The organism is Janthinobacterium psychrotolerans (assembly GCF_001677885.1).
In the GTDB taxonomy this organism is placed as follows: Bacteria; Pseudomonadota; Gammaproteobacteria; order Burkholderiales; family Burkholderiaceae_D; genus Janthinobacterium; species Janthinobacterium psychrotolerans.
In genome coordinates, this window is the sequence record NZ_LOCQ01000044.1 from 55,740 (window position 1) to 99,882 (window position 44,143).

Consider the following 44,143-nt stretch of genomic DNA (forward strand, 5'->3'; position numbering starts at 1 on the left):
GGCCAGCAGCAGCGCGGCAAACGTCAGGGTATAGCCGTCGACCACCCACACCAGGCCGGTCAAGGGAATCGCCAGGTCGCGCGCGATATCGGACAGCGCCACATTGACGGCGGTGACGTCGATCATCGCCATCACGAAACCGCCGGCCAGCGTGGCCAGGATCAGGAAGCGGCCACAAGGGGAGGAATGCACAGGCATGATGTACTTTCAGTCAGCGTCAAGGCGGCCATTGTAGGAGTGTTGCATGATGCGGTAAATATGCATACACTCGGCACCCTGATGCAAAAATGCATCAACAGTCAACGAGGAAAACCGATGGATTGGGATAACGCGCGCATCTTCCTGGCGATCGGCCGGGCCGGCACCCTGCGCGGCGCGGCCGCCCTGCTGCGCATCGACCAGGCCACCTGCGGACGGCGCCTGGCGGCGCTGGAAACGTCGCTGGGCGCACGCCTGTTCCTGCGCACGCCAGCGGGCTACGTGCCGACGCCGGCCGGGGAACTGGCGCGTTCGGCGGCCGAGGCGATGGAGCGCGCGGCCGACCAGCTGCAGCGCGAAATGCAGGGCGTCGACAACCGTTTGTCCGGCCTGGTGCGCATCGCCACCACCGACAGCATGGCCAGCCATTTCGTCATCGCCGCCATGCAGCGCCTGCATGCGGCCCACCCCGACATCCGCATCGTGCTGCAGGTGGCGCCGCAGCTGGCCAGCCTGACGCGGCGCGAGGCGGACCTGGCCGTGCGCGCCGTGCGCCCGCTGGACCCCGACCTGATCTCGCGCCACCTGGTGCGGCGCCACCTGGGCCTGTATGCCTCGCCGGCCTACCTGGCCGCGCGCGGCGACCCGGTGCGCGGCACGGCGCTGGCCGGCCACGACATCGTCATCTACCACCAGTCGATCACGGCGCGCCACGCCGAGCGGATCGCCGGCGAACCGGTGGCCAACGCGCGCGTGGCGATGGAGGTCAACAGCGCCATGATGCTGCAGGAAGCGGCGCGCGCCGGCCTTGGCATCGCCGAACTGGGCGTGCACCTGGGCGAGATCGACCCGCAGCTGGTGCGCATCTGGCCAGACCGGGCGGAACCGTATGACGTGTGGCTGGTGATGCATGACGACCTGTCGCGTTCGGCGCGCGTGCGGGCGGCAGCCGACGCCATTATCGCCAGCGTAGGGAACGCAAAGCCGGCCGCCGGCAATGATAAGATGCCACGATGACAGCTTCCACCTCCATCATCATTCGCCTGCGCCGCCTGAACCGCGTGGCCATGGCCTGGTTCATCAGCTGGTGGCGCTTGCTGCAGTTCTCGACCCTGATCTTTTCGCTGGCGCTGTCGCCGTCGAGCTACAACCGGCAGAACCGCCCCATCCTCGCGCACCGCCTGGTCAGCAATACCGCCCCCAACCTGGTGTGGTTCAGCGTAGCCTGCCTGCTGGTCGGCCTGGTACTGATCCGCATCGTGGTGGTCAGCGCGCAAAGCTATGGCCTGTCGCGCTATGCGCTGGAAATGGTGGTGCGCGTACTGGTGCTGGAACTGATACCGCTGACGGCGGCGCTGTTCGTGGCGCTGCGTTTGACCTTGCCAGACGGTATCGCGTTTGCGCAGATGCGCTCGAACGGCCTGCTCGACAAGCTGCGCCAGCAAGGCACGGACCTGCTGCGCGGCGAGTATTTTCCGCGCGTGATGTCGGGCATCTTCGCCGTCTGGATGCTGGCCATCGCCAGCTGCGTCAGCTCGCTGATCCTCGCCTATCTCACCATCTACGGCTTTACGCCGTGGGCGCTGCAGGGGTATACGCGGGTGGTGGGGCAGATCTTCAATCCGGCGGTGGTGCTGATCCTGGCGCTCAAGGTGGTGTTCTTCAGCTTTGCCGTGGCGCTGATCCCGCTGTCGTCGTCGTATTACCCGCCCGAAGCCCATCACCGCCAGCGCCTGTTTGCCGCCCATGGCCTGTCCGAAATGCTGCGGCTGTTTTCCGTCATCCTGCTGGTCGAAGTGGCCTCGCTGATGGGAAACTACTACTGATGTCCGATTATTTTACTGCGAGCCCGACACCATGAGCACTCCCTCCACTCCCGACCAGACCGACATCACGGCGCCCGAGGCCGTGCTGCCCGCGCCGCCGCCGGTGCGCCACGCCGAACTGAAGGCGGCAATTCTGCTCGTCTCGATGTTCGTGCTGATCGTCGGCTCGGTGCTGTACCTGATGTATGCGCGTGGCGCCTTCGAAGCGACCCAGACGCTGGTATTGGCCACCGACGACTCCGACGGCGTGGTGGTCGGCGCCGACCTGACCTTTTCCGGCTTTCCCATCGGCCGCGTGCAGCGCATCGAACTGGCGCCCACGGGCAAGGCACGCGTAATCATCGATGTGCCGAAAAAAGATGCGCACTGGCTGCGCACCAGCAGCATTTTCACCCTGGAGCGCGGCATCGTCGGCGGCGCCAAGCTGCGCGCCTACAGCGGCATCCTGACCGATCCGCCCTTGCCCGACGAAGCCACGCGCGACCTGCTGGTGGGCGACATGGCGGCCGAAATCCCGCGCCTGCTGGCCGCCGCCAAGGACCTGCTGGCCAATCTGGGCAGCCTGACCGGCAGCGATTCGGCGTTGGATACCACCATGCGCAACGTGCAGGCGGTCACCGGCAAGCTCAGTGGCCCGGGCGGCGCGATGGGCCTCTTGACGGGCGACGACAAACAGTCAAGGCTGCTGGTCGAGCGCGCCAACGCCCTGCTGCTCACGGCCGACCAGCTGGCGCGCCGCACCGATGGCCTGGTGAACAATACGGATAAACGCGTGTTCGGCGAACAGGGCGTGATGACCGACGCGCAGGCGACCATCGTGCAACTGAACGCCCTCTTGGCCGACACGCGCAACAGCCTGAAAAAGGTCGACGCCGTGCTGGTCGAAGCGCAGGCCGTGGGCGCCAACGCCAAGGCGGCCACGGCCGACCTGGGACCGCTGCGCGCCGACGTGGAAAGCAATCTGCGCAAGGTCGAGCAGCTGGTCAATGAAATCAACCGCAAATGGCCGTTCAAGCGCAATCCGGAGATCACCCTGCCATGACCATCACACGTATCCTGACGGCCGCCGCACTGGCCAGCGCATTGGCGGCCTGCTCCAGCGGCCCGCCCGTGCCGGACTGGAAAATGAATGCGCAAAGTTCGATCGAGCGCTTCGAGGCGGCTTACCTCGCCGGCAGGACGCTGGTCGAGCAAACCGAATTTCAGCGCGCGCGCAGCCAGGTGGCGGGCACCGGCAAGGTCGACCTGGTCGCCAGGGTCGAACTGCTGCGCTGCGCCACGCGCGTGGCCAGCCTGGTGTTCGAGCCCTGCACGGGTTTTGACGCCTTGCAGGAAGACGCCAGCGCGGCGGACCGCGCCTATGCGGCCTACCTGGCAGGCACGGCGGTAGCAGAGACGGCGCTGCTGCCGGAGTCGCAGCGCGCGGTGGCCGCCGCCTCGGACACGCAGGCGGCCAGCGCGGCGGCGGCCATCAAGCAGCCCCTGGGCAGGCTGGTGGCGGCCGGCGTGCTGCTGCGCGCCAACCGCGCCACGCCCGAGCTGCTCGACATGGCCGTCACGACCGCCTCGGACCAGGGCTGGCGCCGCCCGCTGCTGGCCTGGCTGGGCGTGCAGCGCCTGCGCGCCGAGCAAGCCGGCGACGCGCCTGAAGCACAACGCATCGCACGCCGCATGGCGCTGGTCGGCGAGCCGCCTGCGCGGTAAAATTGCCGTGCCGGCGGCACCGGCTTCGGGCATAATCGAACCAGGCCGGGATTCCGGCCACCGATGCAGCGAGGTGCGGCGATGCAGTTCGAAGACTTCAGCTTTTCCGACGCCATTGCCCCGGCCGCCAGCGGGGCGCCGGGCGTCAGCCAGGGGCGGCTGCAGTACCTGCTCGACAACACGCCTTCGATCATCTATTGCACCGTGCCCAGCGGCGACTTCAAGATGACCTTTGTCAGCAACAATGCCCTGAACGTGCTGGGCTACCATCCCGACGAGATGGTGGCCGATCCCAACTTCTGGTTCGACCATATCCACCCGGACGACGCACCCGGCATTTTTTCCAGCCTGGCGCAGATCTTCGTGCAAGGCGCGCGCGCCTATGAATACCGCTTCCGCGTGCGCGATGGCAGTTATCTGTGGATGCATGACAGCCTGCGCCTGGTGCGCGACGAGCACGGCGTGCCGTGCGAAGTGATCGGCTCGCTGACCGACATTACCGAGCGCAAGCGCATGGAAGCGATGCTGCAGGCGCGCGGCCAGGAGCAGCAGCGCCTGATCAGCAAATTGCAGCAGGCGCACGCGCAGTTGCTGCAGGCCGAAAAAATGGCCTCCATCGGCCAGCTGGCGGCCGGCATCGCGCATGAGATCAATAACCCGATCGGCTTCGTCAACTCAAACATGAGCTCGCTGCAAGCCTATGTCGCCACCCTGTTCGACGTGATCGCCCGCTACGAGGCGGCGATGGGCCAGCCGCTCGATGGCGCGGCGCTGGCCGCGTGCGTGGCGCAGGTGCGCCAGCAGGCCGACCTGGCCTACCTGCAGGCGGACATGGCCGACCTGCTGGGCGAATCGATGGACGGGCTGAAACGGGTGCGCGACATCGTGCAGGCGCTGAAGGATTTTTCGCACGTCGGTGAAACCGACTGGCAAGTGGCCAACCTGCATGCTGGCCTCGACAGCACGCTCAATATCGTCGGCAACGAATTGAAGTACAAGGCGCGGATCGACAAGCAATACGGCCAGCTGCCGCCTGTCGAATGCCTGCCCTCGCAGCTGAACCAGGTCTTCATGAACCTGCTGGTCAACGCCGGCCAGGCCATCGCCGGCGATGGCGTGATCAGCATCCGCACCGGCCATCTTGACGGCTGGGTATGGGTGGAGATCGGCGACACCGGCGGCGGCATTGCGCCCGAACACCTGCACCGCATCTTCGAGCCCTTCTTCACCACCAAGGCCGTCGGCAGCGGCACCGGCCTGGGCCTGTCGCTGTCGTACGGCATCGTCATGAAGCATGGCGGGCGCATCGAGGTGGTGTCCGAACCGGGTCGCGGCACGCGCTTTACCGTGCACCTGCCGGTGGCGCCGCCGGCAAAGCCGGCTCAGGGCGCCACGGCGGGCGGATAGACGCGGATCGCCAGCCGGCCGCCATTCTTGCCTTCGAAATCGAGCAGCTGGGCAATCACGCGCGCGGTCAGCACATGTTCGCCGGCCAGCAGCATCAGGCCGTCACGGCTGATCAGATCGCGCGACAGCACCATGCCCGGCTCCAGTTCGCCCGACAGCACGGCCATGTCCCGTGGCGGCGCCTGCGTCTGGTCCATAAGGCTGCGGAACGCGGCCACCACGGCCGGATCGTAGCGCTTGCCGCCGCTGTCGTAGACCAGGGTGCGCGCCTCGTCGGCGCGCAGGCTGCGCTGCACCATGGCGCCGATCTGCAGGCCGTCATAGTCCGACGCCAGCGCCAGGATGCGCGCACCGAGCGGAATGGCCAGCCCCGCCAGGGCGTCGGGAAAGCCGGCGCCGTCGAAGCGTTCGAGCTGCGAGCGCAGGATGACCGACACGGGCCGCAGTTCGTCGAGCGCCATCAGCAGCTGCTCGGCGCGCAGCGGGTGCTTGCGAAAGGTGGCCAGTTGCTCGCCATTCCAGGCACTGGCCGGCAGTTCCAGCAAGTCGTCACTCAGGCTGAGCTTGCCAATATCCTTGAGCAGGGCCGCGATGAATACGTCGCGCGCATCCTGCGCTTCCAGGCCCATCGTCTGGGCCAGCTTGCGCGACAGCTCGGCCACCCGGCGCGCATGGCCGGCCAGTTTGCCGCCACGCATTTCGATCAGGTTGGAAAACACCTTGATGGTGGTCACAAACGTGGCCTTGAGCTTGTCATTGGCCGTTTGCAGCTCGTCATGCGACAGCTTGAGCTGCTGCGTGCGCACGGCCACCTTCTGTTCCAGGCTGGCGTTGAGCAGCAGCAGTTCGGCGTTCTGGCTGGCCGTCAGCGCTTCCAGGCGCAGCTTGTCCTGCTCCAGCGCGCGCCGTTCGAGCGCATGGCGCACCACCAGCACGATGTCGTTCTCGTCCCATGGCTTGGTTACGTAGCGATAGATCTCGCCGTGGTTGATCGCGTCGAGAATCGCGCCGATATCGGCATAGCCGGTCAGCAGCAGGCGCACGGTGCCGGGCCAGCGCTGGCGCACCTGGGCCAGGAACTGTGCGCCGTCCATCTGCGGCATGCGCATGTCGGATATGACCAGGTCGACCGTCTCGCTTTCGAGCACGGCCAGGCCGGCGGCGCCGCTGTCGGCGGTCAGCAGGCGGTAGCCGTGCGGGCGGAACAAGCGCCGCAGGGCCGACAGGATATTCGGTTCGTCATCGACGCACAAAACGGTCGGCGGCGTGTTGGCAATGCTGGTCATGGGTGCCTGTTCGGTGAGAGTCATGGCGCGGCCAATGGCGCCTGGCGCACGGGCAGCGTGATGCGGAACGTGGTGCCGCTGCCGACCACGCTGCGCACCTCGATGCGCCCGTGGTGCTTTTGCACGGTGGTGTAGGCCAGCGACAGGCCCAGGCCCGTGCCCTGGCCGACGGCCTTGGTGGTAAAAAAGGGATCGAAGATGCGCGACAGATGCTCGGGCGCGATGCCGCCGCCCGTATCCTCGACCTCGATCCAGACTTCGCTGTCGTTCTCGCAGCCGGTGCGCAGCGTGATGCGTCCGCGCGCTTCGCCCATGGCGTGGGCCGCGTTGACCACCAGGTTCAAGATCACCTGGTTCAGCTCCGACGGCTGGCATTCGATATCGGGGATGTCGCCGTACTGCTTGATCACATCGGCCTTGTACTTGACCTCGTTATTGACGATATTGAGCGTGGTGTCGATGCCCTGGCGCAGGTCGGCCCAGACCCATTGCTGCAGCGCGTCGGTGCGCGAAAAATCCTTCAGGTCCTGCACGATGCGGCGCACGCGCACGATGCCCTCTTTCGATTCGCCCATCAGCTGGCCGATATCGGTGCGCAAAAAAGCCAGGTCGATCTGTTCGCGCAAGGCGCGCAGGCGCTGCGCCACCGCGGGCATGGCGATGTCGGCCTCGGCCTCTTCGTAGGCGTCGAGCACGGTGAACAGGTCGGCCAGGTAGCCTTCGAGCGCGCCAAAATTGGAAAACACGTAGCCGATGGGGTTGTTGATTTCGTGCGCCACGCCGGCGGCCAGCTGGCCGATCGAGGCGAGCTTTTCGGACTGCAGCAGCTTTTGCTGGGCCAGCGTCAGCTTGTCGTTCAGTTCGGTCAAGGCCAAATTGCGTTCACGCAGCGCCATGTCGGCGATTTCGCGCTGGGCGATATCGTCGGCCAGGCGCTCGTTCATCTCGGCCAGCTGCGCCGTGCGCCTGGCCACCAGGTTTTCCAGGTTATCGTGGGCGCGGCGCAGCGCGCTCTCGGCATTGCGCCGCTCGGTGACGTCGCGCAGCGTTTCGATGGCGCCGACCAGCCGCCCCTGGCGGTCGCGCAGCGGCGCGGCCGTGAAGTGCAGCCAATGGCCGCTGGCGCCTATATTGGGAAAGAAATCCTCGGCCTCGTAGGCGCCCGGTATCACCGACGATGGCTTGAGCTTGCCCTGGTACAGCCCCTGTTGGCCCAGCGCGATGTCGCCCGCCACCAGCAAGTCGGCCAGGCAGGCGCGCGGCCTGCGATAAAACGCCTTCCAGTGCTCGCGCGTGCCGACCATCGCGGCGGCGGAATAGCCCAGCAACTGCTCGCAAGCACTGTTCCAGTGCGTCACCACGTGGTCGGTATCGATGGCAAAGGTGGCCACCGGATGGCCGTCGAAGAACGCCGACAGGGCAGCGCCGGGAAAGATGGTGTCGTCGTCTGGTCTCATGGGATCCCTTTGCGGCGCAGGCGTCACGCCAGCATGATGGCCGACAGCTCGTCGAAGGTGCGCTCGGCCTGCCGCAACAGCGCAAGCCAGGCGGCCTCGTCCAGCGCAACGAGGCGCCAGGCGGGGGCCAACGGCGGCACCAGCGCCTGCTCGTCCCGCGCCAGGTCCAGCGCGTGGGCGAGCGCGTTGGCCATATGTACCAGCAACGGCAGGCCAAGCGCATCGAGATGCGCGATGGCGTGCTGGTCGGCGACCGCCTGCTGTATGGCGGCGGGAAACTTCCACCAGGCGGCCAGCGCGCTGCCCACCTGCGCATGGTCGATGCCGAGCACGGCAATTTCCGCCTCGATCAGCTGGCAATCATGGTGCTGGCGATAGCTGCGCACCAGCGCATGCTGCTCGGGAAAACGGCTGGCCAGCACCAGCGTGCCCAGGTCATGCAGCAGGCCGGCCGTGAAGGCGGTTTCGGGATTGATACCCATGTGCGGTGCCAGCAATCGGCCCACCACGGCGGTGGCCAGCGCATGGCGCCAGAAGCCCTGGAAGTCGAAGCCTGCCACGGGCGCGAAACTGCCGGTCAGCGCGCAGGCCGTGACGACGGTGCGGATGCTGTGAAAGCCGAGCACCGACACCGCTTGCGCGATGCTGGTCACTTCCGACTGCATGCCGTAGAACGAGGAATTGGCGATGCGCAGGGTCTTGGCCGCCATGGCCTGGTCCAGCTCGATCTTGTGCGCCAGCACATGCACATCGATATCCTGCCGCTCCAGGCTGGCCAGCAATTCCAGCACCACCGCCGGCAGCGATGGCAGTTCCTGGATCTGCCGGATGACATGCTCAAAGATCAAAGGTGTCATGCGCCGTCCCCTTGCCGGTAACGCTGCAGCAAGGCCAGCAGGCCGGCGCCCGGAGCATCGGCTGGCGTTGCGCGGAACAGCACGGCCAGACGCGCCAGCTGGCGCTGGCGCATGGCCTCAAGCTGCGCCTGCTCGGCGGCGCCATCGTGCGGCGGTGCGGCGACGATCCAGCAGTCTTTCACGCCACGCCGGCGCAAGGCGGCCAGGCTGGCCGCCGTCAGCACAGCGCCCTGCGCCAGCAGCACGGTTCCGCTGGCGTCGCGCAGGGCGCGCGACAGGATGGCGCCCTCGCGTGCCTGCTCTAGCGGCACTGCGCGCTCGCCCGCGCTCATGGCGGCGCTCCGGCCAGGCACAGCGTCACCAGGCTGCCGCGCGAGCGCGAGCGCGCGCCCATTGCGTGCAGCGCCACCGCATACGCCTTGCCGTCGATGACGATCAGGCGCTGCGCGCCGGCGCAAGGTTCAAACAGCTGCGGCAAGGCCAGCGCCGCTTCACTGCCCAGCAGCGCCGCGCCGCGTTCGAACAGCTGCGCGGCGGCCGCATTGACAAAGGCGATCATGCCGTCCTCGTCGAGGCCCAGCACCGGTAGCGGCAGGAACTGCAGCACCTCGCGGGCAATGCCCAGGCTGACTTCGTCGCGGCTGATCTGATGCTGCTGCTGGCGCAGCAGGGCCTGCATCGTGTCATTGGCCACGGCCAGCGCCAGATTGGCCTCGCGCAGCTGCTCGTTCAGGCGTGCGTTGTCGTCGTCGATGCCTTTCAGGCGGAACGCTTCGGCGATATGATCGCGCAGTTGCTGGTCATCCCAGGGTTTGGTCAGGAACTTGAAAATGGCGCCTTCGTTGACGGCGTCCGTCACGGCCTGCAACTCCGTGTAGCCGGAGAGCATGATGCGCATGGTCTGCGGATACAGCAGCCTGGCCTTGCGCAAAAAATCGGCGCCCAGCATGCCCGGCATGCGCTGGTCCGACACGATCACGTCGACCGCATGAACGGCCAGCAGGTCCAGCCCCTCTTGCCCGCTGGTGGCCGTCAGGATATGGTAGGCGTCGCGCCGCAGCAGTCGCCTGAGCGCGGCAAGGATATTTTGCTCGTCATCGACCAGCAGCAGTGTGCGCTGGGGAACATCAGGTGTTGCCACGGCACTCTCGGGTACCGGCGCATGGTGCACATCCATCGTCCCATCCTGTCATCGCGGCAGCGACATCGGAACTAGCCTGCAGGGGGACTGTCGCCTGGAACCGGCCACGCGACAGTCGTCTGCCTGGGATTATACGGCTAAAAGTGAAGAGCATGCAGGGCAAGGCATGCGCCGCCGCGCCCCGCACTCAGCTTCGGCACATCAGAAGGTTTCCCACTCCTCGCCCAGCTCTTTCGAAACCGGCTTGGCTTTCGCGGCGGCAATGCGCGGCGTGGCCTGTGCCGTGCGCGGCGCCGGCCTGGCGACAGCGGGCTGGCTGGCCCTGGCCGCTGGCGCTGCCATGGCGGCGCCGGTACGCGCCGGCATATTGCGCAGCTTGAATACGCTGACCACCTGCGCCAGGGTTTGCGACTGGCTCTGCATGGCGGCGGCGGCGGCGGCCGATTGTTCGACCAGCGCCGCATTTTGCTGCGTCACGTCATCCATTTCGGTAATCGCCTGATTCACTTGCTCGATGCCGGCATGCTGCTCGACGCTGGCGGCGGTAATTTCGGCAACGATATCGGTGACGCGGCGTACGCTGCCCACCAGTTCGTTCATGGTATCGCCGGCCTGGCCGACCAGTTCGCTGCCCAGTTCCACCGTGCGCGAGGAGTCATCGATCAGCGACTTGATTTCCCTGGCGGCGGCGCTTGATCGTTGCGCCAGGTTGCGCACTTCGGTGGCCACCACGGCAAAGCCACGGCCCTGCTCACCTGCCCGCGCCGCTTCCACGGCCGCGTTCAGGGCCAGGATATTGGTCTGGAAAGCAATGCCGTCGATCACGCCGATGATGTCGCCGATCTTGCTCGATGACGTATTGATCTGATCCATGGTGGTGACCACGCGCGTGATCATCTCGCCGCCGCGCTGGGCAATGGCGGACGCCGATTGCGCCAGTGCGTGCGCGGTGCGCGCATTGTCCGCATTCTGCTTGACGGTCGAGGTCAGTTCTTCCATCGACGACGCCGTCTCTTCCAGCGAGCTGGCCTGCTGCTCGGTACGCGACGACAGATCCATGCTGCCGGCCGCCACTTCGCTGGCGGCCATGGCGATATTGTCGGTGCCGCCGCGCACCGTATGGACCGTCTCGGCCAGGCGGTCGTTCATGCCTTTCAACGCTTGCAGCAACTGCCCCAGTTCATCGCGGGTGTCGGCAACGATATCGCTGGTCAGGTCGCCGGCGGCCACCGTATTGGCGACAGCGAGCGCACGCGCCAGCGGACCGGTAATCGAGGTGGTCAGCACGAAACCCAGCAAGGCCGCGAGCGCCAGCGCCGCCAGCGACAGCACGATCATCAGCATGCGGGCGCTGTCGTACGTCTGGTTGGCGTCGCTGCCCGCCTGCTTGACGGCGGCGTTCTGCGCCGCGATCTTCTCGTCGATCTGTTTCTTGAGTTCGCCCAGCACCGGACGCAAGCGGTCCGACAGATACGCGCGGCTTTCCTCTGGCGTGCCGTGCAATATCAGCTGCAGCAGGTCCACCTGGCCCTGCGTGTATCGGGCGTTGGCGTCCATCACCTTGCGCAGTTGCTCCTTGTCCTGCGGCAGCACCGACAGGCGCTCAAGCGCGGCGATATCGGCCAGCGCACTGGCGCGATTGCTTTCGATAAGCTTTACCTGGGCTTCACGGTCGGCCACGTTTTCGGTCAGCATCATGTTGCGCAGGGAGATGGCGATATTGTTGACCCGGTTGATCAGCTGGCTGGCGTACTCGAGCTGTGGCAGATTATTGTCGACAATGATGGTGGTGCCGCTGTTGATACGGCCCAGCATCGTGACGCTGATCACCGCGATCAGCAGCAGCAAGGCGCCAATCAGGCCCAGCGATAAACTGAAGCGTTTACCGATATTGAGGTTGTTAAAAAAATGCATAAGTGTCCTAAAGTAAGAAATCGTCACGCCGGCGCCACTGCGTTAGCGGAACCGGGGATGTTAACGTTTCTGACACTTATTTGCCACAAGGAAATATACTGTCGTTGCAGTTTTGCACCAAAATTGTGCGCCAGCGCACCATGGCGATCACTTGGATGGGGCAGCCAGATACCTGGCCACAGGGCAAGGCATGTCGCGATAGAAGATGAAGCCACCGACGCCGATGGTGGGCGTGCCGGACGTGACGCCGTAGACCAGGGTGGTGTTCCCCTCCACCCGCAGCAGATTGTTCTCTTTCGACTTGTGGGCGTGCGAACTGGCCAGGTCGGGACGGGGCGCCACTTCCAGCCGCAGTTCGGACGCGCCAGGGTCGTACGACCAGCGGCCCGGATTGAAGAAGGCAAAGCCGCCGTCGAAGCGCAGCCGGCCATCCTTGAACTGGGTCAGGCAGATGCCGGGAAATTCACTCGGCGGGTTGTACCAAGTGGCGGCCACCTCGCCATTGGCCGGCGCCGCCTTGCCCGGCATTTGCAGGCCCGGCTTGCCAGCGCCCTGCCCCAGCATGCCTGTACAGCCAGCCAGCATGGCCATGGCGGCAAGGATCGCTGCCGTATTACTGCTCTTGATTCGCATTTCCGTCCCGTATTTTTGATTTCCGAAAAGCAATCATAGACCGCGACGGCCGGCCATTCAAGCGGCCAGCGCACATAAGGAAAATTAATTGCCGGCAGCTTTCGCCGCCGCTTCGCGCAATTTGTCCTTCTTGCTCTTGCGCGCACCCTTGACGCCGCCGTTGACGGTGTCGGTAGCGCTGCTCACTGCCGCCGGCAATTCGGTCGGCTCGAAACCGGCCACCACTTCGCGCACGATGCGCAGGTCGTTGCGGTTTTCGATCAGGCGGAAATGTGCTTCCGTATCGGCCGTGATAAAACTGACCGCCGTGCCGCTTTCGCCGGCGCGGCCGGTGCGGCCGATGCGGTGCGTGTAGTCGACGGCCGATCGGGGCAGATCGTAATTGACGACGGCCGGCAAGCCGGCGATATCGATGCCGCGCGCGGCCACGTCGGTGGCCACCAGCACCTGCAGGCGCCCCGCCTTGAAGTCGGCCAGCAGCTGGCTGCGCGTGCCCTGGCTGAATTCACCGTGAAACGCGCCCACGTGCAGGCCGGCGCGCTGCAGCTTGTCGGCCACGTGCTCGGCCGCATACTTGGTGGCGACAAACACCAGCACCCGTTCCCATTGATGCTGCAAGATCAGGTAGCGCAGCAGCTGGGTGCGGCGTGGCACGTCGACCGTGATGGCGCGCTGCACGATATCGGGCTTGTCCTGCGGCTCGGACGCCACCTCGATACGCACCGGCTGCGTCAACAGGCTGTCGGCCAGCGCCTGCACGCTGTCGGGGAAGGTGGCCGAGAAAAACAGGTTCTGGCGCTTTGCCGGCAGCAGCGCCAGCACGGCGTTGATTTCCTCGCTAAAACCCATGTCGAGCAGGCGGTCGGCTTCGTCGAGCACGAACAGCGACACGCCGCCCAGTTTGACCGCATTGTGCTTGACCAGGTCCAGCAGGCGGCCCGGCGTGGCGACGACGATATCGGCGCCGCCGCGCAGGTCCATCATCTGCGGATTGATCGAGACGCCGCCGAACAGCACGGAAATTTTCAGCTTGACGGGCAGCGGCTTGGCCAGCGCGTGCACGGTCTGCCCCACCTGCGCGGCCAGTTCGCGCGTCGGCACCAGGATCAGCGCGCGCACTTGGCGCGGGCCGGCGCTTGGGCTCATCAGCGCCTGCAGCAGCGGCAGCGCGTAGGCGGCCGTCTTGCCCGAGCCCGTCTGCGCCGCACCGAGTACATCGCTGCCGCGCAGGATGGCGGGAATGGCGGCGGCCTGGATCGCGGTCGGCGCGGCATAGCCGGCCTTGTCGACTGCGCGCAGCAAGGAGGGAATCAGACCCAATGAGGAAAATGGCATGGCGGGCCTTCTGGTATTCTTGGAAAGGCGCCAGTATAAAGCAAGCCTCTATTGTTTAGCCATTTGCATGACGGGGTAGCCTTGCTCGTCGTAGCCCGGCATGCCGCGCCGGATCGCATGCGAAAAGTCCGGGTCGTCATTGGCGGCGCGCGCGCGCGCCGTGATATGGCCGCCGTCGCGCAGCTGCTGGAAGGGCAAGCCCGGCACCAGTGCCCGCACGTCGAACAGGTAGCGGTCGAGGTAGCCGGAAGCGAGCAGGCGGTAGTCGAGCGGCAGGCCCGGCACGATGCGGCGCACCATCTCGAACACGATGGTGGTGCAGTTGGCGGTAAGCGTATTGTAGAACTGCGGCTTGAGCTTGAGGTCGTCCGCTTCGTCGAGGTAGGCCAGGAACAGCGAGCGCATGGCCGCGCGCGGCATCAGCACGCGGTACAGATGGATATCTTCGCCGCGCGCATTGGTGCGCACGCGAATGATGTCGCGCTCGTCGGCGGCGATCAGGCTCATCTCGAAATGCTTGAAAAAGCCGCCGATGGCGGAAAAGCTCTCGCCCTTCTCTTTCCTGATCTCGATCGAAAAGGTGAGGAAACGCCCATCGGCAAAGCCGAACGACACCAGCGTGTGGGCGATCAACGGGCCAGTCCAGTACGACAGCGCCGTGTCGACCGTGCGCAGCTCGTCGAGCTTGTAGCTGCGCTGTTCCCATTTGACCGTGTAATCGTTTTCGCTGCGCCAGTCGAAATGGCGGACGTTGTCGAGCGTCACCACATTGCCCTTGACCGTGCCCGTCACGTTCCTCGCCACGTCGTCGGCCCAGCTGCGGTCCTGCGACGGCGCAATCATGCTCCACCACAGCAGCAGCAACACAAAGCCGCCCGCATACGGCAGCAAGGCGCGCGCGCTGCCACGTGCCCACCACAGCGCGATGCTGCCGATGCCGAGCGCGGCCCACAGCACGGCGCCGATGGTCTGCGCGGCCACGCCGCCGGCCAGTTGGTACCACAAGGCCAGCGCGCCCCACAGGGCGGTCAGCAGAATAACAAGGGAAGCGGCCAGTTTGCCGACGGTGGCCAGCACGGCGCTGGCGCGAGGTGAGAATAATGTCATGCGGTCATTATAGAGGCTGGCATGCACGGCATGCTTTTCAGCTGACCGGGACCGACTGGAAAACACTGGAATAGGCCACCTGTCCTGTTGAAAGCGCATCATGGAAGTGGCGGACCCATTCGGCAACAAGCTGCGTTTCTGGCAACGGCTGGCGGAAGATTGATGATTAGCGGCAAAAACTGTGCATATTGATCAAATTCCTGTGGCCCTGGCGGCCAGGCCATGCATTCGCGGCGGCTGAATCGGGTTACACTACAATATTGCGTAATAGCAATTTTATGGGGAGTGCCTGGTGCTGGTCATACTTGGATTTGTCGTCGTGCTGTTTTCCGTCTTTGGCGGCTTTGCCCTGCAGGGCGGGCATCTGGCGGCGCTGTTCCAGCCGCTGGAACTGCTGATGATCGGCGGCGCGGCATTGGGGACTTTTTTCGTCGGCAATGACGCCAAGGCCATCCGCGCCACGTTTGCCGCCCTGCCCACCCTGTTTCATGGCGCGCAATACACCAAGTCGCGCTATCTGGAACTGATGGGCTTGATGTACGACGTACTGAGCAAGGTCCGCAAGGAAGGCCTGATGTCGATCGAGGACGATGTCGACGACCCCTACCGCAGCCCGGTGTTTACCAAATATCCCTACACCCTCGGCGACGAGCATTTGCTGGAATTCATCACCGATTACCTGCGCCTGATGGTGTCGGGCAATATGGATGCCTACCAGATCGAGAACCTGATGGACAACGAAATGGAAACCCATCACGAAGACGCGGAAATGCCGATCCAGACGATTTCGCAGCTGGCCGACGCCATGCCCGCCTTCGGCATCGTGGCCGCCGTGATGGGCGTGGTGCATACCATGGCGTCGGTGGGCCTGCCGCCGGCCGAGCTGGGCGTGCTGATCGCGCAGGCGCTGGTGGGTACCTTTATCGGCATCTTGCTGGCGTATGGCTTTATCGCGCCGCTGGCCAGCTTGCTGCGCCGCAAACATCATGAGACCGCCAAGATGTACCAGTGCGTGAAAGTCACCCTGCTGGCCAGCCTGAACGGCTACGCGCCGGCGCTGGCGGTCGAGTTCGGCCGCAAGGTGATCTCGGCCACCGAGCGCCCGTCGTTCAGCGAACTGGAAAGCCACGTGCGCCAGGTCAAGACGCGCAGCTGAGGCAAAAGTTCACTCTTCCGGGCAGCTCACTTCCTGTTCGTTATACAGGCTCATCGGAATGCGCTGGCCGTCGACTTCGAGCTCGCGCACCTTGGGCGGCACCAGAGCGAATTGGCCGGCCTGCAGTTTTTCCCGCAGCGGCTGGCAGCGCAGGGTCTCGGTGGGGATTTGCCCGCGCGCATACCAGCCGCCGCCTTCCTTTTCCGCCAGCAAGACCGAGCTGGCGCGCGGATCATTGCTGATCAGCAGCACTTCCTGGCGGCCATCGCCGTCGAAATCCATCAGATAGGCGTCACATTGCTGCCCTGCCCGCTTCAAACAGGCCGGCAGGCGCCAGCCCGGGCCGGCCTCGCTCCAGTCCTGCCGCAAAAAACTGTCGGGCAAGCTGCTGCCTGCCGGGCGCACGGTCAGGTTGATCGCCACGTCGCTGAGCACGCCCGTGTCATCGAAACGGTTTTCACGCTTGAGCACGGCGTCGGCGCGTGCGCGGATCACGGCCGCGTCCGGCCCAGTGCGCTTGCTGAGTTGCTGCAAGGCCGCCTGGCCATAGCGGGCGCCCTCGAACCGCAGGTACTCGACATCGAACTTGTCGGCGCTGACCTTGCCGGCATTCAAACGCGCCATCTGGCTGGCCACCGACAAACGGGCCGGATCCATCAATGGCGAAAACAGCGCCAGCATCACCAGCAAGGCGATAAACGCCGTGCCGACATTGACATTGGCGATCCAGTTGAGCCAGTCGCCATACTTGCTGGCGGCCCAGGCATAACCGGCCGCATAGCAGCTGGCGACCAGCAGGCAGGCGCCCGCAATGATGCGCTCGGACGTCCAGCCATGCGCCATCACGCGCAGGGTCAGGGCATAGATGGCAATGCCCACCAGCCACGGCAACAGCAAGCACGACAGACGCGTGCCGAAGCGGATGCCGCGCGCCACGCCCAGGCCTGCCTGGCCATTCTGGAACGCGGCATTGATCAATACCACCAGCAGGCCTGCCATGCCCAGCAGCACGGACGCCGCATGGCGCGTGGCCCACAGGCGCTCGAAGCCGATAAACGGCAAGGTCAGCAGGAAACCGGCCACCAGCACGGCGGCGATCGGCATCAGCCACGACAGCAGCACCAGCAGCAGGGTGCGGATGCCGCGCACGATGGACGGGCGCACATCGGTGATATGGATGGCAAACGAAAACGCAAAGCACAGCACGGGAATCACGAACCAGGCCTGGCCCAGCAGTTTTTTCAGGAAATTGAGCTTGATCAGCAAGAACAACTGCCCGCCCAGCCACAGCACCAGTACCAGCACCGCCACGAACAGCAGGGAAAACAGCAGCTGGATGCCGAGCTTCCAGGCGATTTCAAAATAGGTGGCATAGCTGGCCAGGCGCCGGCCGTCCTGCGCGCTGGCCATGACCAGCGCGTGGGCGATATAAAAACCCACCACGCAAAAGCCGAACAGCTGCGCCGAGATCACGCGCAGCGGCGCACCGGGTTTGTAGTTACCCCATAAAAAATGCTCGCCGCCGCGCGACACATCGTGCAGCGCCAGCGCCGTCAAGACCAGCGCCGCGCCCGCCATCCACAGTCCGGTGCGGCGCAGCGACAGATGGCCCAGGCTGGACACCAGCAGCACCGGCAGCAGCAAGCCGATCAGCATCAGCGGCGCCAGCAGATGGGATTCGGTGGCGGGCCAGGCCCTGGCCTGGGCCGCGCTGTACAGCCAGTACAATAGCAAGCCCTGCAGCAAGCCCGCGGCCAGGCGCGTGACGGCGATGCGCGGCGCCACCACCGGATCGAGTAAAACAGTCGGGTTGCCAGTCGCGGCTTGCATGGGTATCCTTTATTGTCTGATGCGCTATTGTCCGGGCATTATTGCATTTCGTTATGCCTGCCTCAAGCCGAGACGCGCAGCGGCAGGCTTTGCGCCAGCCCCCAGGCCAGTTCCGGCACGATAAACAGCCACAGCACGGGTTCGCCCGTGACCAGCAGCGCCCAGCCCATCCACAAGGAAAACAGCAAGCGGGCGGCGGCGTCGTAGCGGCCGAAGCGCGGCTGCGGGTCGGCGATGCGCAGCACCGACCAGACCAATACGACGCTGCCGAGCAGGCAGCCGAGCAGCAGATGAAACGGCTCGAACACCGGCAAGGGCGCGCCACCGAGCCGGACGTTGATAACGTTCAACTGATCGCGCAGCAACAGCAAGCTCCACGGCGTGGCAAAGGCGCCCGTCATCAGAACATCATAGACGGCGCTGGCACGCACCAGGCGGCGAAAGGCGGCAAAGGACAACATCGGCTACTCCTGTGAAATGAAAACGGCCATGCTAAAGCATGGAGTACACTCCAGGGTCAAGCACGTTGAACGGAGAAAGCCATGCAGATCGGCGACATGGCGCAGGCCACGGGATTGAGCCGCGACACCCTGCGCTACTATGAAAAACGCGGTTTGCTGCGTGCGGCGCGCAGCGCCAACGGCTACCGGGATTACCCGCCCGAGGCCGTCGGCTGGCTGCGCTATCTGCGCACGGCCCAGGAGCTCGGTTTTACGCTGGCCGAAATCGAGGCCGACATGCCGCTGCTGGCGGCCCCCGACACAGCCGAAACGGCAGCCCTGCTGCGTGCGGCGCTGGCACGCAAACTGCACAGTATCGATGCGCGCATCGCCGCCCTGGCGCAGTTGCGCGGCGAACTGGCGCGGCGGCTGGGAGAACAGATGCAGGACTGTCCCTTGCGCGGAGCACAAGATGCGGCTACATAAGTTCTTGCCGCTGCTATGGCTGCTGGCGGCGGGCACGGCCAAGGCAGAGCTGGCCTGCGGCGACTTGCTGGCCAAGCTGAAACACACACCCGGCTACCTGGTCTTTCAAGGCTGCAAGCAGGAAATGGCGCTGCAGGACCAGCCGTTTGTCGCACGCTACCGGGTCGAAGGCAAACAGGCACGGCAGGCGGAAGCGTATTTGCGCCGCAGCTACGGCTTGCCCGAACTGAAACGCTATTGCTGCGCCTGGGACAGCACGCCGCATTTCTGGCGCGACCGCCGCACCGGCATCGGCTATATGCTGGTGATGGCGTCGGGCGAGACGCAGGTGCGCACGCGCGTAGCGTGGCCGCAGATCGACCATTTCGAACTTAAAGTCAGCGCTTACGCACAAGACCCGTGAAGCGTTCAGTCGAGTTCGTGGCTGGCCACCAGCACGCCGTCGGCGTCGGCATAGATCCAGTCACCCGGCGACACCGCCACGCCGCTGATGTGCACGCGTACATTGCGCTGGCCGGCGCCGGTCTTGCCGCTTTTGCGCGGATGCGTGGCCAGTGCGCGCACGCCGATCTGGCAGACATTGATTTCATCGCAGTCACGGATGCAGCCATCGACCACGATGCCGGCCCAGCCATTGTGTTCGGCCAGCGCCCCCAGCTGGCCGCCGACCAGCGCGCAGCGCAGGCTGCCACCGCCATCGATCACCAGCACCTGGCCCTGCCCCGGCATTTCCAGGGTGCTGCGCACCAGTGCGTTGTCTTCATGCACTTTCAAGGTGGTGGCCGGACCGCAGAAACGCGCCCTCTGGCCGAACGCACGGTACACGGGCGGCAATACCGCCAGGGTGCCGTCGTCCAGCATGGAGGCATAGTCGTCGCACAGGTCGGTGGTGGCAAAAGTCATGGCTGCTCCAGTGTCCATACACATGGTCATGATTTTATGCCTTTTGCAGCGCCACGGCGCGCGTTTTTCCACCAACCCCGACCGCCGTGACAATCGCCAGCGCCTGGAACACGCCGATCAACACGAACACCAGCGCCGGCTGGTCGCCATCCATCAGGGCGCCGAACAGCAAGGGGCCGACGGCCAGGCCGCTGTCGAGGCCCGAATACACCACGCCATACACGCGGCCGGTGGCGTTCGCCGGCGCCGCGGCGCGTATCATCAGGTCGCGCGAGGGCCCGGCCACGCCGGAAGTCAAACCGATCGCGCCCATCAGCACCACCGCGCCCCAGGCTGGCACCAGAGTCATGCCCAGCAGCACGGCCAGCAAGGCCGCCGCCGAAAAGGCGATCGCCACGTTGCGGTCGGGGTGGCTGCTGCGCGCACCGACCACGCCGCCGGCCGCCATGCCGACCGCCGAGGCCAGCATATAGGCTGTATAGGCGCTGGTGGCCATCGTCAATGTCATGCCATACAGCTTGACCAGCGCCACGCTGGCAAAACTCTGGATGCCGCCAAGGGCCAGCGCGGTAATGAAGAAAAAGGCAAAGCACATCCAGACGGCCGGCAGGCGCAGGAACGACAGCGTGCCTTCGACCGGTATATTGCCCTTGGGCGTTGCGGCGGCCTTCAACGGCTCGGGACGGATCGCATGGCGGTTCACGAACAAAATCAGCAGCACGCCGAACGGCAGCACGGCGGCGCTCATCAAGGCGACCCGCCAGTCATAGTGGGTGGCCACATAGGTCATGAACACGGGCGCCAGTGCCCAGCCGATATTGCCGCTGATGCCATGCACGGAAAAACCGTAGGCCACGCGCGCCGGCGACACGCGCTGGTTCAAAATGGTGTAGTCGGCCGGATGAAACACGCTGTTGCCGGTACCGGCCAGCATGGCGCCCAGCATCAGCCCGGTGTAGCTGTGCGCCTGGGCCAGCGCCAGCGCCGACACGCCCAGCAAGGCCACCCCGGTCATCAGCACGGCGCGCGCGCCGAAGCGATCGACCACGAAGCCGGCCAGCGCCTGGCCCACGCCCGAGATAATAAAAAATACCGTCATCAGGAGCCCCAGCTCTGCATAGCTGAGGTTGAAGGCGGGTTTCAGCCAGACGAACAAGGCCGCCAGGATCAAATGATAGAAATGCGACACGCCGTGGGCCAGGCCGACCAGCCCGATCACGCGCGCGTCGCTGCGCAAGGTTGTTGTCATGTCATCCCCTGATTTATACTGGTGAGCTTGCAGTGTATGCAAATTACTATCGCCTGTTTTCCGATAGAATGACATTCTTTATCGACTTCCTGCCAAGCTGATGGCCGTTCCCATTTTTCGCCATACCCGCATGTGTCCGCCGCGCGAGGCGCCCAGCGCGGCCATTCCCGTGACCATGATCGCGCGCGACCTGCAGCCCGATGAATTCCTGCTGCCGCACAGCCACCCCTGGGGCCAGGTCACCCTGGCGCTCGAAGGCGTGCTGCGCATCACCGCGCTGGGCAGCAGCTGGATATTGCCGCCGATGCGCGCCATCTGGATCGCGCCCAATGTGGAACATGAAGTGACGATGCTCGAGAAAACCAGGCTGCGCCCCTTGTGCGTGCTGGCCGGGCGCGCGCCATTCGCCGGCCGCGATTGCAAGGTGCTGGAAGTATCGAACCTGCTGCGTCAGCTGATCATGGCGCTGGAACAGCTCGATCCGGGCCAGGAACCCACGCGTGAAGCGCTGCTGGCCGAGCTGATCCTGGATGAATTGAAACGTTCGAGCACGCGCCCCATCCGCGTGCCGCTGCCGACCGACAAGCGCCTGAAAACCCTGTGCGCCAGCCTGATTGACCAGCCCGGCTCGAACCAGACGCTGCAGCACTGGGCGCAGCTGGTGGGCGCGTCGGAACGCACCCTGGCGCGGCTGTTCGAACGGGAATTGGGCCTGAGTTTTGGCCAGTGGCGCCAGCAGGTGCGCCTGGCCCACGCCGCGCCGCTGATCGCGCGCGGGGTGCCGCTGTCGCAGGTGGCCGAAGAGCTGGGCTATGCCAGCCAGTCGGCGTTTTCGGCGATGTTCAAGAAGACCTTTGGCAGCTCGCCGTCGGCGTTTTTTGCGCAGCGGGAGCAGCGCTGAATCATCAGGCCATGAAGTCGAACAGCGAACTTTTACCCGTATAACCTGGCAGCACGGAACCGATGCCCATCTGCTCCTGGGCCGAATACAGTTTCACCAGCGCTTCGGCCTGCGCCGTCAGGGCCTTGGCCAGCTCGGCCTTTTTGGTGTTGAGGCTGGTGATTTCCTTGCCGACAGTTTGCACTTCCTTGGTGATCAGGCTGCTGGTGCCCGTCAGTTCGCCGATCTTGCTGCCGAACTGCTCAGCCACGCCCTTGCCATTATTGGTAAACAGCTTGCTGACGGCGTCCGGATCGGCGGCGATGGCGGACTTGAGTTTTTTTTCGTCCAGCACCAGTTCGCCGCTCTTGCCCAGGGTGACGCCAGCGCTGGCCAGCACCGATACCGGCACGCCATTGCTGGCCGTGCGCAGCACCTGCGACATTTGCGTGCTGACCTGTTTCAGCGCCGTATCGTATTTCAGGTCGCCATCTTGCAGGCTCTGCATCTTGGTGTTGAGCTCGTTATAAGCCTTGACGAAGCTGGCGACATTGCTGGCGATCTGGCTGCTGTCCTTGGCCACCACCAGATTGGTCTCGCCCTTGGCTTTCAGCTCCACCGTCACACCGTCGATGGCACTGCTCAAGGTGTTGCTGCTGCTTTTCACTTCCTTGCCGGCCACGGTGGCCAGCGCGTCCTGCGCGGCCGCGCTCTGCTGCATGCCCTTGCTGGCGCTGGGAGAATAGGTCAGCAGATTGCTGATGGCCGCGTCGCCCGTCACGCTGATGCGCATGCTGTTATCAGCGCCGCTCTTGCCGTTCATGGTCAGCGTGTAGCCGCCTTCGCCCTTGATCACGCTGGCATCGACGCCGGCTTTTTTCAGCGCGGCGGCGATGCCGTCCAGGGTATTGTTGCTGCTGTCGATAGTGAGGGTGATGGCCTTGCCGTCGCCGGCGGAGAACTGCTTGCCGTCGACACTGCCCAGCTCGATCTTGATCTGCGCCGCGGCGCCCGTGCCGATGGCCGTGTTCGACGCCTTTTGCGCTGCGGTGGACAGGGTCTGGCCCTGCGCCAATTGTTTCACGTCGATGGCGTAGCTGCCGCTGACGGCCTTGTCATTGGTGGTGGCGGCAACCACGCCGGCCTTGCTGGAAGTAGCCGAGGTGGCCAGGCCGCTGCCCGCCATGTTTTGCGCCACACCCTGGAATCTGGCCAGCGCCGATTGCAGCTGGCCCAGCGCCGACAATTTGGTCTGGTCGCGCACCAGGTTGTTATTGAGTTTGGTAACGCCGGTGTTTTGCGACAGCATCTGCTTCTCGACCTTGGCATAGACATCGGCCGAGGGCGCAGTCTGGGTCGCCGTATTGGTGTAAGGCTTGCTGGTGATGGTGGAGTTGAACATGATATGGCATTCCCGTTGTTGTCGATTACAACACACGGTTCAGCTGATCACCGCGCGCCCCGCAGCAAGCCCGTCGGCCGCACAAGGCGGCGGCAAGCTTTCTGTTGATTGCTCATTATGCAGCATTACTGAAATATCAAACCGGCAAACAGAGCCGCTTTTGCCGCACTGCACGCATTTTACCGCATGAACTTCGAGATGGCGCTGGTCACGGCCATGTCGAGCCGCATGAAACTCAAACCCACCTTGAAGCCGGTGCTGCTGAAGATGCAATGCGAGACGGCAACCGTCGCTTCGATGATATTGGCCTTGCCGTCAAAAAACAATTCGAACAGCACCTTGCCCTGCTTGCCAGCCTGCACCGGTTCGGCCACCACCGCCGACATGCCGCCCGGCCCCACATCGATGGTGCGCGCCGCCACCGGGCCGGCGCCATCCATGATTAACATTGCCTTGGCGCGCAAGATCTTGCGCGCGCTCTGCCTTTGTTCTACTGACACTGTATACGCTCTTCAAGAAGTTCATTCAACGCGCCATGGCGGCGCGTCTCGATAGGGCGAATATTATAGTTCCAAATAGAAATTTCGTTTAGCTCAATATAAAATTGTCAGTTCAACCACGCCATCCTTTACTCATGGTCGCGCAGCTTGTTGAACGCTTCGTCGATGCGCTCGACGGCGATCACCTTGATCCCCTCGATCGCCTGCTTGGGCAAATTCGATTTCGGGATCATGGCCAGGGTAAAGCCCAGCTTGGCCGCTTCACGCAGGCGTTCCTGCCCACGCGGCGCCGGGCGGATTTCACCGGCCAGCCCCACTTCGCCAAAGACCACCAGGCCGCGCGGCAAGGGCTTGTTGCGCATCGATGAATTAATCGCCAGCAAGACAGCCAGGTCGGCCGCCGGCTCGGTGATCTTCACGCCGCCGACCGCGTTGATGAACACGTCCTGGTCAAACGCGGCGATGCCGGCATGGCGGTGCGCCACCGCCAGCAGCATGGCCAGGCGGTTCTGTTCCAGGCCGACCGACAGCCGGCGCGCGTTCGGCAAATGGCTGGTATCGACCAGTGCCTGGATTTCCACCAGCAGGGGCCGCGTGCCTTCCTGCGTTACCATCACGCACGAGCCCGGCACTTGGTTGTCGTGCTGCGACAGGAACAGGGCCGACGGATTCGACACACCCTTCAGGCCTTTTTCGGTCATGGCGAACACGCCCAGCTCATTGACGGCGCCGAAACGGTTCTTGATGGCGCGCACCAGGCGAAAACTGGAATGGGCGTCACCCTCGAAATACAGCACCGTGTCGACGATGTGCTCGAGCACACGCGGGCCGGCCAGCGCGCCCTCTTTGGTCACGTGGCCAACCAGGATGATGGTCACGCCAGTCTGCTTGGCCGCGCGCGTGAGCTGCGCCGCGCATTCGCGCACCTGCGCCACCGAACCTGGCGCCGAGCTGAGCGCATCGGAATACACGGTCTGGATCGAGTCGATCACCACCACTTCCGGCTTGAGGTCATTCAGGGTGGCGAGGATTTTTTCCAGCTGGATCTCGGCCTGCAATTTCAGTTCCTTGGCGTCGATCACCAGTCGCTTGGCGCGCAAGGCGATCTGCGCGCCCGATTCCTCGCCACTGACATACAGCACGCGCTTGTGGTGCGACATATTGGCCAGCGCCTGCAACAGCAGGGTTGACTTGCCGATGCCGGGGTCGCCGCCGATCAGCACCACGCCGCCGGCCACCATGCCGCCGCCGAGCACGCGGTCGAACTCCTCGATGCCAGTGCCGAAACGCGGCACGTCGATGGCCTCGATATCGTCGAGCGACAGCACCGGCGCCGTCTGCGCCAGCGACATATGCTGCGGATTGGAATAGCGGTTGTTGCCGGGCGCGGCATCGGCCACCGTCTCGACCATGGTGTTCCATTGGTTGCAGGAGGTGCACTGCCCCATCCATTTATTGCTGATCGCGCCGCAATCGCTGCAGGTGTAATTGGTTTTGGCTTTGGCCATGGAAGAGTCCGATTTAAAATAACTGGTTATATATACAGTATATACAATCGCCGCGGCGCCGTCACGCGAGATTCGGTACCGAGCAAACGATCGGAAATATCGCGTTGTGCTCGCCGCCATTTATAAAATGTTCATGAATATAAACATTTTTACTATGGCAAAGATTTAATGAAGTCTTAAGCAATTCGCGTAGAACGGGCCCTGCCAAACTTGGGGGTTGCCGTTTTTTCGTGGTATAAAGCAAGCCAGATATGATTTCAGGCAACCCAGAATGAATCGTGGTTTTTATACCATCATGGCAGCGCAGTTCTTTTCGTCGCTGGCTGATAACGCCCTCTTTTTTGTCGCCGTCGATTTATTGGTGTCCATGAAATCCCCGGCGTGGATCACGCCACTGCTCAAACTGTCGTTCGTGCTGTTCTATGTATTGCTGGCCGCCTTTGTCGGCGCCTTCGCCGATTCCCTGCCCAAGGGCAAGGTCATGTTCATCGCCAACATGGTCAAGATCTTCGGCTGCGCCCTCGTCTTCTTCCATGTGCACCCGCTGCTGGCCTACGCCGTGGTCGGTTTTGGCGCCGCCGTGTATTCGCCGGCCAAGTACGGCATCCTGACCGAATTGCTGCCGCCGGAAAAACTGGTGGCCGCCAATGGCTGGATCGAAGGCCTGACCGTTTCCTCCATCATTCTCGGCACCGTCATGGGCGGCGCCCTGGTCAGCGGCCATGTGTCGGACATGCTGCTGTCGTTCGACTTCCCGCTGATCGACACCGGCATTACCAGCAAGACCGAAGCGGCGTTGTGCGTGGTGGTCGGCATTTATATTCTGGCGACACTGGCCAACCTGAAAATCCCGGACACCGGCTGCAAGTACGCCCACCAGGAACGCAATCCTGTCAAACTGATTACCGATTTTGCCAATTGCTACAGCATCCTGTGGAAAGACAAGCTGGGCCAGATCACGCTGGCAGTAACGACGCTGTTCTGGGGCGCCGGCGCCACCTTGCAGCTGATCGTGCTGGAATGGGCCAAGCAGTCGCTGAACATGCCTTTCGACAAGGCGACCAGCCTGGTCGGCGTGGTCGCCATCGGTGTGGCCGCCGGCGCCATCCTGTCGGCACGCTTCATTCCACTACGCAAGTCGCTGACCGTAATTCCGCTGGGCATCGCCATGGGCGTGATCGTCATGATGATGACGCAAGTGCATTCGGTATGGGTCGCCTACCCGCTGCTGGTACTGATCGGTGCGCTGTCGGGCTTTTTCGTGGTGCCGATGAATGCGCTGCTGCAGCACCGCGGCCACGTGCTGATGAGCGCGGGCCACTCGATCGCGGTGCAGAATTTCAATGAAAACCTGTCGATTCTCACCATGCTGGCCGTGTATTCGATCATGATCCGCTTACACCTGCCGCTGAACATCATCATCACGGTATTCGGCCTGTTTGTGGCGGGCACCATGTACATGATCATGCGCAAGCACAAGCTGAACCAGGCCGAGCATGACAATCTGTCGCTGATTGGCGAGCAGAAGCATTAACTGATTACATCAGGCCGGTAGTTTCCCCAGCTGCCGCCGCTCGGCCGCCTGGCGTTGCCAGTCATCGGGCACCACAAAGCCACGCGCCGTTTCCACTTCCCAGCCATCAATATGCTCGACGGCGGCCACCAGCACCGGCTGCGCCGCATCGGCCAGCCTGGCCGGCAAGCGGGCCGCATCGACGACTTCCGCGTCCTGTCCCTTGAATGGCGCCAGCCACTGCAGTTTCGGCAGGATCACATAGCGCCCGCCCTGCACTTGCGCCGCCGTGCACCAGAAACCGTGATTGTGATCGTGGAAAATGCCGTCCAGCTGCCGCACCTCGCCATGCTCGTGAAACAGCCAGCCCTTGACCAGCGCCTGGGCACGATCCACGCGCTGCGACAGTAGCGACATTGCGGCCGGATGCGCGGACAGCGCCAGTTGCTTGCCGAGTATCTTGCGCATCTTGAGACCGAGCGTGTCGGCCAGGTTGGGGCCGATCAGATGATGAAACACGCCCGCGTCCGGCGCGCCTTCGAGCAGATAGAACTTGGTGGCAAATTCCCAGTGCAGCAGTTGACCATCCTGTTTGAGCAGGAAGTCGAACTCGCCCACCGTGTCGTTGCGGTTGACCTGCACCTGCAGGCCGTGAGCGTGCAGCAGGCCATGCTGTTCGAAATAAAAAGCCATCAGCTTTTCGGCGTACAGGCCCAGGCGCGAATAGAATTTGTTGCCCAGCGCGGCATCGAGCGGCGCCGGGTCCTCCTGCAGCGCGTTTAGCCAGGCGGCAACCTCGCTGGTGACCGGGCCCAAGGTGGCGATTTGCCCGTGCCAGTGCACACTGGCCGGATCGAGCAGGTCGGGCGCGTCGAGCAGCCAGGCCAGCGCGCGCACATGGGGCCGCGTCAGATGGCCCCAGCGGTGCTCGAAGCGCCGCTGGTAGTGGTCAAGCTCGGGCGGCATGCGTGCTGGCCGCCAGGCACAGGTCGGCCCAGGCGCGCGCCTTGGCCTTGCCGGTCTCGTCCTGCAGCAGCATGTCCGGGTGGAAAGTGGCCACCACGGATGCACTACCCAGCTCGCGTACCTTGCCGCGCACCGGTTTTTCACCGGCAATGATGACTGCTGCCGCCATCTGCCCCAGGGTGACGATGGTGCGTGGCTGCAGCAGCGCCAGCTCACGATCGAAATACGGCCGGCAGGCGGCCGATTCGGCGTCGGTCGGCAGGCGCTCCTGGCCGCTGTCATCGAGCGGACGGCATTTTAAAAGATGCGTGATGTAGACATTCTTGCCGGCGTCCAACTGCATGGCCTTGAACATATTGTCCAGCAACAGCCCCTGCTCGCCGCCCAGCGCACGTCCTTCGCGTTCCTCGCCGCGCGACGGGCTGCTGGCGACCATCAGCCACTCGGCCTGACGGTCGCCGCGGCCCATGACCACGCCCTTGCGCGTCTTGCACAAATCGCAGCGCGTGCATTTGGCCACGGCGGCGGACAAGGCATCCCAGTCCATGGCGGCAATTTCCGCGTCGGTGACCGGTGTGACGGGCTTGGGTGCCGGTGCATCGTCGAACCAGGCGGTGGAGCTGTCTTCGGCCAGCACAGCCGGCTCGGACACCGGCTCGACCATCACCACTGGCGGCGCAATCTCGGCCACCGGTTCGGGTTCGGGTCCGGGGTCTGCAATCGCCAACGGGGCTTCAATCACTATCTCGTCGACCACTGCCGTCGCCGCGCCCTGGCGCAAGCGCCACAAGGGGCCGACGCCCATTTCATCGAGAAAGACGGCGCTGCGGCTCATAAGGCATGACGCATGACGATGGCGTCCTCGCGTTGACCATTGCTGGCCGGGTAATAGCCCTTGCGCCGGCCGATCTGTTCAAAACCGTAGCGCCGGTAAATATCGAGCGCGCGCGTGTTCGACGGGCGCACTTCCAGCAGCATCGAGACCATGCCCTGCTGGCGCGCGCAATGGCACGCCTGGTCGAGCAGGAAGCGGCCCAGGCCCTGGCCCTGGATGGCGCCGTCGACGGCGACGTTCAGCAGATGCGCCTCGTCAACCACCAGCATCAGCAAAAAATAACCGAGCAAGGCGCCGTCCGGGTCGCGCAGCACCCGGGCCGGGTAATCGCTGTTGAGCGAATCGACAAAATTGCCGTGCGTCCAGGGGTGCGGGTAGACGCGCTGCTCCAATGCCGCCACTTCCGGCAGGTCGCTTGCCAGCATGGGCCGGTAATCGAGGCGCAACAAGTCGCGCTGGCCGGCCTGCATCATGGCGCCGCCCCGGCAGCCGCTTTCTCCTGCTGCATCACCAGCCGCTCGGCGCTGGTATAGGCGATCTTGTTGCGCAGATACAGCGGCTGCGCCTCGGCGGCGCTCACGAAATGACCAGCGGCAAAGGCGACCCGCGCCAGCCGGGCAATGTGCTCGGCATGCGGCATGATGGCGGCATCGGCGCCAGCGGCGCAGGGCAAGCCGGCCAGCGCCTCGGCATAGGCGGCAAAGCCATTGCCGCAAGCCATCACCTCGCCCTGGGGCGCCACGCCGGCTGGCGCGCTCAAGGCTGGCGGCAACACGATTTTCACGCCATCAGTCACATCATATTGTGCCCAATACACTTCGCCCATGCGCGCGTCGAGCACGGCCAGCACCTGCTGCGCGCCATGCGCTTGCTGGCACGCCAGGGCCATGGCGTCGAGCGTCACCACCGGCACCACCGGCAATCTGGCGCCAAAGGCCAGGCCCTGGGCGATGCCGCAGGCCGTGCGCACGCCCGTAAACGAGCCGGGGCCGGAACCGTAGGCGATGGCGTCGCAGTCGGCCAGGGCCACGCCGGCTTCGGCCAGCAATTCCTGCACCATCGGCAAGATCGACAGGGAGTGGGTACGCACGCCCGACGAGGAGCGCGACAGCACGACATCGCCGCGCAGCAAGGCGCACGATGCGAGTTCGGAAGAAGTTTCAAGGGCAAGTATGGTAGACATAAGGCGTATTTTACCCTGCCGCGCCAGCGCCCGGCATGCGCAACAGTCAGGGCAAGTCAGGGCGGCTATAATGGAATGCTTGACCGCTGTCATTTTCATACACAGCAAGCCGTCTACCTTATTTCCACTCTTGCCCTGGTCCGCTCCGTGAATCCACTTCTTTCAAAACTGCAACCATATCCCTTTGAAAAGCTGCGCCAGCTGTTTGCCGGCGTGACCGTCAACCCTGATTACACGCCCATCAGCCTGGGCATGGGCGAACCGAAGCACCCGACCCCAGCCTTTATCGAGCAGGCGCTGGTCGACAATATCGCGGGCCTGGCCAGCTATCCGACCACCATCGGCTCGGAAGCCTTGCGCGGCGCGATTGCCGGCTGGCTGGCGCGCCGCTACGACATTCCGGCGCTCAACCCCGCCACGCAGATCCTGCCCGTCAACGGCTCGCGCGAAGCGCTGTTCGCGCTGGCGCAGACGGTGATCGACCCGGCAGCCGGCTCGCTGGTGATCAGCCCGAATCCGTTCTACCAGATCTACGAAGGGGCGGCCTACCTGGCTGGCGCCGAGCCGTATTTTGTCAATTCCGATCCGGCCCGCAACTTCGGCTGCGACTATGACAGCGTACCCGCCGCCGTCTGGGAAAAAGTCAAACTGCTGTTCCTGTGTTCGCCCGGCAATCCGACCGGCGCCGTGCTCACCCTGACCGACTGGGAACATCTGTTCGCCCTGTCCGAGCGTTACGACTTCGTGATCGCCGCCGACGAATGCTATTCCGAGATCTACCACGGCGACACGGCGCCGCTGGGCGCGCTGCAGGCGGCCCACATGCTGGGCCTGTCCAGCGTCGAGCGCCCGTATGCGCGGCTGGTGGTGTTTTCCAGCCTGTCGAAGCGCTCCAACGTGCCCGGCATGCGCTCGGGTTTTGTCGCCGGCGACGCCGAAGTATTGAAAAAATTCCTGCTTTACCGAACCTACCACGGCGGGGCCATGAGCCCTGCCGTGCAGGCGGCCTCGATCGCGGCCTGGAACGACGAAACCCATGTCGAGGAAAATCGCGCAAAGTACCGCGCCAAGTTTGACGCCATCACCCCGCTGCTGCAAACGGTGATGGACGTGGCATTGCCCGATGCCGGCTTTTATCTGTGGGCCGACGTCAGCCGTACCGGCCTGTCCGACACCGCGTTCGCACAGCGCCTGTACGCCGAATATAATGTGACGGTATTGCCTGGCAGTTACCTCGCGCGCGACGCGCACGGCAGCAATCCGGGCCGCAACCGCATCCGCATGGCCCTGGTGGCCGAAACGGCCGAAGGGCTGGAAGCAGCGCAACGCATAGTAAAATTCTGCCAGCAGCTTACCGCATCCGCAACAACCAACTGAACTGACTGAACATCATGAGCCAACAACTGCAAACCATCATCGACCAGGCCTGGGAAAACCGTGCCGAGATCAATCCGCGCAATGGCGCCGCCGAACTGCGTGACGCCGTCGGCCACGTCATCAATGGCCTGGACAACGGCAGCATCCGCGTGGCCGAAAAAACCACCGGCGACTGGGTTGTCAACCAGTGGGTCAAGAAAGCCGTGCTGCTGTCGTTCCGCCTGGAAGACAATATCGTGCTGCCATCGGACGGCACGATGCAGTTCTACGACAAGGTACCGACCAAGTTCGCCAACTACACCGCCGAAGACTTCGCCAAGGGCGGCTTCCGCGTGGTGCCGCCAGCCGTTGCCCGCCGCGGCAGCTTTATCGCCAAGAACGTGGTGCTGATGCCGTCCTACGTCAATATCGGCGCCTACGTCGATGAAGGCGCCATGGTTGACACCTGGGCCACCGTCGGCTCCTGCGCCCAGATCGGCAAGAACGTCCACCTGTCCGGCGGCGTCGGCATCGGCGGCGTGCTGGAGCCTATGCAAGCGAACCCGACCATCATCGAAGACAACTGCTTTATCGGCGCCCGTTCGGAAATCGTCGAAGGCGTGATCGTCGAAGAAAACTCGGTCATCTCGATGGGCGTGTATATCGGCCAGTCGACCAAGATCTACGACCGCGCCACCGGCGAAGTGACCTACGGCCGCGTGCCGGCCGGTTCCGTCGTGGTGTCGGGCAACCTGCCGTCGGAAGACGGCAAGTACTCGCTGTACTGCGCCGTGATCGTCAAGCGCGTCGACGCGAAAACCCGCGCAAAAACAGGCATCAACGAATTGCTGCGCGGTATCTGATGACGGCGCCGCAAGGCGCTTGAGTTGAATCGACCAAGTCCCGCCGCGCGCGGGACTTTTTCATGGCCGCGCGTTTTTACCGTGCTGTTGAAAAAGCTGTCCTATACTGGACAGATGAACACTTCCCAGGTTTTGATCGTCGGCGCCGGCCCGACCGGCCTCATGCTTGCCTTGCGGCTGGCCCGCCACGGCGTGGCGTTTCGCATCATCGACAGCAACAGCGGCCCGGGCGAGGCCTCGCGCGCGATGGCCGTCCATGCGCGCACCCTGGAGTTTTACCAGCAGATGGGCTTTGCCGACGAACTGGTCACGCTGGGCATCAGGATCGAGGCGATGCATGTGCACGAAGCAGGCAGGGAGCTGGCCAGCCTGCCGCTGGGCGAGATCGGCGCCGGGATCAGCCCCTATCCTTTCGTGCTGAGCCTGCCACAGGATGAACATGAGTTGTTCCTGATCGGCAAGCTGGCGCGCGCCCATGTCGAAGTCGAGTGGAATACCACGCTGGAGAACTGGGTGCAGCTCGACAGCGAAGTACAGGCAACCTTGATCAAGAACGGGCAGGTCCAGCATGGCGTGTTCGACTACCTGTGCGGCTGCGACGGCGCCCGCAGCACCGTGCGCGCCATCGCCGGCATCGATTTTTCGGGCGGCACCTATGACCACCGCTATTACGTGGCCGACGCCGAGGTGGCGGGCGACAACACCGACCTGCAGGCGCATCTGGGCGCGAACACCTTTGCGCTGATGCTGCCGGTGCGCAGCAGCGGCAGCCAGCGCCTGATCGGCATCCTGCCCGACCGGCCCGACGGCGCGCCCGCCCCCGTGTTCGACGATATCCGCGGCGAGGTGGAAAGCTTGCTGAATATTCAGGTCAACCACGTCAACTGGTTTTCCACCTACCGCGTGCATCACCGTGTTGCCCCGCAGTTTCGACGGCGCCGCTGTTTCCTGCTCGGCGACGCGGCCCACGTGCACAGCCCGGTCGGCGGCCAGGGCATGAACACCGGCATCGGCGACGCCGTCAACCTGGCCTGGAAACTGGCAAAAAAACTGCAGGGCAAGGCCGGCGACGCCCTGCTCGATACCTATGAAAGCGAGCGCATCGGCTTTGCCCGCAGCCTGGTCGCCACCACCGACCGCGCTTTTCGCGCCATCGTGTCGCAAGGCGTGGGCGGGCGTTTGCTGCGCCGCTGGCTGGTGCCGCATGCGCTGCCCTATCTGTCGGGCTTCGAAGGGGCGCGGCGGCTGCTGTTCAGGACGGTGTCTCAAATCCAGGTGCGCTACGAGGACAGCGCGCTATCGGGCGGCCATGCCGAACATCTGCGCGGCGGCGACCGCCTGCCCTGGCTGTTCGATGGCACGCAAGACAATTTCACGGCGCTGCGCAGCATGGACTGGCAACTGCATATCTATGGCGAGCCGGCGCCGGAACTGCTGGACGAAGCGCGCAGCCTGAAGCTGCCCGTGCATTGCTATACCTTCAATGCCGCCGCCAAACTGGCGAGCCTGAGCCGCGACTGCGCCTGCCTGGTGCGCCCCGATGGCCATATCGCGCTGGCCATGCAGCTGCAGCAAAGCGGCGCCATGCGCGCGCTGGCCTTGCGGCTGGAACTCGATTTCAGTGCGGCGACGCCAGCTGGAACGACGCCATCGCGCAAGGAACCAGCCTGAGCGATGCGGTGTTGCAGCGCCGCATCGCCACGCAACGACTGTATAATGACGGCCAACCCCGTGACCTTGCACAAGCGCAAGCGTCGCGATCAAGCAATCCGCATCCTCCTGGCCCGACCCACTATGACCATCACACTCTACGGCATCCCCAATTGCGATACCGTCAAAAAAGCCCGCACCTGGCTGGCTGACCAGCAACACGACTTTACCTTTCACGACTTCAAGAAACAGGGCCTGCAACGGGCGACGGTCGAAGCGTGGCTGACGCAATTGCCGTGGGATCTGCTGGTCAACAAGAAAGGCACGACCTGGCGCGCGTTGTCCGACGAGCGCCAGGCCAGCATTGTCGACGCGGCCAGCGCGCTTGAGCTGATGCTGGAAAACCCGTCCATCATCAAGCGCCCGGTGCTGGACCGCGACGGCCAGTTCAGCGTGGCATTTTCAAGCGCGCAATACACCACCCTTTTTACGGCCTGAACCATGACTGCCTCGAAAACCCTGGCACTGACCGAAAAACTGATCGCGCTGTCGTCGGTCACGCCAGACGACAAGGGCTGCCAGCAGCACCTGATCGACCTGCTCACGCCGCTTGGTTTTGTCTGCGAAACCATACTATCGAATGGGGTGACCAATCTGTGGGCGCGCCGCGGCGCCACCTCGCCGGTGTTCGTGTTTGCCGGCCATACCGATGTGGTGCCGACCGGTCCGGCCGAACAATGGGCCTCGGCGCCGTTCATGCCTACCCGGCGCGACGGCAAGCTGTACGGCCGTGGCGCGGCCGACATGAAGACTTCGATCGCGGCCATGGTGGTGGCCTGCGAGGAATTCATCGCTGATACGCCACAACACTCCGGCTCGATCGCGTTCCTGATCACCAGCGACGAGGAAGGCCCGGCCACTGACGGCACCGTCATCGTCTGCGAGCAGCTGAAGGCGCGTGGCGAAACGATCGATTATTGCCTGGTGGGCGAGCCGACCTCGAGCGCGCAGCTGGGCGACATGATCAAGAACGGCCGCCGCGGTTCGCTGTCGGGACGGCTTGCCGTCAAGGGCATCCAGGGTCACATTGCTTACCCGCAACTGGCGAAGAACCCGATCCACGTGGCGGCCCAGGCGATCGCCGACCTGGTGGCCGAACAGTGGGACGACGGCAACGAATATTACCTGCCCACGTCCTGGCAGATGTCGAACATCAATGCCGGCACGGGCGCCAACAATGTGATTCCGGGCGCCATGGTGATCGACTTCAATTTCCGCTTTTCCACCGCCAGCACGGCCGAAGAACTGCGGCAGCGCGTGCACGCCATCCTCGACAAATACGACTTCCAGTACCATCTCGACTGGACCCTGAGCGGCCTGCCCTTCCTCACGCCACGCGGCACCTTGTCCGATGCCTTGTCAAACGCGATCCTCGAAGAAACCGGCATCAGCACCGAACTGTCGACCACTGGCGGCACCTCGGATGGGCGGTTTATCGCGCAGATCTGCCCCCAGGTGATAGAATTCGGGCCGCCCAATGCCAGTATTCACAAGATCGACGAGCACATCGAACTGCGCCATATCGATCCTTTGAAGAATATTTACCGGCGTACGCTGGAGCATTTGCTGCCCGCCTGACTCATTACCGAGGCCCGTCAAGGCGGGCCAGAACACCGTCTTTCCGAGAATGCCATGACCCCGAATCCGTTTACCACGCCACGCGACCTGCTGCGCTACGCCACCACCCGTTTCAACACCGCCAAGCTGTTTTTCGGCCACGGCAGCGCCGAGGCGTTCGACGAAGCGGCTTACCTGATCCTGCACACCCTGAAACTGCCGCTCGACAAGCTCGAACCCTTCCTCGACGCCAAACTGCTGCAGTCGGAAGTGGCGGCCGTGATGAACGTGATCGACCGCCGCAGCATCGACCGCGTGCCGGCCGCCTACATCACGCATGAGGCGTGGCTGGGCACCTATAATTTCTACGTCGACGAACGCGTGATCGTGCCGCGCTCGTTTATCGCCGAACTGATCCCCGAGTACTTTTCGCCGTGGGTACCGGAGCCCGAATCGGTGGAGAACATCCTGGAACTGTGCACCGGTTCCGCCTGCCTGTCCATCATGATGGCCGACGCCTTCCCGAGCGCCACCGTGGACGCGGTCGATATTTCCGCCGATGCGCTGGCCGTGGCCAGGCGCAACGTCGACACCTACAAGCTCGCCGACCGCATCAACCTGATCGAGTCCGACCTGTACGCCAATGTGCCGGCCAAGAAATACAAGCTGATCGTCAGCAATCCGCCTTACGTCAATTCGCAATCGATGCGTTCGCTGCCACAGGAATACCTGGCCGAGCCGCAGATCGCCCTGGACGGCGGCAGCGACGGCATGGACCTGGTGCGCAAAATCATCGCCGGCGCGGCCGAACGGCTGACCGACGACGGCATCCTGATGATCGAAATCGGCAACGAGCGTGAATACGCGGAAGCGGCTTTTGGCGAACTGGGGCTGACCTGGCTGACCACCAGCGCCGGCGACGACATGGTGTTTTTGCTGACGGCCGAGCAGTTGAAACTGGTTTAATGGAATTGGTAGGTCGGATTAGCGTAGCGCAATCCGACATGCCTGTGCGGCACCCGTCGGATTACGCTCTTCGGGCTAATCCGACCTACACGATATTTTTACGGCGAGGGTCCAAGCCCAGCCTTCACAAAGAAAAAAATGATACGTTTCCTACAAGTAAGCCTGATGCGCGGCATCAAACCGTTGCTCGAACAGGTCGACGTCACACTCAACCCGGGCGACAAGATCGGCCTGATCGGCGCCAATGGCGCGGGCAAATCGAGCCTGTTCGCGATGATGCGCGGCGAGCTGCACCCTGACCAGGGCGAGATCGATTTCCCGGCCAAATGGCGCGTGGCTTACGTGGCGCAGGAAACCCCGCCGCTGGACCGCGCCGCGCTCGATTACGCGATCGACGGCGACGCCACCTTGCGCAAGCTCGAAGCGGAACTGGCGTACCTGGAATCCCAGCCGGAGACCACGGAAAACGGCATCGCCATCGGCAATATGTACAGCGCCCTGGCCGACGCCGACGCCTACACGGTGCAGTCGCGCGGCGAGCAACTGCTGCTGGGCCTGGGCTTCACCCTGGACCAGATGCAGCAGCCGGTGGCCAGCTTCTCCGGCGGCTGGCGCATGCGGCTGAACCTGGCGCAAGCGCTGATGTGCCCGTCCGACCTGCTGCTGCTCGATGAGCCGACCAATCACCTGGATCTGGACGCCATCATCTGGCTCGAAGACTGGCTCAAGCGCTATGCCGGCACTTTATTGATCATTTCCCACGATCGCGACTTCCTCGACGAAGTGGTCAACGTGGTGGTGCATATCGACGAGCGCAAGCTGAAACGCTATTCGGGCAACTATTCGAGCTTCGAGCGCCAGCGCGCGGCGCAGATGATCCTGGCCGCCGGCGCGCTGGAAAAGCAGCAGCGCAAGCGCGCCCACCTGGAGTCGTTCGTCAACCGCTTCAAGGCCCAGGCCTCGAAGGCGCGCCAGGCGCAGAGCCGCATGAAGGCGCTGGCCAAGATGGAAGAACTGGCGCCGCTGCGCGCCGCCGCCGAATTCTCGTTCGAGTTCCGCGAGCCGCTCTCCGCGCCGAACCCGCTGCTGGTGATGGAAGACGTCGATGCGGGCTACAAGATCGAAAACGAAGCGACCGGCGAAGTCACGCATAAAACCATCGTCAACGGCATCAAGTTTTCGCTGCAGATCGGCCAGCGCATCGGCTTGCTGGGCCAGAACGGCGCCGGCAAATCGACCCTGATCAAGACCATCGCCGGCGAACTGATGCCTTTGAGCGGCGACGCCACCATGGGCAAGGGGCTGAACATCGGCTACTTCGCCCAGCACCAGGTGGAAATGCTGCGCCATGACGAGTCGCCGCTGTGGCACTTGTCGAAGATCGCGCCGACCACGCGCGAGCAGGAACTGCGCAACTTCCTGGGCGGCTTCAATTTCCCCGGCAATATGGTCACCGCCTCGATCGCGCCGTTCTCGGGCGGCGAAAAGGCGCGCCTGGCGCTGGCGCTGATCGTCTGGCAACGCCCGAACTTGCTGCTGCTCGATGAACCGACCAATCACCTGGACCTGGAAACGCGCGAAGCGCTGACCGAAGCGCTGGCCCAGTTCGAAGGCACGCTGGTGGTGGTATCGCACGATCGCCACCTGCTGCGCGCCACCACCGACGAATTCATCATCGTGGCCGATGGCAAGCTGCAACCGTTTGACGGCGACCTGGACGATTACAAGGACTGGCTGTTCAAGACCAAGCTGGGCAAGGGCACCGACGTGCTGCCGGCGGCCGGCAAGGCCAACAAGACCGACTTCCCGGTGGTGTCGCCTGTGGTGGCCGCCGCACCTGCCGCCCCCGTGCGCGACAAGCGCAAGGAAGCCGAAGAACGCCAGAAAACGGCCGCCCTGCGCAAGCCGATCGAGAACAAGATCAAGCGCCAGGAAGAGCAGATCGCCAAGCGCAATGCGCAAAAAGCGGAAACCGACGCCAAGCTGGGCGAGCCGACCATCTACGATGCGGCCAACAAGGCCAAGCTGAAGCAGCTGCTGGCCGACCAGAGCTTCTTTACCAAGGACCTGGCGCAGCTGGAAGCGGAATGGCTGGACCTGCAGGACCAGCTGGAAAAACTGGGCGCGTAAGCGGCCCGCAAAACCAAAGACGGCGCCAGCCGTCTTTTTTTACGCCACGCGCACCGGATTGGCGCTGCGGATCGCCATCAGCCGGTCGATATCGACCAGGATCAGGCGCCGCCCGTGCGCCACGCCCAGGCCGATCAGGTAGTCGGCCTCCAGCGCGCCCACGCCCGGCACCGGATGGATGTCAGCGGTGGACAGGCTGACGATATCGTGCACCTCATCGACCAGCAGGCCCATCACGCAGCTGCTCAGCTGCAGGATGATCACGTCGAGCGTGGGCGCCGGCGCCTGGCTGTGCATGCCGAAGGCGGCGCGCATGTCGACGATGGGGATGATCATGCCGCGCGAAACGGCCACGCCATGCAGCAGCGCGCCTTCCGAGGAAAAGCGGTCCAGTTCCCGGAACGCACGCAGTTCGCGCACGCGGCCGTACGGCAGACCGTAGTCGAGTCCGCCAAGGCGAAAGCTCAGGTAGTGCGATGCCGCGGCACATGGCGTCGTCGTGGGCTGCATGGGCGTCCTTTCAATGGCATGCGCGAAAAGCCCATGCTAGCGAACTGGCCGGCAGCTGGCTTGTCGCACATCAACTTGCCCATAGCACACTTTCAGCAGGGAGGTCGTTGCTTGCGCCAGCACAGTGCGCCCCTCCGCTTCGCTTACAATGGAGGCCTTTCCGATCCCCAGGCTGGCCATGCAACACCTCGTCAATCCCGCCGAAGTCGAATTTTCCGCCATCCGCGCCCAGGGGCCGGGCGGGCAGAACGTCAACAAGGTGTCCAGCGCCATCCATCTGCGCTTTGCCATCGCCGCCTCGTCGCTGCCCGAAGCGTACAAGGAGCGGCTGCTGGCGCTGCGCGACAGCCGCATCACCAAGGACGGCGTGCTGGTATTGAAGGCGCAGCAATCGCGCAGCCAGGAACAGAACAAGGAAGAGGCCTTGCGCCGTTTGCAGGAAATCATCGACAGCGTGACCTTCCTGCCCGCCGTGCGGCGCGCCACCAAGCCCACGCGCGGCTCGCAGCGGCGCCGGCTCGACAGCAAGAGCACGCACAGCGCTCTCAAGCAGTCGCGCGGCCGGGTGACAGACTAAACGGGATCGAGTGGCGGCGGACTATACGTCCAGTCCAGGCTGCCGCTGCTGTCGGCAAACACCATCTGCGTTACCGGTATCGCACTGTGCAGCAGGGCCTTGATTTCCTTCGGCCCCAGGTCGTAGACCTTGACCTGTCCCGGCGGCACCACCATCGAGCGCACGATGGTGTCGCCATCGACCAGCCCCAGCCAGCAGCGGGACTGGCCGGCCGTCGCCGCGCGCTGCACGCGCCCGTCCTCGGCCAGGGACAGCATCTGCGCCTGCAAAATTTCCGATTGCTTCACTTCCACCCGCAGCCGCGCCACCTCCTTGAGCACGGGTGCGATGCGGGCCGCCAGCTTGTCGTATGGCGCCTGCTGGGCCGGCTGCAACACCAGCTCGCCGCGCCGCAGCTGGCCGGCCAGGGTCAGGTAGCTGCGCACTTCCGGCAATTGCGCGATGGCGTCGATCTCCTGCTGGCGTTTGCGCTGCATTTGCCCGTACTGGGCCGCGCGGGCCACGCTGCCGGCGATCTTCTCTTCCAGCAGCGACAAGTCCGGCACCAGCGGAAAGGCGCGCAGCTCGACCTGCTTGCGCGCGCCGGCGCTGCCGATGCGGATGGTGCGCGCCGCCACCGCGCAACCGAGCGCCATTTCGATGACGACCTCATCGGCAATGATGTCGCAATTGCTGGCATGCTCGATCACCACGCGCGTGCCGGAGATGACGCAGCTTTCGGCGCGCGCAAGCCGTACTTCGCCGTTGCGGGTCTGGATCACGGCGCCGGAGGCCACGCCGTCGACGCGGATATCGCCCTGCTCGCTGACGGCGGTGCCGCCGACCAGATTGCTGTGCAACAAAATGGTGCCGCCTTGCGAATGCAGGCGGCCGTAGACATGGCCGTGGATGGTGATGTCGCTGCCGTCGAGTTCGCGCTGTTCCTGCACCTCGCCGTATTCTTCATACGCTGCGCGCAGCTTCAGGTTGCCGGTGGTGCGGCTGCTGACGCCCTCGCGGCTGACGATCTTGTTACCGATGGAAATCTTGCCCTGCTCGTCGATATTCAGATAGCCTTCCATGGCGGCCACCAGAAATTCGCCATCGCTGCAGCGTTCGACGGCGGTGCCCTCGCCAGCCACCGTGGCCAGCTCGACTTCCAGCGGCGGCGGTGGCGGCAACACGGCGCCATCGAGCGCAAAGCCGGGCAAGCCGGGAACCGACGGCAGCTTGTACAGCAGGCGCGCATGCTTTTTGACTTGCGGGAAACGGTTCTTGAAGCTGAGCAGGTCCAGCCGGCCGTTCGAGCGCTCGCGCGGTGCGTCGTTGCGGTGGATGCCTTGCGATACCTCCACCAATTGCGCGTCGCGCCCCGGCTGCGGCGGCAAGGCGCGCGCCACCGTGATGCGCTCGGCCTTGCCGGAGGCGATCATCGCGCGCACCACGCCGCTGTCGATGCCGTAAAACACCCCCTTGGCCCACAGCGCGGCGACCATCTCGTCAAAATCGCGCATAACCGGCACGCGGCTGTCCTCGCTCGACGGTACGGCCTCGAAATAGCAATCGGCCACCTCGCCGCCGACCTTGATATGTTCGTACAGCTCGCGCCGCAGCGGCGAGAAAGGCGCCACGCTGGCGGCGATACGCACCACGGCTTCGCCCTTGGGCGGCGTGCGTGGCGCCGGGGCGTGGTACAAGGTCATCAGGAAAAGAGGATAGTCGATGCCGGCCAGTAGCATGCCGGACTGGAATAGCTGGTCGACGGCCGAACGCAGTTGCTGCGGCGCCAGCGACAAGTCGAAAAACACCCCATCCTTGCGTTGCAGCAGGCCTGGCGCAAGGCTGCCAGCCTGGCTGTCGCCAGGCCCTGGTGTTGCTTCATTGCTCACTGCGTCCCCCGATCGCGAAACTGGTCAAATTGCATTGCAACAATATCACGGGGAAGCCCGGCGTGCGTGCCTGGCAGTGTCGGGAGACACAAAAAATTGAAGGGGCCGGGTGGCGGCAAAACCGCCTGCCTGGCTTAGCGGCGTGGTGGATTGGAATAGATATCCTGGCCGACTTCGTTGATCTGGCGGCGCAGGTCTCGGCGCTCGTCGGGGGTCATGCGGCCGGTGCGGCGCGCCGCATCGGCGCCTTCGCTGGCGCGGCGCTGCTCTTCGACACGCGTGTCGAAACTGCGTGCATCACGCTGTTCGCGCAGTCGGTTATCATTGTTGCGCTGCGGCTGTTCGAAGCGCTGCGATTGCAGCTGCTGCTGGTCGTCACGGCGCGGCGGCTGCTGCGCCTGTGCCTGGACAACGCCACAGGCCAGTACCGCGCTCAACACCAACGAAGACAGCACATGCACGGCAGGTGCGGACGCAGATGTGCTGGGAGCGGTGTGAATTTTTTGGCTGACGTTATTCATTGAGTTCCTCTTCCGCGATGCCGTATAAACATAAAGCTCAATTCCACTGTGTCCCCAGTGTATGATGCTTTACACGGTGCAGTAAGAGTAATTGGGTAAAGTTTGTAACAGTATGTAATGGGTCGCACCAGCCACTTGATCGTGCTGCGCCAGGCGTTACTATAGCAACCAATATAAGATAACACGACCTACCAAATGACCACAACCTCCAGCAATACTACAACGCAAAATGTCCACGGCCACCAGGCAAAAATCATGGTGGTGGACGACGATGTGCGCTTGCGCGACCTGCTGCGCCGCTACCTGACCGAACAGGGCTTCAATGTGTTTACGGCCGAAAGCGCCACCGCCATGAACAAGCTGTGGTTGCGCGAACGCTATGACCTGCTGGTGCTCGACCTGATGCTGCCGGGCGAAGATGGCCTGTCGATCTGCCGCCGCCTGCGCGGCGCCGGCGACCAGACGCCCATCATCATGCTGACGGCCAAGGGCGAAGACGTGGACCGCATTGTGGGCCTGGAAATGGGCGCCGACGATTATTTGCCGAAACCGTTCAATCCGCGCGAACTGGTGGCGCGCATCGGCGCCGTGCTGCGCCGCAAGGGCCCGGACGAAATTCCGGGCGCGCCATCGGAAACCCCGCAAACCTTCGAATTTGGCGACTTCGTGCTGGACCTGGGCACCCGCACCCTGAAAAAAAAGGGCGAAACGGTGCCGCTGACCACCGGCGAATTTTCCGTGCTGAAAGTGTTTGCCCGCCATGCACGCCAGCCGCTGTCGCGCGAAAAGCTGATGGAACTGGCGCGCGGACGCGAGTACGAAGTGTTCGACCGCAGCCTGGACGTGCAGATCTCGCGCTTGCGCAAGCTGATCGAACCCGATCCGTCTAGCCCGCTGTTCATCCAGACCGTGTGGGGCCTGGGCTACGTGTTCATTCCGGACGGACAGCCGCGCTGATCGCTGGCGAGGCTTGATGAAACTTGTTCCCCAACTCAGCCTGGCACGGCTGAAAAGCGGCCTGTTCTGGCGCACGTTTTTGTTGCTCGGCACCTTGACCACCGTCAGCATGATCTCCTGGATCGGCATGATTTCCGTGATCCAGCGCGAGCCGCAGGCGCAGCAGATTTCCGCCCAGATCATTTCCGTGGTCACCATCACGCATGCGGCGCTGACGCACTCGGCGCCCGAACTGCGCCGCGAACTGCTGTTCGACCTGGTCAGCAACGAAGGCATCCGCATCTTCTCGCTGGAGGAAGACGACCGCGTCGATCCGCCACCCGACAACTACCTGATGCCCGACATCGAAGCGCTGGTCAAGGCCAAGCTGGGGCGCGACACGCGCTTTTCCGCGCGCGTGAACGGCGTGGCCGGTTTCTGGGTCAGCTTCAAGATCGACGATGACGCCTACTGGCTGATGCTCGACCGCGAGCGCCTGCGCGGCCTGACGGGCTTCCAGTGGCTGGGCTGGGCCAGCCTGGTGTCGCTGCTCTCCTTGATCGGCGCGGCCATCATTTCCAGCCTGATCAACCTGCCGCTGTCGCGCCTGACGGTGGCGGCGCGCGCCATCGCCCAGGGCAAGCAGCCGGCGCCGCTGCCGGAAAAAGGCCCGATCGAAATCATCGAGGCCAACCGCAGCTTCAACCAGATGGTCGACGATTTGAAACAGGTGGAATCGGACCGCGCCGTGATCCTGGCCGGCATTTCGCACGACCTGCGCACGCCGCTGGCGCGCATGCAGCTGGAAGTGGAAATGGCCAACCTGTCCGACGAGGCGCGCGACGGCATCCAGTCCGATATCGGCCAGATGGACGACATCATCGGCCAGTTCCTCGACTACGCCAAACCGACCGAGGCGTCGAGCTTTACCGACGTCGACCTGGGCGGCTTGCTGGCCGATATGGCGCGCGAAACGATGCGCTTGCCTGATGTGAAGATCACCACCGCGATCGCCGAGGACGCCCACGTGATGGGCAACCCGACCGACTTGCGCCGCGTGCTGAACAACCTGATCGAAAATGCGCGCCGCTACGGCAAGACCCCGGGTGGCGATTTCACCGAAATCGACATCAGCTGCCAGCTCAAGGGCAGCGGCGCGGCGCGGCGCGTGATCATCGACGTGCAGGATCACGGCACCGGCGTGCCATCGGAAAAGATAGAACAGATGCTCAAGCCCTTTACCCGCCTGGACACGGCGCGCGGCCAGGCCAATGGCGCCGGGTTGGGCCTGGCCATCGTCGAGCGCGTGCTGCTGCGCCACGGCGCCGAACTGCAGGTGCGCAACCGCGCCGGTGGCGGCCTGGCGTTCCAGATCAGTTTGCCGGCGGCGTAGGATCTCACTGCGCAGGCAAGGTGAACACTAGTTTAGCCCT

Annotated in this window: 44 protein-coding genes (1 of these 44 running past the window's edge); 20 read left to right on the forward strand and 24 right to left on the reverse strand. The window is 64.0% G+C overall.

What is annotated here, in order from left to right:
• A protein-coding gene (locus ASR47_RS05005; RefSeq protein WP_065306654.1) for an MFS transporter crosses the window boundary here: on the reverse strand, positions 1–198 show its beginning. 1,173 nt of this gene lie to the left of the window's left edge; the window shows 198 of its 1,371 coding nt (coding positions 1–198); the start codon lies at positions 196–198; its stop codon lies beyond the left edge, outside the window.
• 117 nt (positions 199–315) lie between these two features.
• Between ASR47_RS05005 and ASR47_RS05010 the strand changes: the two genes are divergently transcribed.
• From ASR47_RS05010 to ASR47_RS05030, 5 genes are all read left to right on the forward strand, one after another.
• Positions 316–1,215, forward strand: a complete 900-nt coding sequence (locus tag ASR47_RS05010; RefSeq protein WP_065306655.1) for a LysR family transcriptional regulator — start codon at positions 316–318, stop codon at positions 1,213–1,215.
• On the forward strand, positions 1,212–2,024 hold the full coding sequence (locus tag ASR47_RS05015; RefSeq protein ID WP_065306656.1) for an MlaE family ABC transporter permease: 813 nt from the start codon (positions 1,212–1,214) through the stop codon (positions 2,022–2,024). Before ASR47_RS05010 ends, ASR47_RS05015 begins: the two co-directional genes overlap by 4 nt.
• Before the next feature lie 31 nt (positions 2,025–2,055).
• Positions 2,056–3,066, forward strand: a complete 1,011-nt coding sequence (locus tag ASR47_RS05020; RefSeq protein WP_082988748.1) for an MlaD family protein — start codon at positions 2,056–2,058, stop codon at positions 3,064–3,066.
• Positions 3,063–3,728 carry a hypothetical protein gene (locus tag ASR47_RS05025; RefSeq protein WP_065306657.1) on the forward strand — a complete coding sequence of 222 codons (666 nt, stop codon included), beginning with the start codon at positions 3,063–3,065 and terminating at the stop codon, positions 3,726–3,728. The genes ASR47_RS05020 and ASR47_RS05025 overlap by 4 nt, the downstream gene beginning before the upstream one ends.
• Positions 3,729–3,809: 81 nt before the next feature.
• A complete protein-coding gene (locus ASR47_RS05030; protein WP_065306658.1) occupies positions 3,810–5,135 on the forward strand; it encodes an ATP-binding protein in 1,326 nt (441 codons plus the stop codon).
• On the opposite strand, the gene nosR is transcribed toward ASR47_RS05030, so the two are convergent.
• The 9 genes from nosR to ASR47_RS05075 form a co-directional block, all read right to left on the reverse strand.
• Positions 5,111–6,445: a response regulator c-di-GMP phosphodiesterase, NosR family gene (nosR, locus tag ASR47_RS05035; RefSeq protein WP_082988749.1), complete on the reverse strand. Its 1,335-nt coding sequence runs from the start codon at positions 6,443–6,445 to the stop codon at positions 5,111–5,113. The two genes, ASR47_RS05030 and nosR, sit on opposite strands and share 25 nt — an antisense overlap.
• On the reverse strand, positions 6,442–7,878 hold the full coding sequence (locus ASR47_RS05040; protein ID WP_065306660.1) for an ATP-binding protein: 1,437 nt from the start codon (positions 7,876–7,878) through the stop codon (positions 6,442–6,444). Before ASR47_RS05040 ends, nosR begins: the two co-directional genes overlap by 4 nt.
• Before the next feature lie 23 nt (positions 7,879–7,901).
• Entirely contained in the window at positions 7,902–8,735 is an 834-nt protein-coding gene (locus ASR47_RS05045) for an HDOD domain-containing protein (RefSeq protein ID WP_065306661.1), read from the reverse strand.
• Positions 8,732–9,067 carry a hypothetical protein gene (locus tag ASR47_RS05050; protein WP_065306662.1) on the reverse strand — a complete coding sequence of 112 codons (336 nt, stop codon included), beginning with the start codon at positions 9,065–9,067 and terminating at the stop codon, positions 8,732–8,734. The genes ASR47_RS05045 and ASR47_RS05050 overlap by 4 nt, the downstream gene beginning before the upstream one ends.
• Positions 9,064–9,876 carry a response regulator gene (locus tag ASR47_RS05055; RefSeq protein ID WP_245714260.1) on the reverse strand — a complete coding sequence of 271 codons (813 nt, stop codon included), beginning with the start codon at positions 9,874–9,876 and terminating at the stop codon, positions 9,064–9,066. Before ASR47_RS05055 ends, ASR47_RS05050 begins: the two co-directional genes overlap by 4 nt.
• A gap of 201 nt (positions 9,877–10,077) precedes the next feature.
• Positions 10,078–11,790 carry a methyl-accepting chemotaxis protein gene (locus tag ASR47_RS28125; protein ID WP_065306664.1) on the reverse strand — a complete coding sequence of 571 codons (1,713 nt, stop codon included), beginning with the start codon at positions 11,788–11,790 and terminating at the stop codon, positions 10,078–10,080.
• A gap of 147 nt (positions 11,791–11,937) precedes the next feature.
• The gene (locus ASR47_RS05065) at positions 11,938–12,423 is read right to left on the reverse strand and encodes a hypothetical protein (protein WP_150127695.1); all 486 of its coding nucleotides are present in this window, start codon (positions 12,421–12,423) and stop codon (positions 11,938–11,940) included.
• A gap of 84 nt (positions 12,424–12,507) precedes the next feature.
• Positions 12,508–13,758, reverse strand: coding sequence for a DEAD/DEAH box helicase (locus ASR47_RS05070; RefSeq protein ID WP_065306666.1), 1,251 nt, complete (start codon positions 13,756–13,758; stop codon positions 12,508–12,510).
• 48 nt (positions 13,759–13,806) lie between these two features.
• On the reverse strand, positions 13,807–14,865 hold the full coding sequence (locus tag ASR47_RS05075; RefSeq protein WP_065306667.1) for an Lnb N-terminal periplasmic domain-containing protein: 1,059 nt from the start codon (positions 14,863–14,865) through the stop codon (positions 13,807–13,809).
• Positions 14,866–15,157: 292 nt separating this feature from the next.
• On the opposite strand from ASR47_RS05075, the gene motA reads away from it, so the two are divergent.
• On the forward strand, positions 15,158–16,021 hold the full coding sequence (motA, locus tag ASR47_RS05080) for a flagellar motor stator protein MotA (protein ID WP_065306668.1): 864 nt from the start codon (positions 15,158–15,160) through the stop codon (positions 16,019–16,021).
• Between the two features lie 9 nt (positions 16,022–16,030).
• Here motA and ASR47_RS05085 read toward each other — a convergent pair whose 3' ends face one another.
• Positions 16,031–17,851 (reverse strand): DUF4153 domain-containing protein, encoded by a 1,821-nt coding sequence (locus ASR47_RS05085; protein WP_065306669.1) that lies wholly within the window; start codon positions 17,849–17,851, stop codon positions 16,031–16,033.
• Positions 17,852–17,913: 62 nt separating this feature from the next.
• Positions 17,914–18,312, reverse strand: a complete 399-nt coding sequence (locus ASR47_RS05090; RefSeq protein ID WP_065306670.1) for a hypothetical protein — start codon at positions 18,310–18,312, stop codon at positions 17,914–17,916.
• An 81-nt stretch (positions 18,313–18,393) separates the two neighbouring features.
• Between ASR47_RS05090 and ASR47_RS05095 the strand changes: the two genes are divergently transcribed.
• Positions 18,394–18,777 (forward strand): MerR family transcriptional regulator, encoded by a 384-nt coding sequence (locus tag ASR47_RS05095; RefSeq protein WP_065306671.1) that lies wholly within the window; start codon positions 18,394–18,396, stop codon positions 18,775–18,777.
• A complete protein-coding gene (locus ASR47_RS05100; RefSeq protein ID WP_065306672.1) occupies positions 18,764–19,180 on the forward strand; it encodes a DUF4952 domain-containing protein in 417 nt (138 codons plus the stop codon). Before ASR47_RS05095 ends, ASR47_RS05100 begins: the two co-directional genes overlap by 14 nt.
• Before the next feature lie 5 nt (positions 19,181–19,185).
• Here ASR47_RS05100 and rraA read toward each other — a convergent pair whose 3' ends face one another.
• Both rraA and ASR47_RS05110 read right to left on the reverse strand, forming a co-directional pair.
• Positions 19,186–19,680: a ribonuclease E activity regulator RraA gene (gene rraA / locus ASR47_RS05105; protein WP_065306673.1), complete on the reverse strand. Its 495-nt coding sequence runs from the start codon at positions 19,678–19,680 to the stop codon at positions 19,186–19,188.
• Between the two features lie 34 nt (positions 19,681–19,714).
• Positions 19,715–20,929 (reverse strand): MFS transporter, encoded by a 1,215-nt coding sequence (locus ASR47_RS05110; protein ID WP_065306674.1) that lies wholly within the window; start codon positions 20,927–20,929, stop codon positions 19,715–19,717.
• 100 nt (positions 20,930–21,029) lie between these two features.
• On the opposite strand from ASR47_RS05110, the gene ASR47_RS05115 reads away from it, so the two are divergent.
• Positions 21,030–21,830: an AraC family transcriptional regulator gene (locus ASR47_RS05115; protein ID WP_065306675.1), complete on the forward strand. Its 801-nt coding sequence runs from the start codon at positions 21,030–21,032 to the stop codon at positions 21,828–21,830.
• Positions 21,831–21,834: 4 nt separating this feature from the next.
• Here the strand turns inward: ASR47_RS05115 and fliD are convergent, their stop codons facing one another.
• From fliD to radA, 3 genes are all read right to left on the reverse strand, one after another.
• On the reverse strand, positions 21,835–23,211 hold the full coding sequence (fliD, locus tag ASR47_RS05120; protein WP_065306676.1) for a flagellar filament capping protein FliD: 1,377 nt from the start codon (positions 23,209–23,211) through the stop codon (positions 21,835–21,837).
• A 179-nt stretch (positions 23,212–23,390) separates the two neighbouring features.
• The gene (locus ASR47_RS05125) at positions 23,391–23,711 is read right to left on the reverse strand and encodes a PilZ domain-containing protein (RefSeq protein ID WP_281218418.1); all 321 of its coding nucleotides are present in this window, start codon (positions 23,709–23,711) and stop codon (positions 23,391–23,393) included.
• A gap of 128 nt (positions 23,712–23,839) precedes the next feature.
• Positions 23,840–25,219 (reverse strand): DNA repair protein RadA, encoded by a 1,380-nt coding sequence (gene radA / locus ASR47_RS05130; RefSeq protein WP_065306678.1) that lies wholly within the window; start codon positions 25,217–25,219, stop codon positions 23,840–23,842.
• 271 nt (positions 25,220–25,490) lie between these two features.
• Between radA and lplT the strand changes: the two genes are divergently transcribed.
• On the forward strand, positions 25,491–26,753 hold the full coding sequence (lplT, locus tag ASR47_RS05135) for a lysophospholipid transporter LplT (RefSeq protein WP_065306679.1): 1,263 nt from the start codon (positions 25,491–25,493) through the stop codon (positions 26,751–26,753).
• Between the two features lie 9 nt (positions 26,754–26,762).
• Here lplT and ASR47_RS05140 read toward each other — a convergent pair whose 3' ends face one another.
• From ASR47_RS05140 to tsaB, 4 genes are read right to left on the reverse strand one after another with little or no spacing between them, the layout of a single operon-like run.
• Positions 26,763–27,698, reverse strand: a complete 936-nt coding sequence (locus ASR47_RS05140; protein WP_065306680.1) for a DUF1853 family protein — start codon at positions 27,696–27,698, stop codon at positions 26,763–26,765.
• Positions 27,682–28,533 (reverse strand): uracil-DNA glycosylase, encoded by an 852-nt coding sequence (locus tag ASR47_RS05145; protein WP_065306681.1) that lies wholly within the window; start codon positions 28,531–28,533, stop codon positions 27,682–27,684. The genes ASR47_RS05140 and ASR47_RS05145 overlap by 17 nt, the downstream gene beginning before the upstream one ends.
• On the reverse strand, positions 28,530–29,006 hold the full coding sequence (gene rimI, locus ASR47_RS05150; protein WP_065306682.1) for a ribosomal protein S18-alanine N-acetyltransferase: 477 nt from the start codon (positions 29,004–29,006) through the stop codon (positions 28,530–28,532). The genes ASR47_RS05145 and rimI overlap by 4 nt, the downstream gene beginning before the upstream one ends.
• The gene (gene tsaB / locus ASR47_RS05155; protein ID WP_065306683.1) at positions 29,003–29,716 is read right to left on the reverse strand and encodes a tRNA (adenosine(37)-N6)-threonylcarbamoyltransferase complex dimerization subunit type 1 TsaB; all 714 of its coding nucleotides are present in this window, start codon (positions 29,714–29,716) and stop codon (positions 29,003–29,005) included. Before tsaB ends, rimI begins: the two co-directional genes overlap by 4 nt.
• A 147-nt stretch (positions 29,717–29,863) precedes the next feature.
• On the opposite strand from tsaB, the gene dapC reads away from it, so the two are divergent.
• The 7 genes from dapC (at position 29,864) to ASR47_RS05190 (ending at position 38,298) form a co-directional block, all read left to right on the forward strand.
• Entirely contained in the window at positions 29,864–31,093 is a 1,230-nt protein-coding gene (gene dapC, locus ASR47_RS05160) for a succinyldiaminopimelate transaminase (protein ID WP_065306684.1), read from the forward strand.
• Between the two features lie 14 nt (positions 31,094–31,107).
• Positions 31,108–31,935: a 2,3,4,5-tetrahydropyridine-2,6-dicarboxylate N-succinyltransferase gene (gene dapD / locus ASR47_RS05165; RefSeq protein WP_065306685.1), complete on the forward strand. Its 828-nt coding sequence runs from the start codon at positions 31,108–31,110 to the stop codon at positions 31,933–31,935.
• 114 nt (positions 31,936–32,049) lie between these two features.
• The gene (locus tag ASR47_RS05170) at positions 32,050–33,606 is read left to right on the forward strand and encodes an FAD-dependent oxidoreductase (protein WP_065306686.1); all 1,557 of its coding nucleotides are present in this window, start codon (positions 32,050–32,052) and stop codon (positions 33,604–33,606) included.
• 123 nt (positions 33,607–33,729) lie between these two features.
• A complete protein-coding gene (locus tag ASR47_RS05175) occupies positions 33,730–34,083 on the forward strand; it encodes an ArsC family reductase (protein WP_065306687.1) in 354 nt (117 codons plus the stop codon).
• Between the two features lie 3 nt (positions 34,084–34,086).
• Positions 34,087–35,223 carry a succinyl-diaminopimelate desuccinylase gene (dapE, locus tag ASR47_RS05180; protein ID WP_065306688.1) on the forward strand — a complete coding sequence of 379 codons (1,137 nt, stop codon included), beginning with the start codon at positions 34,087–34,089 and terminating at the stop codon, positions 35,221–35,223.
• A gap of 54 nt (positions 35,224–35,277) precedes the next feature.
• Positions 35,278–36,168 carry a 50S ribosomal protein L3 N(5)-glutamine methyltransferase gene (gene prmB / locus ASR47_RS05185; protein ID WP_065306689.1) on the forward strand — a complete coding sequence of 297 codons (891 nt, stop codon included), beginning with the start codon at positions 35,278–35,280 and terminating at the stop codon, positions 36,166–36,168.
• Positions 36,169–36,306: 138 nt separating this feature from the next.
• Positions 36,307–38,298, forward strand: coding sequence for an ATP-binding cassette domain-containing protein (locus ASR47_RS05190; RefSeq protein ID WP_065306691.1), 1,992 nt, complete (start codon positions 36,307–36,309; stop codon positions 38,296–38,298).
• Between the two features lie 39 nt (positions 38,299–38,337).
• Here ASR47_RS05190 and ASR47_RS05195 read toward each other — a convergent pair whose 3' ends face one another.
• The gene (locus ASR47_RS05195; protein ID WP_065306692.1) at positions 38,338–38,808 is read right to left on the reverse strand and encodes a chemotaxis protein CheW; all 471 of its coding nucleotides are present in this window, start codon (positions 38,806–38,808) and stop codon (positions 38,338–38,340) included.
• Between the two features lie 178 nt (positions 38,809–38,986).
• Here ASR47_RS05195 and arfB point away from each other — a divergent pair, with 178 nt between their 5' ends.
• On the forward strand, positions 38,987–39,385 hold the full coding sequence (gene arfB, locus ASR47_RS05200; RefSeq protein WP_065306700.1) for an alternative ribosome rescue aminoacyl-tRNA hydrolase ArfB: 399 nt from the start codon (positions 38,987–38,989) through the stop codon (positions 39,383–39,385).
• On the opposite strand, the gene ASR47_RS05205 is transcribed toward arfB, so the two are convergent.
• Both ASR47_RS05205 and ASR47_RS05210 read right to left on the reverse strand, forming a co-directional pair.
• Positions 39,382–41,253 carry a flagellar assembly protein A gene (locus ASR47_RS05205; RefSeq protein ID WP_065306693.1) on the reverse strand — a complete coding sequence of 624 codons (1,872 nt, stop codon included), beginning with the start codon at positions 41,251–41,253 and terminating at the stop codon, positions 39,382–39,384. The genes arfB and ASR47_RS05205 overlap by 4 nt on opposite strands.
• Before the next feature lie 134 nt (positions 41,254–41,387).
• Complete coding sequence (locus tag ASR47_RS05210) at positions 41,388–41,708, reverse strand: hypothetical protein (RefSeq protein ID WP_245714262.1); 321 nt, start codon at positions 41,706–41,708, stop codon at positions 41,388–41,390.
• 261 nt (positions 41,709–41,969) lie between these two features.
• On the opposite strand from ASR47_RS05210, the gene ompR reads away from it, so the two are divergent.
• Positions 41,970–42,731, forward strand: a complete 762-nt coding sequence (gene ompR, locus ASR47_RS05215; protein WP_065306694.1) for an osmolarity response regulator transcription factor OmpR — start codon at positions 41,970–41,972, stop codon at positions 42,729–42,731.
• A 16-nt stretch (positions 42,732–42,747) separates the two neighbouring features.
• Entirely contained in the window at positions 42,748–44,103 is a 1,356-nt protein-coding gene (locus ASR47_RS05220) for a sensor histidine kinase (protein WP_065306695.1), read from the forward strand.
• Positions 44,104–44,143: the final 40 nt, after the last annotated feature.

Bases quoted from the DNA above. Each gene is read 5' to 3' on its own strand.
- ASR47_RS05010 (WP_065306655.1), top strand. From the start codon at position 316: ATGGATTGGGATAACGCGCGCATCTTCCTGGCGATCGGCCGGGCCGGC.
- ASR47_RS05015 (WP_065306656.1), top strand. From the start codon at position 1,212: ATGACAGCTTCCACCTCCATCATCATTCGCCTGCGCCGCCTGAACCGC.
- ASR47_RS05020 (WP_082988748.1), top strand. From the start codon at position 2,056: ATGAGCACTCCCTCCACTCCCGACCAGACCGACATCACGGCGCCCGAG.
- ASR47_RS05025 (WP_065306657.1), top strand. From the start codon at position 3,063: ATGACCATCACACGTATCCTGACGGCCGCCGCACTGGCCAGCGCATTG.
- ASR47_RS05030 (WP_065306658.1), top strand. From the start codon at position 3,810: ATGCAGTTCGAAGACTTCAGCTTTTCCGACGCCATTGCCCCGGCCGCC.
- nosR (WP_082988749.1), bottom strand. From the start codon at position 6,445: ATGACTCTCACCGAACAGGCACCCATGACCAGCATTGCCAACACGCCG.
- ASR47_RS05040 (WP_065306660.1), bottom strand. From the start codon at position 7,878: ATGAGACCAGACGACGACACCATCTTTCCCGGCGCTGCCCTGTCGGCG.
- ASR47_RS05045 (WP_065306661.1), bottom strand. From the start codon at position 8,735: ATGACACCTTTGATCTTTGAGCATGTCATCCGGCAGATCCAGGAACTG.
- ASR47_RS05050 (WP_065306662.1), bottom strand. From the start codon at position 9,067: ATGAGCGCGGGCGAGCGCGCAGTGCCGCTAGAGCAGGCACGCGAGGGC.
- ASR47_RS28125 (WP_065306664.1), bottom strand. From the start codon at position 11,790: ATGCATTTTTTTAACAACCTCAATATCGGTAAACGCTTCAGTTTATCG.
- ASR47_RS05065 (WP_150127695.1), bottom strand. From the start codon at position 12,423: ATGCGAATCAAGAGCAGTAATACGGCAGCGATCCTTGCCGCCATGGCC.
- ASR47_RS05070 (WP_065306666.1), bottom strand. From the start codon at position 13,758: ATGCCATTTTCCTCATTGGGTCTGATTCCCTCCTTGCTGCGCGCAGTC.
- ASR47_RS05075 (WP_065306667.1), bottom strand. From the start codon at position 14,865: ATGACATTATTCTCACCTCGCGCCAGCGCCGTGCTGGCCACCGTCGGC.
- ASR47_RS05085 (WP_065306669.1), bottom strand. From the start codon at position 17,851: ATGCAAGCCGCGACTGGCAACCCGACTGTTTTACTCGATCCGGTGGTG.
- ASR47_RS05090 (WP_065306670.1), bottom strand. From the start codon at position 18,312: ATGTTGTCCTTTGCCGCCTTTCGCCGCCTGGTGCGTGCCAGCGCCGTC.
- ASR47_RS05095 (WP_065306671.1), top strand. From the start codon at position 18,394: ATGCAGATCGGCGACATGGCGCAGGCCACGGGATTGAGCCGCGACACC.
- ASR47_RS05100 (WP_065306672.1), top strand. From the start codon at position 18,764: ATGCGGCTACATAAGTTCTTGCCGCTGCTATGGCTGCTGGCGGCGGGC.
- rraA (WP_065306673.1), bottom strand. From the start codon at position 19,680: ATGACTTTTGCCACCACCGACCTGTGCGACGACTATGCCTCCATGCTG.
- ASR47_RS05110 (WP_065306674.1), bottom strand. From the start codon at position 20,929: ATGACAACAACCTTGCGCAGCGACGCGCGCGTGATCGGGCTGGTCGGC.
- ASR47_RS05115 (WP_065306675.1), top strand. From the start codon at position 21,030: ATGGCCGTTCCCATTTTTCGCCATACCCGCATGTGTCCGCCGCGCGAG.
- fliD (WP_065306676.1), bottom strand. From the start codon at position 23,211: ATGTTCAACTCCACCATCACCAGCAAGCCTTACACCAATACGGCGACC.
- radA (WP_065306678.1), bottom strand. From the start codon at position 25,219: ATGGCCAAAGCCAAAACCAATTACACCTGCAGCGATTGCGGCGCGATC.
- lplT (WP_065306679.1), top strand. From the start codon at position 25,491: ATGAATCGTGGTTTTTATACCATCATGGCAGCGCAGTTCTTTTCGTCG.
- ASR47_RS05140 (WP_065306680.1), bottom strand. From the start codon at position 27,698: ATGCCGCCCGAGCTTGACCACTACCAGCGGCGCTTCGAGCACCGCTGG.
- ASR47_RS05145 (WP_065306681.1), bottom strand. From the start codon at position 28,533: ATGAGCCGCAGCGCCGTCTTTCTCGATGAAATGGGCGTCGGCCCCTTG.
- rimI (WP_065306682.1), bottom strand. From the start codon at position 29,006: ATGATGCAGGCCGGCCAGCGCGACTTGTTGCGCCTCGATTACCGGCCC.
- tsaB (WP_065306683.1), bottom strand. From the start codon at position 29,716: ATGTCTACCATACTTGCCCTTGAAACTTCTTCCGAACTCGCATCGTGC.
- dapD (WP_065306685.1), top strand. From the start codon at position 31,108: ATGAGCCAACAACTGCAAACCATCATCGACCAGGCCTGGGAAAACCGT.
- ASR47_RS05170 (WP_065306686.1), top strand. From the start codon at position 32,050: ATGAACACTTCCCAGGTTTTGATCGTCGGCGCCGGCCCGACCGGCCTC.
- ASR47_RS05175 (WP_065306687.1), top strand. From the start codon at position 33,730: ATGACCATCACACTCTACGGCATCCCCAATTGCGATACCGTCAAAAAA.
- dapE (WP_065306688.1), top strand. From the start codon at position 34,087: ATGACTGCCTCGAAAACCCTGGCACTGACCGAAAAACTGATCGCGCTG.
- prmB (WP_065306689.1), top strand. From the start codon at position 35,278: ATGACCCCGAATCCGTTTACCACGCCACGCGACCTGCTGCGCTACGCC.
- ASR47_RS05190 (WP_065306691.1), top strand. From the start codon at position 36,307: ATGATACGTTTCCTACAAGTAAGCCTGATGCGCGGCATCAAACCGTTG.
- ASR47_RS05195 (WP_065306692.1), bottom strand. From the start codon at position 38,808: ATGCAGCCCACGACGACGCCATGTGCCGCGGCATCGCACTACCTGAGC.
- arfB (WP_065306700.1), top strand. From the start codon at position 38,987: ATGCAACACCTCGTCAATCCCGCCGAAGTCGAATTTTCCGCCATCCGC.
- ompR (WP_065306694.1), top strand. From the start codon at position 41,970: ATGACCACAACCTCCAGCAATACTACAACGCAAAATGTCCACGGCCAC.
- ASR47_RS05220 (WP_065306695.1), top strand. From the start codon at position 42,748: ATGAAACTTGTTCCCCAACTCAGCCTGGCACGGCTGAAAAGCGGCCTG.